The sequence below is a fragment of the Streptosporangium sp. H13245 genome (assembly GCF_055690525.1).
In genome coordinates this window covers 1-41261 of the sequence record NZ_JBSZKT010000052.1, presented here as the reverse complement: position 1 = coordinate 41261, position 41261 = coordinate 1, and the positions used below count along the sequence as shown (strand labels likewise).

At 71.1% G+C, this 41261-nt stretch carries 33 protein-coding genes and 1 pseudogene; 23 read left to right on the top strand and 11 right to left on the bottom strand.

Annotation, left to right across the window (positions count from 1 at the left end):
• Positions 1–313 (bottom strand): endo-1,4-beta-xylanase (locus ACW9TB_RS37235; protein ID WP_472752823.1); only part of this gene is annotated, 313 nt, incomplete at its 3' end.
• 750 nt (positions 314–1063) lie between these two features.
• Here ACW9TB_RS37235 and ACW9TB_RS37230 point away from each other — a divergent pair.
• The 6 genes from ACW9TB_RS37230 to ACW9TB_RS37205 all read left to right on the top strand — a co-directional run bounded on the left by ACW9TB_RS37230 (position 1064) and on the right by ACW9TB_RS37205 (position 7630).
• Entirely contained in the window at positions 1064–2170 is a 1107-nt protein-coding gene (locus ACW9TB_RS37230; RefSeq protein ID WP_472752822.1) for an alcohol dehydrogenase catalytic domain-containing protein, read from the top strand.
• The gene (locus ACW9TB_RS37225) at positions 2167–2316 is read left to right on the top strand and encodes a hypothetical protein (protein ID WP_472752821.1); all 150 of its coding nucleotides are present in this window, start codon (positions 2167–2169) and stop codon (positions 2314–2316) included. Before ACW9TB_RS37230 ends, ACW9TB_RS37225 begins: the two co-directional genes overlap by 4 nt.
• Positions 2313–3098: an SDR family NAD(P)-dependent oxidoreductase gene (locus tag ACW9TB_RS37220; RefSeq protein WP_472752820.1), complete on the top strand. Its 786-nt coding sequence runs from the start codon at positions 2313–2315 to the stop codon at positions 3096–3098. The genes ACW9TB_RS37225 and ACW9TB_RS37220 overlap by 4 nt, the downstream gene beginning before the upstream one ends.
• Before the next feature lie 5 nt (positions 3099–3103).
• The gene (locus ACW9TB_RS37215) at positions 3104–4831 is read left to right on the top strand and encodes an IlvD/Edd family dehydratase (RefSeq protein WP_472752819.1); all 1728 of its coding nucleotides are present in this window, start codon (positions 3104–3106) and stop codon (positions 4829–4831) included.
• Positions 4832–5096: 265 nt separating this feature from the next.
• Complete coding sequence (locus ACW9TB_RS37210; RefSeq protein ID WP_472752818.1) at positions 5097–5990, top strand: fumarylacetoacetate hydrolase family protein; 894 nt, start codon at positions 5097–5099, stop codon at positions 5988–5990.
• Complete coding sequence (locus ACW9TB_RS37205; protein ID WP_472752817.1) at positions 5987–7630, top strand: aldehyde dehydrogenase (NADP(+)); 1644 nt, start codon at positions 5987–5989, stop codon at positions 7628–7630. The genes ACW9TB_RS37210 and ACW9TB_RS37205 overlap by 4 nt, the downstream gene beginning before the upstream one ends.
• A 357-nt stretch (positions 7631–7987) precedes the next feature.
• Here the strand turns inward: ACW9TB_RS37205 and ACW9TB_RS37200 are convergent, their stop codons facing one another.
• Genes ACW9TB_RS37200 through ACW9TB_RS37180 form a run of 5 tightly spaced genes read right to left on the bottom strand, consistent with a single transcriptional unit; the run spans position 7988 to position 13715 of the window.
• Positions 7988–10327, bottom strand: coding sequence for a beta-xylosidase/alpha-l-arabinosidase (locus ACW9TB_RS37200; protein WP_472752816.1), 2340 nt, complete (start codon positions 10325–10327; stop codon positions 7988–7990).
• Positions 10328–10375: 48 nt separating this feature from the next.
• Complete coding sequence (locus ACW9TB_RS37195) at positions 10376–11341, bottom strand: aldo/keto reductase (protein ID WP_472752815.1); 966 nt, start codon at positions 11339–11341, stop codon at positions 10376–10378.
• Between the two features lies 1 nt (position 11342).
• Positions 11343–12236, bottom strand: a complete 894-nt coding sequence (locus tag ACW9TB_RS37190) for an SMP-30/gluconolactonase/LRE family protein (RefSeq protein WP_472752814.1) — start codon at positions 12234–12236, stop codon at positions 11343–11345.
• 47 nt (positions 12237–12283) lie between these two features.
• A complete protein-coding gene (locus tag ACW9TB_RS37185; RefSeq protein WP_472752813.1) occupies positions 12284–13294 on the bottom strand; it encodes an NAD-dependent epimerase/dehydratase family protein in 1011 nt (336 codons plus the stop codon).
• A gap of 55 nt (positions 13295–13349) precedes the next feature.
• A complete protein-coding gene (locus tag ACW9TB_RS37180; RefSeq protein WP_472752812.1) occupies positions 13350–13715 on the bottom strand; it encodes a tautomerase family protein in 366 nt (121 codons plus the stop codon).
• Between the two features lie 468 nt (positions 13716–14183).
• Between ACW9TB_RS37180 and ACW9TB_RS37175 the strand changes: the two genes are divergently transcribed.
• On the top strand, positions 14184–15053 hold the full coding sequence (locus tag ACW9TB_RS37175; RefSeq protein ID WP_472752811.1) for an NAD-dependent epimerase/dehydratase family protein: 870 nt from the start codon (positions 14184–14186) through the stop codon (positions 15051–15053).
• An 18-nt stretch (positions 15054–15071) separates the two neighbouring features.
• Here ACW9TB_RS37175 and ACW9TB_RS37170 read toward each other — a convergent pair whose 3' ends face one another.
• Positions 15072–16166: a LacI family DNA-binding transcriptional regulator gene (locus ACW9TB_RS37170; RefSeq protein WP_472752810.1), complete on the bottom strand. Its 1095-nt coding sequence runs from the start codon at positions 16164–16166 to the stop codon at positions 15072–15074.
• A gap of 600 nt (positions 16167–16766) precedes the next feature.
• Here ACW9TB_RS37170 and ACW9TB_RS37165 point away from each other — a divergent pair.
• The 4 genes from ACW9TB_RS37165 to ACW9TB_RS37150 all read left to right on the top strand — a co-directional run bounded on the left by ACW9TB_RS37165 (position 16767) and on the right by ACW9TB_RS37150 (position 21372).
• Entirely contained in the window at positions 16767–18143 is a 1377-nt protein-coding gene (locus ACW9TB_RS37165) for an ABC transporter substrate-binding protein (RefSeq protein ID WP_472752809.1), read from the top strand.
• 44 nt (positions 18144–18187) lie between these two features.
• Positions 18188–19138 (top strand): carbohydrate ABC transporter permease, encoded by a 951-nt coding sequence (locus ACW9TB_RS37160; protein ID WP_472752808.1) that lies wholly within the window; start codon positions 18188–18190, stop codon positions 19136–19138.
• A complete protein-coding gene (locus ACW9TB_RS37155; protein ID WP_472752807.1) occupies positions 19122–19919 on the top strand; it encodes a carbohydrate ABC transporter permease in 798 nt (265 codons plus the stop codon). Before ACW9TB_RS37160 ends, ACW9TB_RS37155 begins: the two co-directional genes overlap by 17 nt.
• A 67-nt stretch (positions 19920–19986) precedes the next feature.
• On the top strand, positions 19987–21372 hold the full coding sequence (locus ACW9TB_RS37150) for a glycoside hydrolase family 5 protein (protein WP_472752806.1): 1386 nt from the start codon (positions 19987–19989) through the stop codon (positions 21370–21372).
• A 94-nt stretch (positions 21373–21466) separates the two neighbouring features.
• Here the strand turns inward: ACW9TB_RS37150 and ACW9TB_RS37145 are convergent, their stop codons facing one another.
• Complete coding sequence (locus ACW9TB_RS37145; protein ID WP_472752805.1) at positions 21467–22324, bottom strand: 3-methyladenine DNA glycosylase; 858 nt, start codon at positions 22322–22324, stop codon at positions 21467–21469.
• A 208-nt stretch (positions 22325–22532) separates the two neighbouring features.
• Here ACW9TB_RS37145 and ACW9TB_RS37140 point away from each other — a divergent pair, with 208 nt between their 5' ends.
• From ACW9TB_RS37140 to ACW9TB_RS37115, 6 genes are all read left to right on the top strand, one after another.
• Positions 22533–23657: a hypothetical protein gene (locus ACW9TB_RS37140; RefSeq protein WP_472752804.1), complete on the top strand. Its 1125-nt coding sequence runs from the start codon at positions 22533–22535 to the stop codon at positions 23655–23657.
• Between the two features lie 31 nt (positions 23658–23688).
• A complete protein-coding gene (locus ACW9TB_RS37135; protein WP_472752803.1) occupies positions 23689–24855 on the top strand; it encodes a toxic anion resistance protein in 1167 nt (388 codons plus the stop codon).
• Positions 24852–26540: an extracellular solute-binding protein gene (locus tag ACW9TB_RS37130; protein WP_472752802.1), complete on the top strand. Its 1689-nt coding sequence runs from the start codon at positions 24852–24854 to the stop codon at positions 26538–26540. The genes ACW9TB_RS37135 and ACW9TB_RS37130 overlap by 4 nt, the downstream gene beginning before the upstream one ends.
• Entirely contained in the window at positions 26527–27144 is a 618-nt protein-coding gene (locus ACW9TB_RS37125) for a hypothetical protein (RefSeq protein ID WP_472752801.1), read from the top strand. The genes ACW9TB_RS37130 and ACW9TB_RS37125 overlap by 14 nt, the downstream gene beginning before the upstream one ends.
• A gap of 602 nt (positions 27145–27746) precedes the next feature.
• Positions 27747–29357 carry a pectate lyase family protein gene (locus tag ACW9TB_RS37120; RefSeq protein ID WP_472752800.1) on the top strand — a complete coding sequence of 537 codons (1611 nt, stop codon included), beginning with the start codon at positions 27747–27749 and terminating at the stop codon, positions 29355–29357.
• A 315-nt stretch (positions 29358–29672) separates the two neighbouring features.
• The gene (locus tag ACW9TB_RS37115) at positions 29673–30740 is read left to right on the top strand and encodes a beta family protein (RefSeq protein WP_472752799.1); all 1068 of its coding nucleotides are present in this window, start codon (positions 29673–29675) and stop codon (positions 30738–30740) included.
• Here ACW9TB_RS37115 and ACW9TB_RS37110 read toward each other — a convergent pair whose 3' ends face one another.
• A complete protein-coding gene (locus ACW9TB_RS37110) occupies positions 30741–31382 on the bottom strand; it encodes a hypothetical protein (RefSeq protein WP_472752798.1) in 642 nt (213 codons plus the stop codon). It lies immediately after the preceding gene.
• Positions 31383–31831: 449 nt separating this feature from the next.
• Between ACW9TB_RS37110 and ACW9TB_RS37105 the strand changes: the two genes are divergently transcribed.
• Positions 31832–32101: a hypothetical protein gene (locus tag ACW9TB_RS37105; RefSeq protein ID WP_472752797.1), complete on the top strand. Its 270-nt coding sequence runs from the start codon at positions 31832–31834 to the stop codon at positions 32099–32101.
• A 73-nt stretch (positions 32102–32174) separates the two neighbouring features.
• On the opposite strand, the gene ACW9TB_RS37100 is transcribed toward ACW9TB_RS37105, so the two are convergent.
• Together ACW9TB_RS37100 and ACW9TB_RS37095 are read right to left on the bottom strand one after the other, a co-directional pair.
• Positions 32175–34589, bottom strand: a complete 2415-nt coding sequence (locus ACW9TB_RS37100) for a polysaccharide lyase 8 family protein (RefSeq protein WP_472752796.1) — start codon at positions 34587–34589, stop codon at positions 32175–32177.
• A 40-nt stretch (positions 34590–34629) separates the two neighbouring features.
• A complete protein-coding gene (locus ACW9TB_RS37095; RefSeq protein ID WP_472752795.1) occupies positions 34630–34860 on the bottom strand; it encodes a hypothetical protein in 231 nt (76 codons plus the stop codon).
• 257 nt (positions 34861–35117) lie between these two features.
• Here ACW9TB_RS37095 and ACW9TB_RS37090 point away from each other — a divergent pair, with 257 nt between their 5' ends.
• From ACW9TB_RS37090 to ACW9TB_RS37070, 5 genes and pseudogenes are all read left to right on the top strand, one after another.
• Complete coding sequence (locus tag ACW9TB_RS37090) at positions 35118–35366, top strand: DUF6400 family protein (protein ID WP_472752794.1); 249 nt, start codon at positions 35118–35120, stop codon at positions 35364–35366.
• Positions 35353–35586 (top strand): hypothetical protein, encoded by a 234-nt coding sequence (locus ACW9TB_RS37085; RefSeq protein WP_472752793.1) that lies wholly within the window; start codon positions 35353–35355, stop codon positions 35584–35586. The genes ACW9TB_RS37090 and ACW9TB_RS37085 overlap by 14 nt, the downstream gene beginning before the upstream one ends.
• Positions 35587–36253: 667 nt before the next feature.
• Complete coding sequence (locus ACW9TB_RS37080; RefSeq protein ID WP_472752792.1) at positions 36254–37411, top strand: DUF8094 domain-containing protein; 1158 nt, start codon at positions 36254–36256, stop codon at positions 37409–37411.
• Between the two features lie 30 nt (positions 37412–37441).
• Positions 37442–39562 carry a hypothetical protein gene (locus ACW9TB_RS37075; protein ID WP_472752791.1) on the top strand — a complete coding sequence of 707 codons (2121 nt, stop codon included), beginning with the start codon at positions 37442–37444 and terminating at the stop codon, positions 39560–39562.
• Between the two features lie 56 nt (positions 39563–39618).
• A pseudogene (locus ACW9TB_RS37070) lies at positions 39619–41261 on the top strand (hypothetical protein); the annotation flags it as partial.

Below are 41261 nucleotides of genomic sequence, written 5' to 3'. Positions count from 1 at the left end.
GCTCGGTGGCGTCGATCTTCATCTCGTTCTCGGCCGTCACCATGTCGAACTCGCGGTTGGCGATCGTGGTGTACGCCGAGTCGCCGAGCTTACCGGCGCTGATCGCGGTGCCGAAGTAGCGCCCGCTCTGCTGGGCCGCCGCACCGAGCGTGCTCGCCGCCGCGGAGGCGGAGGTGGCACCGGCGGAGACCTGGCCGGTCACCGCCGTGAGCGTACCGAGCACGAGGGTGCCGAGAGCACCGGCGACCAGGACCCGGCGAAGACCGCCGAGGGGTCGCCGGGTTCCGGGTGGGGGTATGGCATTTGTGCCCATGCCTGAGCCTCCATAACTGCATCACGGGAAAGCGGAAACACGGGGGACACCCCCGCGAATTCGACGCCGCGCCCATGGCCGGGGAGGCACACACCGGGCGTCGCAGACGACGGCCCTGCTGCGCACCAGCGACCTGGCCGTAGGAGAACGCCTTGGGGACTCAGTGTGGAAACCTCCCCGAAATACGTCAAGGCAGCCCAGAAAGTTTCGGACCCCCTGCCCGGCACACGCGCCTCTCGTACGTCCCCAACCTGTGCCCCTGCCTCCTGAAACCTTGCGGACTCGTCGCGCCGGGGCGAGGTATGGCCGATGTAAGTTTCAGTACGGCGCCGGTCAGGGGAGGGCTGGGAGCCGTTCACGGGCGTCAAGGAGAGCCTCGCTCGACCCCGCCCTTGGGCGTCTCGATCCGGATCGCCCGCCGTACCGGCCTCACAGACCGCTGCCGGTTGGCGTTTTACGATCGTTTCCTCACGGGATTTCGAGACTTTCCGCTGTGGCGAGAAGAAGATAAGTGCAGTTCAGAAGCCAATTTCATGCTCTCGGCCATGAGCGTTTGGCGGGCAACAGGATGATCGATCTCGCCGATTTGATCATCTCGAACGTCGAATGTTTCTGAAACTGTTGACGACATATGTTCGTAACACCTAGCGTGGCAGCGATCGAGTTCATGGCCTGAGCGAAGGTCTCCGGCGAGGGCGAAGTGCCTGGTCCTGGGGCTGCGGCGACGGCGGTCGGGGACGGATGGGTCGTATGAGAGCCGCGCTGCTGGAACGTTTCGGCACCCCCCTTGTCGTCGGCGACGTCGGGCTCGACGAGCCACACGCGGAAGAGGTTCTCGTCCGGGTCGAGGCGGCCGGTGTCTGTCACAGCGACCAGCACTATCTCGCCGGGGACCTGCGGTGCCCGCTGCCGGTCGTCCCGGGGCACGAGGGCGCCGGTGTGGTCGAGGCCGTCGGGCCGGGTGTCACCCGGTTCTCGCCCGGCGACCGCGTCGGCCTGATGTGGCGGCCCCGATGCGGGCAGTGCCGCTACTGCCTCGTCGGACGGCCCGCGCTGTGCGAGGCGGCGGGCATCCAGGCGAGCTCGGGTGGCCTCCTCGACGGGACCACGCGCCTGCACTCCGGCGGGGAACGGGTCCATCACCTGCTCGGTGTCTCCTGCTTCGCCGAATACTGCGTCGTCTCCGAGCGCGCCCTGGTGCCCGTACCGCCGAACGTGCCGTTCGAGATCGCCGCGATCGCCGGGTGCGCCGTCGTCACCGGCGTCGGCGCGGTGCTGAACGTCGTGGGCGGGTGCGCGGGCGACGGCATCGTGATCTTCGGCGCGGGCGGTGTCGGGCTGTCGAGCGTCCTTGGAGTGGTCCTCGAAGGCGCGAATCCGATCGTCGTCGTCGACGTCGTGCCCGAGCGCCTGGCGATGGCGGCGAAACTGGGCGCCACGCACACCGTCGACGCGTCCAGGGAGGACGTCGCCGAGGCCCTCCGGGCGATCCGCCCCGGCGGCATGGAGTGGGCGATCGAGGCGATCGGCCGCCCCGCCACGCTGGAGACGGCGATCGACGTGCTCCGTCCGGGCGGGACGCTCGTGGCGGTCGGTCTCGGCGCGGTCGGCACGACGTTCGACGTGCCCCTCAACGTGCTCGTGCAGCGGGAGAAGCGGGTGGTCGGCAGCCTGTACGGCTCGGCCAACCCGCTCATCGACCTGCCCAGGCTGTTCGACCTCTATCTCGCCGGACGCCTGCCGCTGGACGCGCTCATCGGCCGGCGGTATTCGCTGGATCACATCAACGAGGCCTTCACCGACCTGACCGGCGGTTCGGTCGGCCGGGGCATCGTCCTGCCCTGGGAGTCGCGGTGACCGGTTCTGCCTTGAAGGCCACCGCGACCGGTTCTGGCCTGGAGGCCACCGCGACCGGTTCTGGCCTGGAAACCACCGCGACCGGTTCTGGCCTGGAGGCCACCGTGACCGGCACGCACATCGTTCTGTCCTGGGAGTCATCGTGACCGTCGCACACGACGAGCGTCGCTACGCCGTCTATCCGAGCCTGCGCGACAAGGTCGCCTTCGTCAGCGGCGGCTCGACCGGCCTGGGCGCGGAGTTCGTCTCCGCGCTGGCCGCGCAGGGCGTCCGGGTCGGCTTCGCCGACATCGACGCCGAGGGCGCGGAGCGGCTGCTCGACCGGCTCGGCCGTACGGACTGCCCGAAGCCGCTGTTCGTCGAGGCCGACGTCCGCGACGTCACCCGGTTGCGGGCGGCGATCGCGGAGGTGGGGGAAAGGCTCGGGCCCATCTCGATCCTCGTGAACAACGCCGCCAACGACGAGCGCCACGACTCGCGGGAGGTGGACGAGGCCTACTGGGACAACGCGATCGCGGTGAACCTGAAGCACCACTTCTTCGCGATCCAGGCGGTGGCGCCCGGGATGCGCGCGCTCGGCGGAGGCTCGATCGTCAACCTGGGCTCGATCAGCGCGCACGCCGACTTCGTCGGGCTGCCCGCGTACGTGACGGCCAAGGCCGGGATCGAGGGCCTCACCCGTACGCTGGCCCGCGAGCTCGGCCCCGACCGGATCCGCGTCAACTGCCTCGTCCCGGGCTGGATCTTCACCGAGCGGCAGCTCGCGCAGCTCGTCACCCCCGAGACGCTGGCGAAACTCGACCAGGTCCAGTCGCTGAAGGACAACGTCATGCCGGCCGACGTCGCGCGGATGGTGTTGTGGCTGGCGGCCGACGACAGCGCGATGTGCACCGGCCAGAAGTGGATCGTCGACGGGGGATGGATGTGAACGACATGACAGGACCCACGCGGCGCAGCGCGCACTGGTTCGCCGCCGAGGGGCGGTCCGGCATGCTGTACCGGTCCTGGATGCGCAACCAGGGGTTCGGGCCGGAGGTCTTCGACGGCCGTCCCGTGATCGGCATCGCGAGCACCTGGTCGGAGCTCGCGCCGTGCAACTCGCATCTGGACCGGGTGGCGGACGCGGTCAAGCGCGGCGTCTGGCAGGCGGGCGGGTTCCCGCTGGTGTTCCCCGTCCTGGCCACCGGCGAGACGCTGATGCGCCCGACGGCGATGCTGTACCGCAACCTGCTCGCCATGGCGGCCGAGGAGCTCATCCGGGCCAACCCGCTGGACGGCGTGGTGCTGCTGTCCGGTTGCGACAAGACCACGCCGGGGCTGCTCATGGGCGCGGCCAGCGTCGACCTCCCGGCCGTGATGGTGACCGGCGGGCCGATGCTCAACGGCAAGTTCCAGGGGCACGACGTCGGTTCCGGCACCCACGTGTGGAAGTTCGAGGCCGAGATCAAGGCCGGACGGATGACCGTGGAGGAGGGGTACGCCGCCGAGGGCTGCATGGCGCGTTCGAACGGGCACTGCATGACGATGGGCACCGCCTCGACGATGGCCTGCGTGGCCGAGGCGCTCGGCATGCAGCTTCCCGGCTCCGCGACCTGGCCCGCCGTCGACATGCGTCGCATGGAGGCCGCGCAGGAGGCCGGGCGGCGGATCGTGGACATGGTCGAACGGGACCTGCGCCCGAGCGCGATCCTCACCCGGGAGGCGTTCGAGAACGCGATCAGGACCAACGCCGCCATCGGCGGGTCCACCAACGCGATCATCCACCTGACCGCTCTGGCGGGACGGCTCGGCGTCGACCTGCCCCTCGACGACTTCGACGCCCTCGTACGGGACGTGCCGACCATCGTCGACCTCATGCCGTCGGGCCGGTTCCTGATGGAGGACTTCTGCTACGCGGGCGGCCTCCCGGTCGTCATGCGCCAGCTCGACGAGGTGGGCCTGCTCCACTCGGAGGCCATCACGGTCACCGGCCGTACCATCGGGGAGAACGTCGCGGGCGCGGAGTGCTGGAACACCGAGGTGATCCGCCCGCTGGCCGAACCGCTGCTGCCGTCCGGTACCGGCACCGCGATCCTGCGCGGCAACCTCTGCCCGAACGGCGCCGTGATCAAGCAGTCGGCCGCGTCACCGTCCCTGATGCACCACGAGGGCAGGGCGCTGGTGTTCGACTCGCCCGAGGCCTACCACGCGGTGTGCGACGACGAGGATCTCGACGTCACCCCGGACGACGTGCTGGTCATCCGGGGCGCCGGGCCGAAGGGGTACCCGGGCATGCCCGAGGTGGCCAACGTGCCGCTCCCCGCGAAGCTGCTGCGCGAGGGCGTCGGCGACATGGTGCGCATCAGCGACGGGCGGATGAGCGGCACCGGATTCGGCACGGTCGTGCTGCACGTCTCCCCCGAGGCGGCCGTCGGCGGCCCGCTGGCCCTGGTACGCACCGGCGACCGCATCGAGCTCGACGTACCGGCCAGGCGGTTGACGTTGCACGTGGACGACGAGGAGCTCGCCCGGCGGCGTGCCGAGTGGAGCCCGCCCGCAACCGACGAGACGGGCGGATACCGGTGGCTGTACCGCGAGCACGTCCTGCAGGCCGACGACGGGGTGGACTTCGGGTTCCTGCGCGGCAGCCGCGGGAGCGAGGTCCCGCGCGACTCGCACTGACGCTTGAGGAGCGAGGGCCCGCGCGACTCACACCGATACCAGAGGTCCCGCGCGGCTCACGTTGACACCGGGGAAGCGAGGTCCCGTGACCCACGCCGACGCCCGGGAAGCGGGATCCCGCGCGACTCACATCGATACCAGAGGTCCCGCGCGGCTCACGTTGACGCCCGGGAAGTGAGGTATCGCGACTTACGTTGACGCCCGAGGACGGCGTGGAGCCGAAACCCACCGCCGACACACCGGCATCCAGCATCAGGGAGTGACCGTGAACATCGTCAGATACCGCACGCGAGATTCCGCGGAGCCACGGGTGGGCCTGCACGACGACGGCGGCGTCGCCGAACTCGCGGGCGTGCGGACGCTCGCCGAACTCTGGGCGTCACCACTCGCCGACCTGCGGGAGCGGCTGACCGGCAGCGCGCCCGGAGAGCGGGTGCCCCTGGAGGAGGTCGAACTCCTCGCGCCCGTCGACGGTACGACCGAGGTGTGGGCGGCGGGCGTCACGTACGAGACGTCGCGCGAGGCGAGGGTCGAGGAGAGCGAGCGCGCCGCGACCGTCTACGAGCTGGTCTACGACGCCGATCGGCCGGAGCTGTTCTTCAAGTCGGTCCCGTGGCGGGTCGTCGGCCCGGACGGCGACCTGGGAATCCGCGCCGACTCGGTGGTGGACGTGCCGGAGCCAGAGCTGGCGCTGGTGGTGAACCGCTTCGGGGAGATCGTCGGCTACACGGTGTGCAACGACATGTCCTCACGCAGCATCGAAGGGGAGAACCCCCTCTACCTTCCCCAGGCCAAGATCTATTACGGCGCCTGCGGCCTCGGCCCCTGGATCAGGCCGGTCTGGGAGATCGAGGATCCGTACGACCTCGCGATCGAGATGACGATCGGCAGGGAGGGCGAGCCGGAGTGGAGCGGCGAGGCGAGCACCGCGCGGCTGCGCCGACGCCTCGACGAGCTGGTCTCGTACCTGATGCGCGGCGACGTCCATCCGGACGGGGTCGTCCTGTCGACCGGCACGTGCCTCGTACCGCCGACGCCGTTCACGCTCGCGGACGGCGACACGGTCGAGATCGGCATCGAAGGCGTCGGAGTGTTGCGCAACACGGTCGTGCGAGGGATCGCGCGTGACGAGAAGCCTTCCGAAGGGGATCGGTCATGACAGGGAACATCCACGGTTTCGCCAGCGTCGACGCGCGGACGGGACGTGAGGTCGAGCGGGTCGGCGCCGAGACGTCACCCGCCGAGCTCGACGACCTCTGCGCGCGGGCGGCCGTGGCCGCGCGGGAGCTCGCCGGGCTGGGGCGCGCGGGACGCGCCCGGCTGCTCCGTTCGATGGCGCGCTCGCTTGAGGAACGCCGGGCCGACCTGGTCGCCGTGGCCGACCGCGAGACCGCCCTGGGAGAGCAGCGGCTCAACGGCGAGCTGACCAGGACGTGCTACCAGCTCGACCTGTTCGCCGACGTGGCGGAGGACGGCGCCTATCTTGAGGCGACCATCGACCACGCGGGGGAAACCCCGATGGGACCGCGCCCGGACCTGCGCCGGATGCTGGTCCCGCTCGGACCTGTCGCGGTGTTCGGGGCGAGCAACTTCCCGTTCGCCTTCTCCGTGCCCGGCGGCGACACCGCCTCGGCCCTGAGCGCGGGCTGCCCGGTCCTCGCCAAGGTGCACACGGCGCACCCGGCGACGTCGGTGCTCAGCCACGAGGCGCTCGTCGCGGGCGCCAGGGCGGCCGGTGTCACCCCGGACGTGATCAACCTGGTCTGGGGGCGGGAGGCGGGCGTCGCCCTGGTCGGACATCCCGCCGTCCAGGCCGTCGGGTTCACCGGCTCCCTCGGCGCCGGGCGTACGCTGTTCGACGTCGCGTCGGCCCGGCCGTCGCCGATCCCCTTCTACGGCGAGCTGGGCGCGCTCAACACGCTCGTCGTGTGCCCCGGGGCCGCCGCGTCGCGCGGCGAGGAGATCGCCGCGGGGCTCGCGGCCTCCTTCACGCTCGGGGTCGGGCAGTTCTGCACGAAACCGGGCCTGGCACTGCTTCCCTCCGGCGCGTCCGGCGAGGCGATCCTCCGCTCGCTGGCGAAGCACGTCGACGCGCTGCCCGCCGGTTTCATGCTCAGCGAGCGGACGGCCGACGCCTACCGCCTCGGCGCGGAGACGCTGCGCGGCATGGACGGCGTCCGGACGCTCGCCGGTGGCAAGGAGACCGGTGAGCGCGACGAGAACGGCGAGCGCGACGGCTGGACCGGCGCGGGCGGCGAAGGCGGTGGAACCGGCGCGGGCGGTGAGGGCCGCGAGGGTGGCGGCTGGACCGGTGCGCCGCTGTTGCTGCACGCGGACGCCGGTGCCGTGACGGGCGCGCTGCTTGAGGAGTGCTTCGGGCCGGTCCTGGTGACCGTCGAGTACACCTCCGAGGAGCATCTCCTCCAGCTCGTCGAGACCTTCGGCCCGGCTCTCACCGGGACGGTCCACGCCGACGCGGCGGACGGCGACCTGTCGGCCCGGTTGCTCGCGCGGCTGTCCGGTACGGTCGGCCGTGTCGTGTGGAACGGCTTCCCGACCGGTGTGGCGGTGGCCTGGGGCATGCACCACGGCGGCCCGTACCCCGCGGCCACCAGCGCGCTGCACACCAGCGTCGGCACCACGTCGATCCGCCGCTGGCTGCGCCCGATCAGCCTGCAGAACGTTCCGGGGGAACTGCTGCCGGACGAGCTTCGCGACGCCCCGGCCGCCTCCACGGGGCTCGTCCGCCGCGTCGACGGCGTCCTCACCCCGGTCCGCGAGCCCCTGCCTGCCCGGTGACACCGCTCGACGAGTCCTGCCAGGTCATGAGCACGACGGACAGGGCACGGGCACGGGTCGGCCTTCGCCACCCCCGCGAGTGACACGCGCGACACGACACAAGACGGCGAAAGACACGAGAGACGGCGAGGGCGGCCCGGGAAACCCGGGCCGCCCTCGCCGTCTCATGGTGCCGGTCCGCAGCGCCGATCCGCGATTCCGGTCCATAGCGCCGGTCCGCGGTGCCAGTCCGTAACGCCGGTCCGCGGTACCGGTCCGCAGCGCCGATCTGCGGTTCCGGTCCGTAGTACCGATCCGTAACGCCGGTCCGTGGTTCCGGGCCGCGGCGCCGCCCCTGGTCGGCGCCGCGGAACGTTGTCAGCTCCCGGCCGCCCCGGAGGTGACGGTCGCCTCCATGACCCGGTCGAAACCGACATGGCGCCGTGGCCCGGTCATGGAGACGGAGATGGTCTCCCTGATGTCCGCGCTCGACGCGCCGACCCGTACCACGACCGCGCCCGGGTCGACCTGCCGCTGTCCGGACGCTCCGGTGTAGGAGGTCTGGTCGGCGTGCAGCGTGATCGTGACCTCGCGGGTCTCCCCCGGCTCCAGATCGACCCGGTGGGCCGTCAGCAGCGACTGCACCGGGCGGGCGACCTCGGCGACCGGGTCGTGAAGGTAGACCTGCACGACGTCCGACACCGGACCGGCCGCGCCGTTGTGCAGCGTCACCCGCACGTCGAGGGTGCCGTCGGTCGGCCAGACCTCCGCACCGGCGGAGACGTCCTTCCACGTGATCGGGGTGTACGACAGCCCGTGGCCGAACGGGAACAGCGCGGTGGGATCCACCGAGCTCACCTCGCCGCGCCGGCCCAGCGGCGCGGCCAGGTAGGTGGAGGGCTGGTTGCCGCCGTCGCCGGGGAAGCTCACCGGGAGCCGCCCCGACGGGTCGGCCCGGCCGGACAGCACGTCGGCCAGGGCGCGCGCGCCCTCCTCGCCGGGGAAGAACCCGCACACGACGGCCGCCAGGCGGTCGACCTGCCGGGCCAGCTCGTACGGGCGGCCGACCAGGAGCACCAGGACGACCGGGACGCCGGTGGCCAGCACGGCCTCCAGCAGTTCTTCCTGCCGTCCGGGCAGGCGCAGGCTCTCGGCGTCGCAGCCCTCCCCGGAGGTACCGCGCCCGAACAGGCCCGCCTGGTCGCCGAGCACGGCCACGCAGACGTCGGCGTCCGCAGCCGCGGCGACGGCCGCGGCGATGCCCTCGTCGGCGCCGCCGAGGACGGGCACCCCCTGCTCGTAGCGCACGTCGTAGCCCGCGGGGTCGGCGCGCAGCGCCTCGACCAGGGTCGGCACCTCGATGCCGATGGGCACCTCGGGGTGGTGCACGCCGACGTGCATCGGGAACGAGTAGCAGCCCATCATGGCCTGCGGGGTGTCGGCCCGGGGCCCGACCACGGCCAGGCGCAGGCCCGGCGCCAGCGGCAGCGAGCCGGTGTTGCGGAGCAGGACGACGGAACGGCGGGCCAGTTCGCCCGCGAGGGCACGCTGGGACTCGCCGTCCAGCACGGCGTCGTCCGTCTCCTCCAGGACGGCGGGCTCGGGTACCCACTCCTCGTCGAGCAGGCCCAGCCTGACCTTCTGCAGGAGCACGCGGCGCAGCGCGCGGTCGACGAGGGCGACGTCGACCTCGCCGCGGCCGATCGCCTCGACCAGTGGCGGGCCGTAGGTGTTGACCGTGGGGAGTTCCACGTCGATTCCCGCCGTCAGCGCCAGCCTGGCCGCGTCGCCGGGGGACCCGGCCACGTTGTGGAGGGTCTGCAGGAAGGCGACGGAGAAGTAGTCGGCCACGACGGTGCCGGTGAAGCCGTAGGTGCCGCGAAGCAGGTCGGTGAGCAGGGTGGGGTCGGCCGCGACCGGTACGCCGTCGATGTCGGTGTAGGAGTTCATCACCGAGTCGGCCCCGGCCCGCAGCGCCATCTCGAACGGGGGCAGCAGCACGTCGGCGATCTCCCGGCGGCCCACCGACACCGGGGCCAGGTTCCGGCCCGCCTTGGAGGCCGAGTAGCCCACGAAGTGCTTCAGGGTGGCGATCACGCCCGCCGACCGCACGCCGCGGACGTACGCGCTGCCGATCGTGCCGACGAGCACGGGATCCTCGCCGATGGTCTCCTCGACGCGGCCCCATCGCAGGTCGCGGGCGACGTCCACGACCGGGGCGAGGCCCTGGTGGATGCCGAGCCGCCGCATGGTGGCGCCGATCTGCGCCCCCATCCGCTCGACCAGGTCCGGGTCGAAGCTCGCGCCCCAGCACAGCGGTGACGGGTAGACGGTGGCCTTCCAGGCGGCGAGGCCGGTCAGGCACTCCTCGTGCACCAGCGCGGGGATGCCCCACCGCCCGGCCGCGGTGATCGAACGCTGGGCGCCCGCGAGCGTGGTCGCGCCGGTCAGGACGTCGACGGGTTTGGTACCGAACGGCCGGGTCAGCTGGCCGATGCCGTCCTTGACGAGCTCGTCCCACCCGACCGGCAGTGACGTGAACTCGTGCTGGTGCGGGGCCATCTCGCCGTCACCGTTGTCGATGCCCACCCAGACTCCGTAGAGCTGCGCGACCTTCTCGGCGAGGCTCATCCTGGCCATCAGGGCCTCGACGCGGTCCTCGTCGGGGACGCCGGCGTCCCTCCACACCTCCGGCGGGGGGTCAGTGCTCAGTGCCACGGTCTTCTCCGTTTGTCGTTGGAATCGCTCGTACGGCCGTCGGCGGCATCAGTCAAGCCACCCGGACGACGGGGTGTGCCGGTCGAGCTCGTCCCACAGCTCGGGGGCGATCGGGACGGTGGCGAGATCGAGGGTGGTCCCGATCCGCGCGGGTTCCGAGACGCCGACGATGGTCGACGTCACCCGGGGGTCGCGCAGCGAGAACTGCAGCGCGGCGGCGGCCAGGGGCACGTCGTGGTCGGCGCACACCCTCCGCATCGACCGGACCGCGTCCCTGACGGACTCGCCGGTCTCCCGGTAGGCGTAGCGGGGCTGGACGTCCGGGCCCTTGACCAGCATGCCCCCGCCGTACGGCGCGCCGTTGACGAAGGCGACCCCCCGCGCGACGGCCTCGTCGAGCAGCGGGCCGGCCTCGCGGTTCACCAGGGTCCAGCGGTTGTGGTTGATCACCGCCTCGAACACGCCGGTCCCGACGAACCGCCGCATCAGCTCCACGGGGCCGCCCGCGATCCCGAGGTGGCCGACGACACCGGCGTCGCGGAGCGCGACCAGCGCCTCGACCGGCCCGCCCGGGGCCATCGCCTCCTCGAAGGTGACGTGGTACTCCGGGTCGTGCAGGTACATCATCGGCACGTGGTCGACGCCGAGCCGTTCGAGGCTCTCCTCGACCGAGCGGCGTACGCGCTCGCCGGAGAAGTCTCCGCTGTCGGGGTCGGCGTCGGCCTTGGTGGCCAGGACGAACCCGTCGGGGATCCCGCCACGGCGGCGCAGGACGGCGCCGATACGCAGCTCGGCGCTGCCGCCGCCGTAGTTGTTGGACGTGTCGAGGAAGTTGAACGGGCCGTCGAGCACGGCCTCGATCGTCGCCTCCGCCCTGTCCTGGCCGACCGCGTAGCCGTACAGCGCGGGCATGCTCGCCAGGGGGCTGGTCCCGATGCAGATGGGGGTCACCGTGAGCCCGGTGCGGCCGAACGCGCGGCGGGCGGCGGGGTCGGGCGTGTGGTCGTCGGCCATGTCAGATCACGAATTCGGTCGTGCGGCGGCCACGGCATCCGGGCTCGGCCCGGAAGATCATGCCTGCCGTGGGCTGGCGCCGCAGGTCGTCGGGGGAGAGGTCCTCGGTGGAGGTGCTGATGACGAGCAGGTCCAGCTCCGGCCCGGCGAAGCAGCACGACGTCACCTGTGACACCGGCAGGACGACGGTGCGCTCGACCAGGCCGTCCGGCCCGAAGCGGCAGACGCGCGATCCTCCCCAGAAGGCCACCCACACGGCGCCCTCGGAGTCGACCGTGAGCCCGTCGGGCATCCCGGGGATGGCGGAGGTGTCGGCGAACACGCGCCGGTTGGACAGGGCACCCGTCGTCACGTCGTAGTCGAACACGTCGACGCGGCGGAGGGGGCTGTCCACGAAGTAGCACAGGGTGGCGTCGGGCGACCAGTCCACCCCGTTGCCGATCGTGACGTCGTCGAGCACGGTGTGCAGGGACCGGTCGGTGTCGAGGCGGTACAGGCGGCCCGCGCCCGGTTCGAGGTCGTACGCCATGCTGCCCGCGAAGTAGCGTCCGGCGGGGTCGACGCCCGCGTCGTTCATGCGGATCCCCGGGCGGCCCGCCAGCGGGGCGGCGAGCCGTTCGGTCAGCCCGTCGCGGGTGGCCAGGGCGACGCCGTCGCCGTCCGCGACGACGAGGGTGCCGGGCTCGGTCGTGGGGTGCACGGCCGTGACCGGCGCGGGCAGGTCGAACCAGCCGACGTCGGTGCCGGTGTCCACTCCGGCGTCGAAGACGCGCCCTCGGGGGATGTCGACGAACCGCAACCGGCCCGCGGCGTCGTCCCACACGACGCCCTCGCAGTGGACGCCGGAGACATCCAGCCAGGGCTCGGCCACCAGGTCGCCTCCCGACTCAGCCACCAGGCCACCTCCCGGCTCGGCCACCGGGTCGCCTCCCGTGCCCGCCATCACGGTGCCAGCGCCGCCGACGCGGCCCGGTACCCCTCGACCAGCCGGTCCAGGATCGCGTCCGTCGCGGCGTCGGGGCGGGTCTCCCCGGCGTGGGCGGTGCGCCACTCGTGCAGCCGCCTGGCCCCGGCCGACCAGGTGATCGTCGGCTGGAACGCGGGGACGAACCGTTTGATCTTGGTGTTGTCGAACACCGCGCTGTGCATCAGGTCGCCGACGATGAGGTCCGACCAGAACCAGTCGGGGGCGGCGAGCCGGAGGAACTCCGAGGGCAGGTGCAGGAGCCTGGCCGGCGTCCCCGAGGTGCGCCCGATGATGCCGTAGATCTCGTCCCAGGTCAGCGCCTCGTCGGAGGTGATGTGGAAGTCCTCCCCGATGGCCTGCCAGTTGCCGATCAGGCCGACGAGCCCCACCGCGAAGTCCCGCGCGTGCGTCAGGGTCCACAGGCTGGTGCCGTCACCGGGCACGACCAGCTCGTCGCCTCGGGCGATCCGGTCCCACGCGGTCCAGTCGCCGGGCAGCGGCGGGTGGGCGTCGTCGTAGGTGTGCGAGGGGCGCACGACGGTGACGGGGAAGTCGCGCTCCTCGTAGGCCCGGTGCAGGACGTCCTCGGCGGCGATCTTCTCCCGGGCGTACTCCAGGTAGGGGTTGTGCCGGGTGGTCGACTCGACGATCGGCACCCGCCGTACCGGCTTGTGGTAGATCGAGGCGCTGCTGATGTGGACGTACTGGCCGGTGCGGCCTTCCAGCAGGCCGACGGCGGCGGCGGCGTCCTCGGCGCCGAAGCTGAGGAAGTTGACCACGCTGTCGAACGTCGTGCCGCCGAGGGCCCGGCGCACCGACTCCGGGTCCTGGACGTCGGCTTCGATCGTCGTGACCCCGGCGGGGAGCGGGCGGCGGCCGGCGGTGCGGCCACGGTTCAGGACGTGGACGTCCTGGCCCTGGCGCACCGACTCGGCGACGCTGGCCGAGCTGATCGTGCCGGTGCCGCCGATGTAGAGAACCTTCACTGCAGGACTCCGGATCTTGGATGGATCGTGGGCTCGTGGGGTGGGCGGGACGCGGTCAGGTACGTGACTTTCCCGCGTACCAGTCCTCGAAGCCGTTCTCCACGACGCTGATCAGCAGGTCGTCCGGCCGGACGCCGATCTCCCCCAGCCGCTTGGCGATCTGGTCGAACATCGCGTACTTGGTGGTCACGTCGTACATGTGCACCATCAGGATCTGGATGCTGACCAGCTGCCGCCGGTCCACGCCGTTGTAGCCCGGGTCGAAGACGATCTCCTCGGGCGCGTGCGTGCGGAAGATCTGGAACCTGTCGGTCGGGTCCATTCCCAGGCCGTCCACCAGGGCTTGGTGGACGCCGTCGCTGATCTGCCGGCCCAGCCGTTCGGCCAGGGAGCGTTCGAGGTCGATCTGTACGAGGGGCACGGTGGTTCCTTTCAGCGCCGGGCGTCGACCGGTGTCCGGGCACCACGGCGGGGGTGTGCGCGAAAAAGGCGCTGAAAACTTTCGAAAACTCTATGAAACTTAAAGTCCGCAGCGACAAAGTAGAACGGCGTGTTGGGGAACGTCAAGGGTCATGGCATGGACGAAAGGCTGACATAGTGACATCTTTGCCTGTCAGGAGGCTGGGGCGCCGATCGCTCCCGCCCCTCGGCTCCGGCTGCGCGCGGGCGTGCCCGAGGCCGGGCGAACGCCCTCGGTTACGACATCATCCCTGGTGAACGGCATGATCGGTAAACTGGATCACGGCCGTTCCCGGTGGTCGCGGCTCGGGGCCAGGACTCCTGCGGCCGAAGCCCGGCGCCGTGGACAACTTTCCATAAACTTTCGCGACGACCGGCCGACGAGGACCCCTCAGGCCGGGACGACGCCATCCGAGAGTGGGACTGACCTGTGAGAATCGCGGTTACGGGCGCGAGTGGCAAGACCGGTCGCGCCGTGGTCGAGGACCTGCTCGCGCACGGGCACGAGGTACGCGCCGTCGACGTCGCCGGGGGGCCGGGAGACCGGGGCGAGCTGGCCGCCCTGGGGGCGCCGCTGCTGCGCGCCGACCTGACGGACTTCGGCGACACGGTGGACGCGCTGACCTCGGTCGACGCCGTGGTCCACCTCGCGGCGATCCCCGCGCCCGGCTTCTTCACCGACGCCCGCACGTTCACCGTGAACACCGCGATGAACAGCAACGTCTTCCTCGCCGCGGCCAAGCTCGGGGTCGGCAGGGTCGTGTGGACGTCGAGCGAGACCACCCTGGGCCTCCCGTTCGGGCCGGGGACCCCGCCGCGCTACCTGCCGGTGGACGAGGAGCACCACCCGTACCCGACCTCGGCCTACGCCCTGTCCAAGGTGGTCGGGGAGACGCTGGCCGAGCACATCTCCGCCTGGTCGGGGATCCCGATCGTCGGCCTGCGGCTGTCGAACGTCCACGACGCGGCCGACTACCCCAAGATCCCCGGTTTCTGGGACGACCCGCTGTCCCGGGTGTTCAACCTGTGGTCCTACGTCGACGTCCGCGACGCCGCGCGGGCCTGCCGGCTCGCCCTGCTGGCGGAGGTGACGGGCGCGCCCTCGTACGTGATCGCCGCCGGGGACACGCTGATGGACCGGCCCACGGCCGACCTCACCGCGGAGGTCTTCCCCGGCGTGCCGGTCCGCCGCCCGCTCGGGCCGTACGAGAGCCTGCTCAGTAGTGACAGGGCCCGTGACGAGCTGGGATACCTTCCGCGGGAGTCGTGGCGCGACGTGCTCGGCCTTCCCCTGGCGTGAGCCCCGGGCGCCGGGGGGTCAGCGGCGGCCTCGGGGGGCTCGGGCCGGGGGCTGGTAGGGCGCGGTGCTGTTCCTGACCACCAGGCTGGTCGACAGTTCGAGACGTAGCGGCTGCTCACCGGGGGTGTGCGTCGTCTCCAGCACGTTGCGGATGGCCAGCACGGCCATCTGCGCGAGCGGCTGCCTGATGGTGGTCAGCCGGGGCCACATCCACTCGCACACCTCGGTGTCGTCGAACCCGACGACGCTGAGGTCCTCGGGGATGCGCAGGCCCCTGGAGCGGGCCGCGTCGTACACGCCGGCCGCCTGCTGGTCGGAGCCCGCGAAGATCGCCGTGGGGGGTTCCGGCAGGTCGAGCAGCTCGACGGCGGCCCGCCTGCCGCCCTCGGAGTAGAAGTCGCCCTGCCGGACCAGGCTCTCGTCGAGCGGCAGTCCCGCGCGCCCGAGAGCGGCGCGGTAGCCGTCCAGGCGCTCAAGGCTGCACCGGACGTCCTCGGGCCCGGTGATCATGCCGATGCGGCGGTGGCCCAGCTCGGCGAGGTGTTCCGTGGCGGCGAAACCGCCCGCCCAGTTGGTGGCGCCGATGGTCGGGACGTCGCGGTCGTATCCGCCGACCTGGTCGATGACGACGAAGGGGGTGTCGATCGGGCGCAGCTTCTCCGCCGACACCTGCCGGGTGCTGGTGACCACGAGGACCACGCCGTCGGTCGGCCGGGAGGCCAGCGTCTTGAGCCACTCGCGCGGCTGGGCCCGCCGGTCGTGGGTCACGGTCAGGATGAGGCTCGTGCCCAGCCGGTACGCCTCCTGCTCCGCGCCTCTCAGCAGCTCACAGGCCCAGGCCGTGTCCAGCTCGGTGATCACGAAGTCGACCACGCCGACCTTGCCCACCTCGGACCTGGTCCTGCGCTGGTAGCCCGTCGAGATCAGGGCGTCCTGGACCCGGCGGCGGGTCTCCGCCCCGACGGCCTCCCTGCCGTTGAGCACCTTGCTCACCGTCGGAGCGGACACGCCCGCCTCCTGCGCGACCATCGCGATGGTCACCCGGTCGGCGTCGGCGCTCCCGGGAGCTCCCGCCGCCCGCTTCTGCGTCCTCGTCCGCTGCTCGGTCGTCACGACACCTCTTCACGCACTGAGCCAGTGTTGTCGAAAGTTTCCATAACGGTAGCACCGCTGGTAGCGGCCCGCCGGACCTCGCAGCAGGTAGGCTTCTGGCACCATAAATACCGAATTGTCCGTATTTGGGCCGCGATCCGGCCCGGCAGCACCGGAAGGCCGCGCCACACGCGACGTCCCGGACCATCCACGCCGCCCAGCGGCCTGATGGTGACCTGCGGATATCACACCGACGATCTCGATGTGACCGCCCTCTCCCGGGATGGGCGCGCTCGCCCGGAGGTCACGGCACGCATCCCATGTAACCGAACGGAAACAAATTCGGCCGGAGTTATTGACACTGTTGCCGAGCTGGTGCTCTTCTCTCACCAGAACACTTTCCGAAACTTTCTGCTTTCCGAACGTGCAGCTTTCGACGATCGGCGATCCCGGCCGTGAAGGACGCACACCCCCTTCCGCGACCCGTGCCGACCTCGTCGCCACGTGCGAGCGGACCCCGTGCCCATTCGTGAGCGCGGGCCGTCGCGATCGTCCCCGTTCGGCGGAGGACGCGCGGCGTCGACACGACCAGTGCGTGCGAGTCACGTGCAAGGAGAGATCATGCTGGGATCCTCGCGAATCTGGAAGCGCCGTCTCCCCGGAGCCTCCGCCGCGCTCGCCGCCGCGGTGCTGGCGCTCGCCGGATGTGCCGGCGGAGCCACGACCGAGACCACGGACACGGGCTCGGCCGACTCGGGCAACATCACCTGGTGGGGATGGACGCCCGACGCGGCCCCCGCCGAGGCGTACATCAAGGAGTTCAACAAGGCCTACCCGAACATCAAGGTCACCTACAAGAAGCTGACCATCGACGGCTACGACGCGGCGATCCGCCCCGCCCTGGCCTCGTCGGTCGGACCCGACGTCTTCGACGTCGCACCGGGGGCCGCCAACGGTTCGGTCGGCATCTACGGCGTGAACGCCATCGACCTCACCCCCGCCGTCGAGAAGTCGCTCGGCGCGGACTGGAAGTCCAAGCTCGCCCCGATCGGGGTGTCCAGCCTGACCAAGGACGGCAAGCTCGCCGCGCTGTCGGTCGGCTCCAACTACGCCGGATCGGTCTGGGTCAACCAGGACCTGTTCGACAAGTACAGCCTGAAGCCGCCGACCACCTACGACGAGTGGAAGAGCGTCTGCGCGGCCTTCAAGACCAACGGCGTCAAGTGCTTCGTGCAGGGTGCCGCCCAGACCGCGTTCAACGAGGACACCCTCCAGGCGATCAGCAACAACATCAAGCCGGGTGTCTGGGCGCAGGCCCTGGAGAAGAAGGTCCCGTGGACCGACCCGACGATCGTCCAGGCGCTGACCATCTGGAAGAAGCTGTTCGACGACAAGATCATGCAGGACGGGGCGCTGGGCGTGCAGCAGTACCCGGACGCCAACAACGACTTCATGTCGGGCAAGGCCGCCATGGTCATGATGGGCACCTGGTACATGCAGTACTCCACCGTGGACGGCAGCACGGCCGCCATCTCCGGCGCCGGCGTCGCGGACCCCAAGCCGTTCAACCAGCTGCCGATCGCGTTCCCCGACGTGGCGGGCACCGGCAACGTCGGGTCGCTCTACGGTGACGCGGACTTCGGCCTGGCCGTGAGCAAGAAGTCCAAGTCCATCGCCGCCGCCACCACCTTCGCGACCTGGCTCGGAACCTCGCAGGCGGGACAGCAGGCGGTCGCCAACATCCTCAACGACATCCCCGCCCTGACCAGCGCCCAGCCGGACTGGGCCTCGATCAAGCTCGTCAACCCGACCGCGCAGCGACCGGCGCTGGAGAAGCTGATCAGTGACGCGGGCAAGTCGTCCGAGCCGCGCCTCGCGACGGTGAGCGCCGACCTGCAGACCGCCATCGGCGTGGCGTCGACCACGGTGGCGGCGGGGCAGGCCACGCCGGAAGAGGCCGCCGCGACCCTGCAGAGCAGCGCCGAGAACATCAAGTAGAGCCGCTGACGGCCTGTCTCCATCCCACCCGCGCAGGGAGATCCATGACTTCCACAACCTCGCCGAAGATCGGGGCGCGCCGTCCGTCGCCCGCCCCTCTTCCGGGCAACCCCCGGAAGAGGGGCGGGAGGCCCTCGGGCCTGCCGTGGATCATGCCGGCGTTCGTCTTCGTCGTCGGACTGATCTATTTCTGCATCATCGAGACCGGCTACATCTCGACGCTCGACTGGGACGGCACCAGCCCGACCCCCACGCCGGTCGGGGCCGCCAACTACACGGCGATCATGCGGGACCCCATCTTCTGGAAGGCCATCTGGAACACGGTGGTCTTCTTCGTGGTGACGTTCACCGTGCAGACCGCCATCGGGTTCGTGTTCGCGGCGCTGCTGCACTCGAAGGTACGGCTCGGCGCCGTCTACAAGGTGCTCGTCTTCACCCCGGTGGTCCTCGCGGCGTCGACGATGGCGCCGGTGTTCCGGCAGATGTTCGCCGCGGACGGCCAGCTGAACTGGACCCTGGAGCACATCGGCCTCGGCTTCCTGGCCCAGCCCTGGCTGGCCCAGTCGTCCACCGCGATGCCGGTGATCATGTTCATCACGGTCTGGCAGTTCACCGGCCTCACGTTCGTCCTCTACTACGCCGCGATGGGGCAGATCGACCCCGAGACGCTCGAAGCGGCGCGCACCGACGGGGCGAGCAACCTCCGCGTCCTGAGAAGCATCGTCTGGCCCGGCGTGCGGGGCACGACGGTGGCCCTGGCGATGCTGGGCGTGATCGGCGCGCTGAAGACCTTCGACGTCCCGTACCTGGTGACCATCGGCGGGCCGAACTACAGCACCGAGTTCCTCGGGACCTACATCTACCGGATCAGCATCCCGTCGGCCCACGTCGGCTACGGGGCGGCCCTGTCGGTCCTCCTGCTCATCCTGGCGCTGCTCGGCGCGATCGTCGTCGCGACCCGCGCCAACCGTAAGGACGGTGAATCCAGTGTTTGAGGCGCGCAGGCTGTCGACCAGGCTGCTGCTGCAGATCCTCGTGACCCTGATGATCATCCCCTACCTGTTCCCGCTGGTGGTCATGGTCCAGGGGTCGTTCGCGGGTGAGGGGCTCGGCAACTACGAGGCCGTCTTCGCCGTCGGCACCGTGGGGACGTTCTTCGTGAACAGCGTCATCATCTCCGTCTCGACGATCCTGATCGTCTACGTCCTCACCATGTTCGCCGCCTTCGGGTTCTCCAAGCTGCACATCCGCGGCAAGGAGGTCTACTTCTGGATGATCCTCGCCGCCCTCACCCTGCCCGAGGTCGTGCTGCTCACCCCGCTGTTCGCGACGACCCTCAGGCTGGGCGTGTACGACACGTACTGGGCGGTGGTGCTGCCGCTGGCCGCGCTGCAGATCCCCTTCACCGTCCTGCTGGCCCGCAAGTTCGTCGACGGCGTCCCCGACTCGCTCTTCGACGCGGCCAGGGTCGACGGCGCCAACGTGTTCACGGCCTTCCGCTACATCGTCGTGCCGATGACCCGGCCCATCGCGGCGGCGATCGTCGTCCTGACGCTGATCGGCTCCTGGAACGACTACCTGCTGCCGCTGGTGCTCATCCAGGACCCGGCCAAGCAGACGGTCACGCTGCTGCCGCAGTTCTTCGTCAGCCAGTTCAGCAACGACCAGACCAAGGTCCTGGCCAGCGCGGTCATCACCGCGATCCCCGAGATCGTGGCCTACCTGTGCCTGCAGCGCCTCTTCGAGAGGGGCCTGGCGGCCGGCGCGCTGAAGTAACCCCCCTGCCCCGCCCCCGAGACCACCCCATGATCCACCGCGCTTCCAGATTTGAGGAACAGAGCACATGACGTCGGACAACACGGCCTTCCTCCGCACGGCAGGTCGCGAATTCGTCGACCAGACGGGCACCGTCGTACGCCTGCGAGGCGTCGCCGTGGGCGGTTGGCTGAACATGGAGAACTTCATCACCGGCTACTCCGGCAACGAGTCGCTGATGCGCGGCACGCTCCGCGAGGTCCTCGGCGAGGAGAAGTACGAGCTGTTCTTCGAACGGCTGCTGACCGCGTTCTTCGACGAGGAGGACGCGAAACTGCTGGCCGGCATGGGCATGAACTGCGTGCGGTTCCCCGTCAACTACCGGCACTTCGAGGACGACTCCAGGCCGTTCGAGTTCAAGGAGGACGGCTTCCGCCACCTCGACCGGGCCGTCGAGGCGTGCGCGCGGCACGGGATCTACTCGGTCATCGACCTGCACGCGCTGCCGGGGTCGCAGAACCACCACTGGCACTCCGACAACCCGACCCACCGGCCGGCGTTCTTCGACCACCCCCACTTCCAGGACCGCGTGGTGGCGATCTGGGAGCGCATCGCCGAGCACTACAGGGACAACCCCTGGGTGGCGGGCTACAACCCGATCAACGAGCCCGCCGACGAATCGCGCGAGGTCGTCGGCCCCTTCTACACCCGCCTGGTCGACGCGATCCGCGCGATCGACGACCGCCACATCCTGTTCCTCGACGGCAACACCTACTCCACCGAGTTCGACGTCTTCGACAAGGAGTGGGACAACACCGTCTACGTCTGCCACGACTACGCCGCCCCGGGCATGGGCAACGGCGGCGACTACCCCGGGATCACCGACGGCAAGTACTACGACCGGGCCGCGCTGGAGGAGAAGTACCTCAAGCGCACCGAGTACAGCCGCCAGACCGGGACCCCGGTCTGGGTGGGCGAGTTCGCGCCGATCTACACCGGCGACGAGCGCAAGGACGCCATGCGCAGGCAGGTCCTCGCGGACCAGCTTGAGATCTACCGCCGCGAGGGGGCGAGCTGGTCGAGCTGGATGTACAAGGACCTCGGGCGGCAGGGGGTCGCCATGGTGCGGCCGGACTCCCCGTACCTGAGGCGCTTCGGCGACTTCGTGGCGAAGAAGAACCGCCTGGGCGCCGACAACTGGGGCAGCGACGGGAACGGGATCGCCGAGGTGACCAAGCCGTTCCAGGACATGATCGCGAACGAGTTCCCCGACTTCGACCCGTACCCGTGGGGCCGTTTCGACTGGGTCCGCACACTCATCCTGAACCTCGCGGTCGCCCAGCCCCTGGCCTACGAGTACGCCAAGCTGTTCCAGGGGCTGGGCGAGGACGAGCTGATCGCCCTGGCCGACTCGTTCGCGCTCCGCAACTGCGACATCCGGACGACCCTCGTCGAGCAGCTGCGCAACGGCTGAGGCCTCGGATCCACAGCCTGGACGCGAGAGGTCAGGGGCGGGTGCGGCGAGTCGAGCCGGGTGCGAAGGATCAGGTCGGGCCGGGTACGACGGATCAGGAGCGGGTGCCCGCGAGCAGGTGTTCGCAGGCGTCGAGCAGGCGGCGCCGCAGCGGTGCCGCCCGCTCGGCGAAGCCCCGCTGCTCGGCGGCGTACTCGGCCCGCCCCTCGGCCGTCTCGATCCGGATCGCCCGATGGCCGAGCGCGCTCAGGTCGTACGGGCTGGCCCGCATGTCCACGGCGCGGATGTCGCGGGCCAGCGTGAAGCAGTCGGCGACCAGCTCGCCGCTGACCAGCGGTGACAGCTTGTACGCCCACTTGTAGAGGTCCATGTTGGCGTGCAGGCAGCCCGGCTGCTCCAGCTCAGGCTGCCGCTCCCGCGTCGGCTGCAGCACGTTGAGCGGGCGCGCCTCGGGGGTGAAGAAGCGGAACGCGTCGAAGTGGCCGCACCGCACGCCGCGCTGCTCCACGACCTCCGCGATCTCCTCCTCGCCGAGCCGCAGCGGCCAGGCCTCGTGCCGCACCTCGGCGGCCCGGTAGACCATCGCCCACTCGTGCAGGCCGAAGCAGCCGAAATATCCCGGCCGGGCCGCGGTGGCGGCCAGCAGCCGCGTGATCCACTCGATGGAGGACCCGCGCCTGCCCATCAGCGCGGCGGTGTCGAGCGTGGCCCCCTCGGGGGTGTCGAGGTAGTCGCGGCCGAAGTCGCGCGCCCCCCGCAGGACGACCCCGGCACCCGGATGCCACCTCCGCAGCCGCGCGGGCCGGTGCCCGTAGTAGGTGAACAGGAAGTCCTCGATGGGATGGGCCTCGCCCCGCGCCCTGCGCGCCAGGTGCGGCCCCGCCCACACCTCGATCCGCAGCCGGTGGGCCTCCGCCCGCGCCCGCCACTCCTCCGGTTCCAGAACCTCCACCGCTGAATGGTACGCGCGGGCCGGTGGTGCCCGGCATGGCGGCCCGTACGCCCGTGGCGGCGAGTGCCGGTTGGGCGGCACATCGGTGAACGGAAAGTGAATTATCAATACATCGTGAGTGCCTCGCTCCGTACTGTCGTCCTTAATCACATAATTCAATTACACCCGCTATTTCATAGCGATACGGGGCAAGGTTTCGAGGAATCACATGAGGCGTTGGATCGGTGTCGGGCTGGCGCTGCTCCTCGGCGCCGCCGTGGTGGCGGCGATCGTGGTGGGCAACGGCGGCGGGGGCGGCGGGAGCGCGGAGGCGCGGGAGCCCGTCCTGGTCCGCGGGGTGATCGGCTCCGAGAAGAAGCCGTTCTTCGACGACCCGAGGGTGCGGGCGGTCTTCGCCAAGCACGGCCTCCGGGTGGAGGTCGACACCGCCGGATCGCGCCAGATCGCGACCTCGGTGGACCTGAAGAAGTACGGCTTCGCGTTCCCGTCCAGCGCCCCGGCGGCCGAGAAGATCAGGCGCGACCGGGGCGCCGCCCGCACGTTCGCGCCGTTCTCCTCGCCCATGGCGATCGCCACCTTCACCCCGATCGTGGACGTACTCACCAAAGCGGGCGTCGTACGGGACTCCGGCCAGGGGTATCAGGTCCTTGATATCCAGAAATATCTGGATCTGGTGGCGAAAGGCACCCGGTGGGACAAGCTGCCGGGGAACACCGCCTACCCGGCGCGCAAGCGCGTGCTGCTCACCACCACCGACATCCGCACCTCCAACTCCGCGGCGATGTACCTCTCGATCGCCGGTTACGTGGCCAACGGCGACGACGTGGTCACCTCGGACGAGCAGGGTGCCAAGGTCGCCGGGACCGTCGCCCCCCTCTTCCTCGACCAGGGATACTCCGAGACCTCCACCGAGGCTCCGTTCGAGGACTACCTGTCCCTGGGGATGGGAAAGACGCCCATGGTCGTGATCTACGAGGCGCAGTACGCCTCGCGGCTGTTCGCCGGGGACGGCTCGATCCGTCCCGACATGCGGCTGCTCTACCCCGCGCCCACGGTCCTGAGCAAGCACACGCTCGTACCGCTGAGCGCGCGGGGCACCGAGGTCGGACGGCTCCTCCAGGAGGACCCGGAACTCGGGCGCCTCGCGGCCATGTACGGCTTCCGCACCGCTCAGGCCAAGGCGTTCGACGACCTCGTGGCGAAGGTGAAGGCCCCGTTGCCACCCGGCCTGGTCGACGTGGTGGAGCCCCCCGACCACGAGCGGCTGGAGGGCATGATCTCCGCGGTCGAGACGCTCTACCGGTCCGGAGCGGTCCCCTCGTCCACCCCCTGAACCCTTCCCCGCGCTTCGAGGAGAGACCACCGTGAGCGATCTCGTGCTCAGCCCGCCGGAACCCGTGGCCAAGGTGCCCACGGAGAAGGCGGCCACCATGCTGCCGATCCCGGAGGGGCGCGACGCCGAACTGGCGGAGAAGGCCGGCGGCTTCGCCGAGGAGCTGAGCGGCCTGGACCCGAGGTCGCCGGAGTTCACCCGCAAGGTGCACGACATCACCTCCATGGGCGACGCGGAGATCCGGGCCTCCTCCCAGGTCGCGAACCGCATGCTGAAGCGTCCGGTGGCCGCGCTGGCGTCCGCCAAGGGTGAGGGCCGGGACGCGCAGGCGGCGGTGGCGGGGCAGCTGGTCGCGCTGCGCCGGACGATCGTCGACCTCGACCCCAAGCAGACGTCCGGCCCGGCCAGAAAGCTGCTGGGACTCATCCCGTTCGGCGATAAGCTGCGCGACTATTTCGCGAAGTATCACTCGGCGCAGAAACACCTCGACGACATCATCCGCGCCCTCAAGTCCGGACAGGACGAGCTGCGCAAGGACAACGCGGCCATCGAGGGCGAGAAGACCAACCTGTGGGAGTCGATGAAGCGGCTGCAGGAGTACGCCCTGCTCGCCGCCGCCCTCGACGCCGCGGTGGAAGAGAAGATCATGTACGTCGAGGCGGCCGAGCCGGAGAAGGCCACCGCCCTGCGCTCGGACGCGCTGTTCGGCATCCGGCAGAAGCACCAGGACCTGCTCACCCAGCTCGCGGTGTCCGCCCAGGGGTATCTCGCGCTGGACCTGGTCCGCAAGAACAACCTCGAACTGATCAAGGGCGTGGACCGGGCGACCACGACGACGATCGCGGCGCTGCGCACGGCCGTGACCGTGGCCCAGGCCCTCGCCAACCAAAAACTCGTGCTCGACCAGATCACGGCGCTGAACAGCACCACCTCCGACCTGATCGTGGCGACCAGCGAGATGCTGCGCACGCAGGCGGCCGACATCCAGACCCAGGCGGCGTCGACCACGGTCAGCATGGACGCGCTGCGCAAGGCGTTCGACAACATCTACGCCACCATGGACACGATCGACACGTTCAAGGCCAAGGCCGTGGAGAACATGGCGATCACCGTGGACAGCCTCACCGTCGAGCTGGACCACGCGCGCACGTACCTGGACCGCTCACAGCGGGGCGACGACCAGGGCTCCGCCCGATGACCGGTATGCGAGCGGGTGTGCTCCGGGCCGGGCGGACGATCGGCGTACGGGCGGGTGCGCGTCCGCCCTGGCGGGCGCTCGTCGTGCTGGCCCTGCTGGTGGCGTCGGCCGCGTGCGGCGGGGCCGACACGCCCGCCGACCCCTCGAACGGCTCCTCGAACGGCCCCTCGAACAGTTCCGCGAACGGCCCCTCGAACGGCTCCGGCGTGCTCCGCGTCCTCGCGGGAAGCGAGGTCGGCGACCTGGAGCCGCTGCTCAGGCGGGCCCAGGACGCCATCGGCGTGCGGGTCACGCTGTCGTACGCGGGAACGCTCGACGGGGCCGACCAGGTGGCGAGCGGCGGCGCGGACAAGCGGTACGACGCGACGTGGTTCTCCTCCAACCGCTACCTGTCGCTGATCGACGGGGCCGCCGCGCGGCTCTCGACCCAGACCAAGGTCATGGTCTCGCCCGTGCTGCTCGGCCTGAAGGCGTCCAAGGCCCGCGAGCTCGGCTGGGACAAGAAGGCGGTGACCTGGAACGACATCGCCTCGGCCGCGAGCGCCGGGAAGTTCACCTTCGGCATGACCAGCCCCGCGGCGTCCAACTCCGGATTCTCGGCGCTGGTCGGCGTGACGGCGGCGCTCTCCGACGCCGGTGAGGCGCTGGAGGAGGCCCAGATCGCCGCGGCGACCCCCAAACTGAAGGAGTTCTTCTCCGCGCAGACGCTCACCTCCGGCTCCTCCGGCTGGCTCGCGGACGCGTACGTCAAGGAGGGCACGGTGGACGGGCTCGTGAACTACGAGTCGGTGCTGCTCGGCCTCAACGCCTCCGGCAGGCTCTCCGAGCCGCTCACGCTGATCTACCCGGGCGACGGGGTGGTGACGGCCGACTACCCGCTCACGCTGCTGAGCTCCGCTACCCCGGAGAAGAAGGAGCTGTACGGGAGGCTCACCGCCTGGCTGCGCACGCCGGAGATCCAGCGGGAGATCATGACCACCACCCACCGCAGGCCCATCGTCCCCCAGGTCGGCCCCGACCCGCGTTTCGGGACCGCGTCGCTGGTGGAGCTGCCCTTCCCCAACCGGCGCGGCGCGGCCGACCAGCTGATCGGCGTCTACCTCAACCAGGTGCGCAGGCCGTCGCGGACCCTGTTCGTACTGGACACCTCCGGCTCGATGCGGGGAGAGCGGATCGACGCGCTCAAGCAGGCGCTGACCGCCCTGTCCGGCGCCGACACCTCCGTCAGCGGGTCGTTCTCGCGCTTCCGCGACCGCGAGACGGTCACGATGATCCCGTTCAGCACGGGCCCCGGCACCCCGGAGACCTTCACGCTGCCCGACCGTGACGCCGAACCGGTGCTCCAGCGGATCCGCTCGTACAGCGCGGGGCTGCGGGCCGAGGGCGGGACCGCGATCTTCGACAGCCTGCGGGCCGCCTACGAGCGGGCGGGGTCGCCGACGTCGGAGGACTTCACCTCGATCGTGCTGATGACGGACGGCGAGAACACCGACGGCAGCTCCTACGACGACTTCGCCGACTACTACGCGTCGCTCCCCGTGAAGTTCAGGACGTTCGTCGTGCTCTTCGGCGACAGCGACGTCGACGAGATGAAACGGATCGCCGAGCTCACCGGCGGGGCGACCTTCGACGCCCGGAAGGGCTCGCTGGCCACGGCCTTCAAGGAGATCCGTGGCTACCAGTAGGATCCTCGCCTACGCCGGGTCGACCAGGAACATCGTCGGGTGCGCCCTCGCCCTCGCCGGGGTCGTCCTCGTCTTCCTCGACCTCGCCGGGGCGTACTGGCCCGTCGTGGTCGCCGGGCTGTACGGCGTCGGGGCGCTGCTGACACCGGCGGACCGGGTGCGGCTCACGATCTCGCACGCGGAGGTGGAGTCGCGGCAGCTGGGCACCGACCTGGACGCCCTGCTGGCCGAGGTCGGCGGGAACCGGTTCCCCGACGACGTGATGACGCGGGTCGGCGCGCTCGCCGAGGTGCTGCGCGACATCCTCCGGCGGGCGGACACGCTCACCTCCTCGCCCGACCACCTGCACATCGTGTCGCAGACGATCAGGGACTACCTGCCGTCCAGCCTGGAGGCGTACGCGAACCTGCCCCGCTCCTACGCGCTCACCCGGCGCGGCGAGCGGGAGCGCAGCGCGCACGAGGAACTGCTCGCCCAGCTCGACCTGCTGGACGGCCAGCTGCGCAAGGTGGCCGAGTCGGTCTACCGGGGCGACGAGCAGGCCCTGCGCGACCAGGGCAGGTTCCTCAGGGACCGGTTCGGCGGCTCCGGCCTGGACCTCTGACCCGGCCGCCGACCCCACCGCCCGACGCCTCCGGCTGACGTCCCCGCCTGGCCCCACCGCCCGGCGACACGGCTCCGGCCAGGACCTCTGCCCCGGCCACCCGACCCCACCGCCCGGCGCTCCGGCGATATCGAGATCGTCGGGCGGAGAGGTCCGACCGGATCCCGCGTTCGCGAAAAGACTTTCGTGCCGTCTTCGCGTCGCCCGTGAGGGGTCTCACCTGGGGGAACAGCGTCCCGGCGGTACGGCCTGCCGGGGTACCGGTGGCATCGGGGCGAACTGGGTGCTTGACCCGCACCTTTCTCCGGGCGTAAAAGTGCGAAAAGAGTTGGATAGCGCTTTCCCACCCTTCGTCCGCGAGCGGCGTCACGGGTCTGCTTGGCGTACTCCGCCGCAGGTCAGCCATGCCCGAAGCCCTCACCCAGGGGGCCGGGGGCAGGCGCGTACGCCGCCCGGTGGACACCGCTCGCCGGGCCCCGGCGACGTGCGCGTGACCGCGGAACGCGGCCCGCCCGCGCCGCCGGTCGGCCCCGGCGCGAGGCCATGGCCGACCCGGCCGGAAGCACGGCAGGTCGGCACTGACGGAACTTGGAGGTTCCACGGTGCGAAGAAGGAAAGGGCTCGGCGGCTCGCCGCTCACCGCGCTCGTGACGTCCCTCGCCCTCGCGGTGATCGGGGCGCTGGTGCTCGTGGCGATGCCCAGCGCGTTCGCCGCCTCGTTGTTCGGCGACGACTTCGAGGACGGCGACTCCAACGGCTGGTCGAAGTCCGGGGGAAGCTGGTCGGTGGTGGCCGACGGCTCCCAGGCGTACCGGCAGTCCGGAACCGGCGCGGACGCCAGGACGGTGGCCGGTGCCGGTTGGTCCGGCCAGGCGGTGCAGGCGCGGGTGAGACCGATCGCGTTCAACGGCACCGGGCGGTACGTCGCGGTGCTGGCCAGGGCGCAGAGCACCAGCAACTACTACTTCCTGGGACTGAGCAACGCGGGCTCGGTCGTCTTGGGCAAACGGACCGGCGGCGCCCCGACGACCCTCGGCTCGGCCTCGGCGACGGTCACCCCGGGCACCTGGTACACCCTCAGGCTTGAGGCGTTCGGCTCGACGCTGCGCGGTTTCGTGAACAACGTGCAGGTCGTGTCGGCGACGGACTCCACCTTCCCCTCCGGCAGGGTGGGCCTCGCCGGTTATTACGCGAGCGCCTCGTTCGACGACGTGCTGGTGACCGATGTCGGCGGGCCGAGCGAGCCGCCGGTCACGCCCACGATCACACCGCCGCCCCCGGGCACCTGCCCCACCTCGGGGACGCCCGTCGGGTTCGCCTCGGTGAACGCCTGGGGCCGGAACGGGACCACCGGCGGCGCGGGCGGGCCGACCGTCGAGGTCGACACCGCGAGCGAGCTGATCTCCGCGATCGGCCAGAGCGGGCCGCTGAACATCTGCGTACGCGGGATGATCACGGTTCCGGCCGGGATGTACGACGTCGCCTCGAACAAGACGATCGTGGGCATCGGCTCCGGCGGCGGCATCAGCGGCGGCGGGCTCAACATCGGCCTTCCCGCGGACAACGCGATCACCTCGCCGCCCGCGAACGCCGTGAACAACGTCATCATCCGCAACCTGACGTTCCGGAACGCCAGCGACGACTCGATCAACGTGCAGATGTTCTCCCACCACGTCTGGATCGACCACAACGACCTGGCCGACGGGTACGACGGGCTCATCGACATCAAGCGCGGCTCGTCGTACGTTACCGTGTCGTGGAACCACACGCACGACCACACCAAGAACATGCTGCTCGGCCACGACGACGGCAACAGCGCGCAGGACGTCGGCCGGTTGAAGGTCACCTACCACCACAACTGGTTCAACCAGACGCCGCAGCGCAACCCCCGGGTGCGGTTCGGCGAGCCGGTGCACGTGTTCAACAACTACTACGTCTACAACACCGACGTCGGGGTGGCCTGCCAGCTGAACGCCGGATGCCTGGTCGAGGGCAACTACTTCGAACGGGTCGAGGTGCCCGCGACGAACACCTACGCCGGTAGCGCGGGCAGGTGCGTCGCGCGGAACAACGTGCTCGACGACTCCGGGCCGCCCGAGTGCGGCGGGAGCGTGCAGGAGGCGAGCTCGTACTACGGCTACACCCTGGACGACCCGAACTCCGTGAGGGCGATCGTCAGCGCGGGAGCGGGGGTCGGCAAGATCGGCGGCTGACCTCCTCCCCTGATCTTCCCGGGATTTCCCTGGGTTTCCCGGAACCTCGCGGGCCGGGGCCCGGCGGGCGGCTCACTCCGCGCCCGCCGGGCCTACCGCCCATTTCTCATGAATTGCATTGACCACCTTCTGTCAACCCAATCCCAAAGGCATCGGCGGGCGGACGGTTCTCGCGGAATATGGCTCCCGGGAATATTGACGAATTCATCGCCCGAGTACACCGTCATGAAAGCCGGAAAGGCGACGGCCCGCCGGGAGGCGTGGGATGACCGCCGCACCGGACGCGGGTTCGCCAACCACACGGAGAACCATGTCATGAGGGTGTACATGCCGATCCTGAAGGGGCGGGCCGCCGAGTTCCTGGCCCTGGGGAAGCTCTCCGAGGAGCTCCGGCCCTCCGTACGGCCGCTGATCGAGATGATGCCGCAGGAGTCGGACAGCGGTGACGAGAACCGTTCGGTAATCGAGAGCGTGGCCGCTTTCGAGAAACGCGTGGAGGAGCATCTGCCCGACAACCGCGTTTTCGCGGTGGACTGCCGCCGCGTGCTCGACAGGTACAGAAAGCCGGACAACCGCGGTGTCATGTCGATGGTGTCCAACGCCGTGGGGAAACTCGGCTATCGCATGATCCCGGTGGTACGGCCGGACGACGGCGAGCACGCGTTCCTGAGCGCGGGGTACGCAGCCGCGCGGCACCGGAAGGGGGCCTGCCTCCGCGTGCCCTGGTCCGAGCCGCGCACCCCCGCGGACGACGCCCGGCTGTCGCGGCGGATCCGCGACCAGCTGGGCCTGGGGTTCAAGGACATCGACCTCGTGCTCGACCTGTGGGCGGTCGACTCCGACGCCCTGCTGAGGGACCGTACCGCCGCCGCCTGGCAGGCGCTCACCTGGGCGAAACGGTTACCGGTGCGTTCGGTCACCCTGGCCGCCGGGGCGTTCCCCAGGACCCTCGCCGACATCCCCTTCGACACCCCGGTGGCCATCCCCCGGCGGGACGCCGTCCTGTGGACGACCGTCGCGGCCTCGCACACCGCGACCGAACTGTCCTACGCGGACTACGGCGTGTTCAGCCCGCGGGTGTCACCGGGGCGGAACCCGCACCCGAACCTGCGGTACGCGGTCGACGGCCAGTGGTACGCCTACCGGTGCGAGCGGCGCGAGGGCCCCGGCGCCCTCGCGGGCTTCGACAACCTGTGCAGGGCGGTGGTCGCCGATCTCCGGCCGTCCAGGGGAGCGGCGTTCTCGTGGGGCGACGAGCAGATCGAGCGCTTCGCCAACGGGCAGCCGCTGCTGCCGAGGAGACCGGAGTCGTGGCACGCCTGCAGCCTGTCGCACCACTTCGCCATGGTGCTCGAACGGCTGACCCACCTCAGACGACCGTGATCAGTGGGTGTCGCGGCCGTCGGAGCGGATCTCGTCGCGGGCCGCTGAACGGGTCTCAGTGCGAGTCTCGGAGCGGGTCTCGTCGCGGGCCGCTGAGCGGGTCTCAGTGCGAGTCTCGTCGTGGATCTTTGAGCGGGTCTCGGTGCGGGTCTCGTCGTAGGTCTCGTCGCGGGAAAGGATGCTCTCCATCCACGCCACCGCCGTAGCGGCCACCTGCGTCAGCTGGGCGTACAGGCGCTTGTCGAGCTCCTCCCGGCCGGTGTCGAACCTGTCGCGGCCGAACTCCCTTCCGATCCCGCCGACCTGCTCGACCAGGCCCGCCAGTTTCGCCACCTCGACGAGGTGCGGGTTCGACGGGTCGGGCCCCTCGGCCCGCTGCCTGCGGCGTTCCCGCTCGACCTCGGCCAGGGCGCCCTCCAGCCGCAGCCGGTGCGCGTGGTCGGTGACCGACTCGACGATGAACTCGGCGACCTCCCTGGGCTGCTCCGCGTCGAGAACCTCCAGATAGAGGGAGTAGTCGTCACCGTCGCCTCCGGCAACCGCCCAGACGCCGGTCTCCTTCTCCTCGTGGTTGGTCTCGCCGGGAACGACCCGCCAGGTGGTGAGATCGACGGATCCGAGCTGCTCGCACTTGGGGACCACGATGTCCTCCTGCTCGTGTTCGCGGATGAGGCGGTCGCGCGTGGTGGTCTCCCATCGTGCCGGGCTTGATGATCGGTGAGGCCGGAACGGCCAGATTCGTCTGCGCCACCGGGGACGGGTGGGCACTCGGACGGCGGTTGTCCCGGAACGCCCGTCCCCCGTATCCGGGAACCGGCGCACCGGTGCCGTACCGCCCGGCTCGCCGCCTTCGGGACGGTCTTCGTCCGGGCGGGCCCGAGTGGGACGGGTGGGGCGGGTGCGTGGCGGTACCCTCCCCCCTTCCGGCCGAGGCAGGACAGCTGCGGGAGTGTCCCGAACTCTGGCGGACACGTCCAGATGCTTCCCAAGCTTGAACATGCTCGCTCTGAGTAGTCCCATTGGCGCTCACGGCAACAGCGAGGTGGCCCGCGGCATGCGGGCCACCCCTCCCCAAAAGGAAGAAGACCACGATGAACCGCACCACGATCGCCGCCGGACTGGTCGCTCTCGGCGCCGTCCTGACCGCGCCCGCGCTCGCCGCCGGTCCGGCCCACGCGACGGCGTCCCCCTCCGACCCCTGGGACGGGATCGGCCTCGGCCTCGGAAACGGGGCCGGGAGCGGCATCACCTTCGGGAACGGGACCGGGAGCGGCCTCAACCTCGGAGACGGGACCGGGAACGGGATCGGCCTCGGAGGCGGCATGCCGCTCATCGGCTACGGCAACATCGGCCTCCTCTAGACACTCAGAGGTAACGGGTCCCGGTGGTCTCGTCCCCTCCAGGCCGAGACCACCGCCGAGGCCGGTGCCCCCGTCAGGCGAGGCGTACGGTGACCGTGTTCGAGCCGCCGCCCCGGCTCGCCAGGCGTCCGAAGGTGAGCGTTAGCCTCGCGCCGGTCGTGGCGCTCGCCAGGAGAGGGTGTCCGTGGAGCACCTCGGTCACCGGCCGGTTCCAGGTCACGGCCAGCTCGTTCAGGTCGCGCCGGGGGTCCGACACGGTCAGCGTGGCCGTACCGTCGCCGCGCTCCCTGACGAGGACCGCGCACGGGGCGGAGGCGGCGAGGTCACCGGCGGTTCCGTCGTTCCAGAAGGTGACGGCGGTGATCCCGAGTGACGGGACCTGGACACCTTGCTGCCGGGCGGTGTTGGCGAGCACGCGCGCCCAGCCGGGGTCGGCGGCGCGGGCCCTGGTCTCCGCCAGGCTCGCGCCCGGCAGGAGCAGATAGACGTAACCGGCCGAGACGGGGTCGACCCCGTGGTCGAACCAGAGGGTCGCATAACTCCGGGCCACCTGGTCCGGGCCGTTGCCGCGTGCCCCGCTCGGCGCCGAAACACCGATGCGTGCCTCACCCTGGGACGGGCCGCCGGTACGTGCCCCGCCCGGTGCCGGGTCCCGGTCGCCGGTGCGTGTCTCGCGCAGCGTGCGCAGGCGGGTGCCGCAGGGCAGGACGTAGCCGCCGTGCCCCTCCAGGTGTGCCCAGCCCTTCCCCTCGTCCACGGTGAGGAGCGCGTCGGTCCTGCGGTTGTCCACGACGGTCTCGACGGGCACGCCGTCCTCGGCGGTGATCCCGGCGCCGAGGCAGACCACCGCGTCGTCGAGGAAGACCCACGACTTGAAGGCCTCCAGGGTGCTCTCGAAGCCGTTCAGGTGCTGGCCGACCGTCGCGTACACGCCGTCGGTGGCGCCGCCCACCCAGCGGCCCGGCGGGCAGGTGTCCCCCCACGCCTCGCCCGCGCCGTCGGCCAGCCGCCGGGTGGAGACGGTCGTACCCGGCGGGCGGTAGGGGTCGACGGTGGCCCAGAAGGAGTCGGAGTACTGGTCGCCGTGACCGTCGGCCCACCAGTAGAGCATTCCCGAACCGGTGTGCCAGCCCCGGAGGTTCTCGCCGTTGCCGTGCTCGTAGTGGCCGATGCGATGGGAGGCCATGCTGAGGCCCGCGCACCAGCCGGGTCCACTCCGCGCACCGCGAGCCGGGCCGGTGCGCGGGGCGCGGTGCACGGCGCGGGCGCTCATCGCGAGCAGCCGGTGCCCCTCGGGCTCGCCGGTCGCGGGGACGGTGTCGTCGTCCAGGATCGCGGCGAGGCGCGCGTGGAACCCCAGGTCGTCGTTCTCGGCCGCTTCGAGCATGGGCCTGTGGGTGTTCCGCAGCGCCCACCCCTTCACCATGCCCTGCCAGCGGGACCGCTCGGCCGCGGAGGCGGTCTCCCCCAGCAGCAGGATCGCGGAGGCGATCGCGCGCCCCCTGTCGTGGTCCCCGTACGGCCGCCTGCCGATCGCCCGGCCGCTGACCAGGTCCATGCAGAAGCCGTCGTGGACGACCGGCGCGAACGTCCTCTCGACGCTGTCGAAGACGACCTGCCGGTTCGGGTCGGTGATCTCCCACGGCGAGCCGCGCAACACCGCGAACAGCGTCGCGAGACCGGACAGCAGCGACGCTCCGTACGTCCCCTGATAGGGGACGGTCGTGTGCTGGACGAAGGAGCCGTCCCGGTAGAACCCGTCGCCCTCGGTGACGTAGGGGAAGACCGGGGAGAGCGCGGAGACGGCCAGCGCGGCCTTCGCCGGGTCGGAACCGAGGACGGCGCGCAGCAGCGTCACCACGCACAGGTCCACCCGGTTGGCCCCGGTGCTGGTCCCGCTGTAGTCGTCCAGGTGGCACTCGGGCAGGAAGTGGTCCACCGCCTCCCGCAGCGCCTCGCTCCGCCGGTCCGTCAGGTGCGGGCCGATCAGCAGGGCCGCGTCGAGGAGGTTCCTGGGGGTGCCGATCCGCCAGTACCACCAGTTGCCGACCTCGTCGGCGCCCGCGGCGTACACCCTCCGCCGGTAGTGGTCGATGCCGCCCGCGACGGCCGAGGCCAGGCTCGCGTCGCCGGTCAGGCCGGTCCCCGGCAGGGCGTACGCGCGGGCCATGGTCCGCAGCCTGGCCGGGGTGGCGCCGAGCGAGGGGAACGCCAGGTCGGGCCAGAGCGACGCGCCGGTCGGCGCCATGGCGTCCCGGTATCCGGCCGCCCTCGCCCCCAGCCTCGCCAGCCAGGTCCGGTACGGCTCGGCCGTCGCGTCGAACCCCGACCCGGCCGTCACGTCCCGCCACCGGTGGCGCAGCGGGACGAAGGGGTCGATCGACGCACGCGGCGTGGTCTCCGTACGCGCGGCGTACGCCGGGATCAGCGCTCCCGCCGTGGTGACACCGCCGAGCCGGAGAAACGATCTCCGGGAATGTCCGTTCACGCGTAAATTGTCGGGCGGAAGTCATCCGCGCCGCAGGAGATCAGAGGTCCACGTCGCGGGAGGCGACCACGCGGACCCCCTCGGGTTCGCGGCCCGCCGGGGTGACCACGACCCGCCTTCCCCGCTCCTCGTAGCCGTGCTCGGTCAGCCACAGCAGGGTGTACGGGTCGAGCTGGCTGAAGTCGACCGGGGAGGCGGGCGAGAAGATGTCGTCGCCGGACGAGACGTCGCCGGTGTCGCCTTCGACGATCGACAGGGTGTACGCGGTCATGGCAGCCCCCGAGCCGTGGTTGTCCTCGGGAGTCTCATACCCCGTCGCGCGGATCCGCCTTCCGTGAGGCCGGTCGTCCGTGGCACGCGTCACACGGGGACCATGACGAAAGCCACTTAAGGTATATAACGGACAAAACTCCCCTTCTTCGAGGAGCTTCCCCTCGGGGCGCGTACGGCCGACCGCGAAGAGCGCGCCCCCGGATATCCCCGGATATCCCCGGATGCCCCCGCCCCTGCCGACCGGAAAGTCACGCGATGAGCCAGGACGACACCAGACCGCACACCGACTTCGAGATCGACCTCACCCTTGAGGAGACCCGCCGCCGCGCCGCGGTCATGGCGGCGCTGGAGCCCGGCTGGGACCCGGTGGCGGCGATGCGGGCCGAGGAGGAGGCGTACGACCTCCTCTACTCCAACCTCGACGAACGGCAGCGGGAGACCTACGACATGCTCGTGACCGCCGGTGTACTCCCCCGGAGAGGGCACGGCCGTGCTGCCACTTGACCCGCACGCCGACCTCGGGCGCAGGGCGTGGGTGCCCTGCCCCTCCTGCCGGGATCACCGCGACTGCGGCGACTGCCTCGGCGGGCGCAACTGCGGGGAGCACTGGCGCTATCTCCTCGGCACCACCGGGAGCCTGCTGCACCTGCAGTGCCCGGCGTGCGCCCACCTGTGGAACCACGAGACGGGCTTCGGCGCGGGGAGCGACACCACCCGCCACTGACCCCGAAGCCGTGGGCCGGTCGCGGTTCCGGCGACCGCCCGGGGGCGGAGGGCCGCCGTCCGCGCGCCCCCGGAAAAGCAGGGGTTCCAATTAGCCGAACACGGGCCGGTAGCCGAACGGTCAAACAGAGGAAACGTATACATATCAAGTTGCTATGACGGCTTGCAACAATCCGGAGTGGGAAACGGTTGCGCGATCGTCCGGTACGCGACGAGGGCTCCGGAGCCCCGCCGGAAAGCCCAACGGGAGACGAACGACCGGCCTGCCCCAGGGAAATGGCAGTTCAACAAGAAACATGAAGGATCATCCGAAACCTCTGGATGGCCGTACGTCTCTAGAGAACTCGTGGCACGGTCCACCCGCAGGATGGCAGCAGGTGGGGGCATTGCCTGTTTCGGACAGCCCGTATTTCTACTTAAGTGTTAAGTTATAACCCAATAACCATAAGTGTCAATTACTGAGCCCTTTACCTTCCAAATAGATCACGGTCAGTCTAATATTTGGACCTATGTCATGGCGTGCATCAGATTTCCCAGATGGACAGGCTGGGTCCTCTGGCCGTGGCAGTGGTTCCTCTAGGCACGATTCCGAACACGCATCCGACTGGCATCCCGAACGCCTCCTGTCATTCGATTGGCGGAAGGTTATTCTGTTCACGGCGGTTTTAGTGATCATCGCCGTGGCCGCGTTCTGGCTCGCGACCAGAGCACCCTCCGGTTCGTCCCTGGCGGCGAACCCCACTCCCGACCCCTCGGACACCGGCTGGGGGAAGGCGGCCTCCTCGCCCTCACCGACGCCGACCCCCTCCCGCTCCACTCCCAAACCGACCCCGAAGCCCACCCGAAGCGGCACGGGCACGTCCCCCCGCCCCGAGGCCACTCTCACGAAGAAGCCGGAGAGGCCACGGAGCGAGACCAGGACCACCCCGCCGGCCGCCGACCCGCCGACCGGGTCCCGCTCGCCCGAGCTCACCGCCAAGGAGGCGTACGGCATCCACGGCCGTTACCAGCGAGGGCTGTCGGTGGCCCAGGCCAGGAAGGACCAGGCGGCCATGGCGAAGCTGGAGCACGGGCTCGCGCTGGAGATGACGCGGGCGGGTTTCAAGACCGCCGAGATGCAGGGGACCTCACTGGCGACGGGGATATGGCCCAACCCCCAGGTGTGGATCCCGCGCCACGTGGAGGGCGCCGCCGACTGGTTCGTCGCGGTCTCGTACGAGCCCGGCGTCGCCAGGATCGTCGACGTGATGAGCTCGGCCCCCGGGGGCTGGCGGCTCGTCGCCTCGGCCGCCGACACGCGCGCCACCCCGGGACGGTTCCCCAAGATCGCCACCGACGGCGAGGGGTACGCGACGAGCCTCCCGGAGAACGCCACCGGGCTGAGCTCCACCCCTCGGCAGATCGCCCGCGCGCATCTGGCGAGCCTGGAGAACGCCGAGGTCGACCCTCGGTTCGACGAGGGCCCGTGGACCAGCGAGGCCGCGCTGTTCTGGCAGCAGGAGCGCGCCCAGCTGGACCAGGCCGACTGGAAGCTCGCGCTGTCGTACCGGCTTGAGGGACCGGTACGCGCGCTCAGGACCAGTGACGGGGGCGCCCTGGTCTGGTACGGAGCCCGATCCACCGAGCTCCGCGAGGCGGTGCGGGAAGGGGCGAAGGTCAAGCTGAAGGGCTCGGCCGCCGTCCGTACCCGCGACAAGTCCTTCGCCAACTCGGTGAGCGCCACATACGGACGCATGTATGTGACACATGTCCCCCCCGCCGGCTCGAACGAGCCCGCTCGCGTGCTGGGCGAGTGGAGCGACGTCCTGGAAAGCCACGGCGACTGACGTTTTCACCGGAAGAAAAGGAACATTCTAATGACACCCTCACGTAAGCCATCGCGCGCGACGGTGATCACTGCGAGTGTCGCGATCGGTGTCTTCGGCGCCGGCGCCGGACTGGGAACCGTCATCGCCATTCGCCCCGACCCCGGCGAGGGGCAGGTGATGCGGCTCGCCGCGGGAACGTACCTCCTCGACGACCAGGCGGGAGCCTGGACGTCGAGCGCGGCACCCGGCGGCGACCAGCCGCTCCCGCTCTCCGGCGCCGACGCGGGCAGCACGATCGCGGACGGTGCCAAGCCGGCCGCCGCCGCCGGTGACCAGCGGGTCTGCCTGACCACCACCACCGACGGGCACGCGCTCGGGTCCTCCGCGGAGGGGTGTGTCGCCCTTCCCGTCCTGGGGGTCGCCGCCGCCGCGGCCGCGCCGCTCCAGCGGCCGGGAAACCCCAAGAGCACGCCGACCCCGCCGTCGGCTCCCAAGACGACCGCGCCGAAGCCCACGGCGACCAAGAAGGCCGACCCGCCCGCCCGGCCCGACCCGGCGCCGGTCCAGCCCGCCCCCAACCCCGGGCCCGCGCAGCCTCCCGCCCAGCCCCCGCCGGTGAACAACCAGCCCGTCAGGCCCCCCGCCCCACCGCCGCCGACCCCGACGAAGAAGATCAGCGGCAACATCTCGGAGAGCGACAACGAGAGCGGCAGCGTCATCGAGCGCCCGGTGGAGAACGTCGAGGTCGTCTCGCCGCCCAAGCCCGCTCCCGAGGCCGGTGGGACGAGGTCCTCGGACCCCTCGCGGCCGTCGCAGCCCCAGCCCACCGGCGGGAACGGGCGGTCGCAGTCGCCGCCGACCAACGGCGACAGGCAGCCGCAGCCCCAGCCGCAGCCGACCGGCGGGAACCGCCAGCCGGACGGGAACAGGCAGCCGGACGGGAACCGTCAGCCCGACGGGAACCGGCAGCGGCCGCAGCCGACCGGTGGCCTCAGGCCCTCGCAGCCCCAGCCCCAGCCCACCGGAGGGAACGGGCAGCAGCCCCGGCCCACCGGTGACGTCAGGCCCCCGCAGCCCGGGGACGGCGCCAGGAACCCCCGGCCGACGGGCACCCTGAGGCCCGCGGTCCGGTCGGGTCGCGGCGGGCCGATCGTGCCCTCGGGCGAGGTCACCCTCCCCACGGCGCCCCCCGAGACCAGGCCGACCGGCGACCCTGGCAGGCCCTCGACGCTGCCGATCCCGGCGACACCGACCGCGCGCGGCGGCAACCTGGAGCCGGTCCAGCCGCCCGGTGGTAACAAGCGCACGCAGGCGCCCAGCCCGTCGCGGAAGCTTCCCTCGGCCGGGCCTTCGCAGTCCGTAAAGCCGCAGCCTTCCGTCGGCCCCGGTGAGAACGCGTCGCAGGGTCCCGACGGGACCGTGCTCATGCCGGCCACCCCGCGGCTTCCCGGCGGCGGCCCGGACGGCGGCGTCTCGCTGCCGGTCTTCGAGAACCCCGAGCTCCTGCGGCGCGCCTACGAGGCCCTCGGGCTGGACAGGGGCATGCGCTACACGGACGAGAACGGCGTGTGGGACCTCAACATCGCCCCGCCGGGCACCCCGCCGTGCCGTAACTACACCGCCGACGAGATCCAGGCGCTCAGCGCGACCCGGGGGCCGACCCCGTCCGCCCAGGGCGACCAGGCGATGATCCCCCGCGACTCGTGCCTGTGGCCCGCCTTCATCCGCTGGCTGTACGCCGAGCCCGCGCCCGGCCAGATCAGCAACTGGACCAAGTTCACCGGACTGCCCCAGCGGAACCTGGAGCTCGTGGTGACCGATCCTCCGCCCGTCCCGCTTCCCAGCCCGCTCCCCAGCGAGAGCACCCTCCCGCGGCCCGACCAGGGACAGCCTGACCAGGGACAGACCGACCAGCGGCAGCCCCAGCAGCAGCCCGACCAGCGGCAGGGCGTCCCCGGCCAGGAGGAGCCCTGGCAGCCGGACACGGGCGGGCTGGACCCCGCCCAGCCGGGACCCGGGGACGGCGTGGCCCCCAGGGATCCCGGGGGCGGCGGGGACAACGCCCCCGAGGGCTGGCGGGGCGAGAACACCGCTCCCTTCCAGTCCGACCAGGGCCGGCCCGACCGGGGCCAGGTCGAGCCGGACCCGGTCGAGTACGACGGCCGATGAGCACACCCACCGGAACCGGGCGTCTCACGCCCGGCCCCGGCCAGGGGGCAGCCTGGGTGCGTGAGCATGGCGCGCACCTGATGGACTACGCCGCCTCCCACCTCGAACCCGGCAGGACGCACGCGGCGGTCGTCTCCGCGCTGGCGTCCGGCCGGGCCGAGGCCGCTCCCGGAGGCGTCACGGCCCGGGGACGACTGCTGGCCGCACTGCGACGTGACTGCCGCACCTCTCCGGGGTACCGGGAGCGGTACGTGCCGGGTTCGGGGCCCGGCATGCCCGACGCCTCGCTGATCGAGCGGGTGTGGACGATCGTCGACCCCCTGGGCACGGAGACCCTCAGGCTGACGTACCGTCACGCGCTCGGCATGGAGGATCTCTCCCACGTGCTGGCGATGCCCGTCGACGAGGTCGCCAGGCTCGCCACCCGTACCCAGGACCTGATCGAGACCCTGGTGAGCGGGCTGGACGCGCTCGCCCACGGGCGGCGTACCTGCCCGGAGCTCGCCCCGCTGGTGGAGGACGTCTTCCCCGGCGTCTTCCCCGGCGGGACCGAGGCGCCCTCTCCCCCGGACCCGGAGGACGCCCAGGCGAGCCTGCTCTCTCACATGATCAGGTGTTCCGTGTGCACGCGGCCGATCAACATCCGCTACACGGTGCCGCAGATGATCTCCCATCCTCCGGTCGCGCCGCTCTCCGCCGAGGAGCGGCAGCGGCTCACGGATTCGCTGCCTCCCGAGGTCACCGGCGCGGCGACCTCGGAGGCGGTTCCCGAGGCGGCCCCGCCCGCGCGCCCGGCCCGTGGCGGGTCTCCCGTCCTGTCCGCCCCTCCGGGAGGTGGCCGCTCCCCGGTCCTTCCCGCGTCCCCGCCCGGGGGCCGGACCCCCGCCCCACCCGGACACCGGTCCCCCGCGTCACCTGGGCACCGGTCCTCCGGGTCGCCCACGTCGCCCGCGTCCCCGGCCGCGGGCCGCGCCACGACCGGCGGTGCCGGGGGGGCGCCGCCCGCGCCCAGGGTCGGTACGCCTCCCTACCCTCCGGTGGCGTCGAAGCCTCCCGCGAAGCCACCGGCCGCGACACCGTCGAGTACGGCGTCGGGCGCGGTGTCAGGCGCGGCATCGAGTACGGCGTCGGGTGCGGTGTCGCCGGTCGCGGCGCCGGGAGACAGGCCGGGGGCGGGCTCCTCCGATCCCGCCAACCCCTCCGGCCTGCCCCCGCTGCCCGCCCTGCCGCCCCGCAGGACCCGGCCCTCCCGCCCGCCGTCCGCGCCACCCGTACCGGGACACGACACCCCGCTCTACGACGCCCTGCTCACCCAGGCGTGGGCGCGCGAGGTCCTCGCCCAGAGCGAGGAGCTCACCGGCACCATCCCCAGGCAGGAGCCGCCCGCCGCCAAACCGGTCGCCAAGGCCGAGCCCGTCGTCATCGCCGGGCAGGCGTCCGTCGAGATGCGCGACACCGGCACACGCGACGCCGACACACGTGAAACCGACGTACGTGAAACCGGGGTACGTGACACCGGGGCGCGCGGCCCCAGGGTGCGCGACCCCGGGTTACGTGACACCGGGGCGCGCGGCTCCAGGGCCCGTGACGCCGGGGTGCTCGACGACTTTCCGCATCACACCGGCGTCGGTACCGCCGAGCGCGGCCAGGTAGTCGGTCATCTCGTGGCGGTCGAGGGGGACCAGCTCCACCGGTGTCA

Excerpts from the sequence above, each read along its gene's own strand:
- ACW9TB_RS37090 (WP_472752794.1), top strand. The coding sequence starts at position 35,118 with ATGAGCCAGGACGACACCAGACCGCACACCGACTTCGAGATCGACCTC.
- ACW9TB_RS37095 (WP_472752795.1), bottom strand. The coding sequence starts at position 34,860 with ATGACCGCGTACACCCTGTCGATCGTCGAAGGCGACACCGGCGACGTC.
- ACW9TB_RS37215 (WP_472752819.1), top strand. The coding sequence starts at position 3,104 with ATGACAGGACCCACGCGGCGCAGCGCGCACTGGTTCGCCGCCGAGGGG.
- ACW9TB_RS37205 (WP_472752817.1), top strand. The coding sequence starts at position 5,987 with ATGACAGGGAACATCCACGGTTTCGCCAGCGTCGACGCGCGGACGGGA.
- ACW9TB_RS37075 (WP_472752791.1), top strand. The coding sequence starts at position 37,442 with ATGACACCCTCACGTAAGCCATCGCGCGCGACGGTGATCACTGCGAGT.
- ACW9TB_RS37140 (WP_472752804.1), top strand. The coding sequence starts at position 22,533 with ATGAGGCGTTGGATCGGTGTCGGGCTGGCGCTGCTCCTCGGCGCCGCC.
- ACW9TB_RS37105 (WP_472752797.1), top strand. The coding sequence starts at position 31,832 with ATGAACCGCACCACGATCGCCGCCGGACTGGTCGCTCTCGGCGCCGTC.
- ACW9TB_RS37130 (WP_472752802.1), top strand. The coding sequence starts at position 24,852 with ATGACCGGTATGCGAGCGGGTGTGCTCCGGGCCGGGCGGACGATCGGC.
- ACW9TB_RS37150 (WP_472752806.1), top strand. The coding sequence starts at position 19,987 with ATGACGTCGGACAACACGGCCTTCCTCCGCACGGCAGGTCGCGAATTC.
- ACW9TB_RS37195 (WP_472752815.1), bottom strand. The coding sequence starts at position 11,341 with ATGGCCGACGACCACACGCCCGACCCCGCCGCCCGCCGCGCGTTCGGC.
- ACW9TB_RS37115 (WP_472752799.1), top strand. The coding sequence starts at position 29,673 with ATGAGGGTGTACATGCCGATCCTGAAGGGGCGGGCCGCCGAGTTCCTG.
- ACW9TB_RS37230 (WP_472752822.1), top strand. The coding sequence starts at position 1,064 with ATGAGAGCCGCGCTGCTGGAACGTTTCGGCACCCCCCTTGTCGTCGGC.
- ACW9TB_RS37165 (WP_472752809.1), top strand. The coding sequence starts at position 16,767 with ATGCTGGGATCCTCGCGAATCTGGAAGCGCCGTCTCCCCGGAGCCTCC.
- ACW9TB_RS37160 (WP_472752808.1), top strand. The coding sequence starts at position 18,188 with ATGACTTCCACAACCTCGCCGAAGATCGGGGCGCGCCGTCCGTCGCCC.